Here is a 56,907-nt window from a genome sequence, read left to right on the forward strand (position 1 = left end):
CGGCTGGCTGCACACCTACAATCACCACCGTGGACACACCGCACTCGCAGGCAAACCACCCGCCAGCCGCGTCCCCAACCTCACAGGGCAATACACCTAGGGCGTGTTTCGAAAGTCCCGTCTGCCCGGGGGTGTCCGGCACACACACTCGCCGCGTTGTCGGGATCACCCCGATACATCCAGTATCGGGGCAACCCTCCGCCTTGCGATCGCACGCACCGGACACCCCCGGGCCTCCCCTCCGGGCAGACGACGCCACTTTCGAAACACGCCCTAGTAGTCGTTAGGCTCGACGGAAAAGGCCCGTACGGTACGCCGGGACGGGCCACCGGCGACAGGGCCGCACGGGCGGCGAAGGGCGGATCACGCGGTGAAGCAACTCAGGCTCGGGGTACTGGCCGGCCTCTTCGCCGCGGCCGGAGTGCTCTCCTGGGGCGGTGCCCGCCTCTGGGACGCCCTGGGCAGCCTGCCGAGCGTGCCCCTCGCCGCCCCGATCGTGCTCGCGGTGATCGCGGTCGTCCTGCTGGCCACGGCGTTCTCCCTCCGCTCCCGGCTGCGCGCCCAGCGCGAGCGCCGGCCGGGCGCCAAGGGCATCGAGCCGCTGATGGCGGCCCGCGCGCTGGTCTTCGCCCAGGCCAGCGCCCTGGTCGCCGCCCTGGTCTCCGGCATGTACGGCGGCACCGGCGTCTTCCTCCTCGGTCACCTCGACCAGCCCGCCCGCCGCGACCAGGCGATCTACGCCGGCTTCGCCGTCCTCGCCGGCATCGCCGTGATCGCCGCGGCCCTCTGGCTGGAGCACATCTGCAAGCTCCCCGAGGACGAGAACGGGAACAAGGACTCGGCGACCGCGTAGGCCACCGAGCCCCGTCACCGTGTCGGTTCAGCGCGCCATGATCAGGCTCATCGCCTCGGCCCGCGTCGCGGAATCCCGCAACTGGCCGCGGACCGCCGAGGTCAGCGTCTTGGCACCGGGCTTGCGAATGCCCCGCATCGACATGCACATGTGCTCGCACTCGATGACGACGATGACCCCGCGCGGCTCAAGGATCTCCATCAAGGACTCGGCGATCTGCGTGGTCAGCCGCTCCTGCACCTGCGGGCGCCGGGCGTAGACGTCCACCAGCCGGGCCAGCTTGGAGAGACCGGTGATCTTTCCGCTGGTCGCCGGGATGTACCCGACGTGCGCGACCCCCCTGAACGGCACCAGATGATGTTCACAGGTGCTGAATACTTCGATGTCCTTGACCAGCACCATCTCGTCGTGACCGAGGTCGAACGTGGTCGTCAGCACGTCCTCGGGCTCCTGGTGGAGCCCCGCGAAGATCTCCTTGTACGCCCGCGCCACCCGCGCCGGGGTCTCCCGGAGGCCCTCGCGGTCCGGGTCCTCGCCCACGGCGATGAGGAGCTCGCGGACTGCGGCCTCGGCCCTCTTCTCGTCGAACTCGCCGATCGAACCCTGGCCGTCCAGCGTCACCGGGTCGGTCATCTGTGCCTCGTTCCTCTGAGCTGTCACCCGCGCATACCCCCGCACGGGCGTACGAAATAGCCGCGCCCCCTCAGGCTAGAACCTGTGGGGGCGCGGCTTCCATTCCGGGCCCGGTGGGACCCCCGTGAAAGGGGCCACACCGGGGAACGGGGTCAGCTCTCGGGCCGGTCCTCCGGGACCGCCTCGGTGGCCGGGGCGGCGTCCGTGGGGACGGCCGTGCCGTTCGCCGTGGTGGCGCCGTTGGTGAGCGCGAGCTCCTTGGGCGAGAGCACCGGCGGGCGGGTGGACGGCGTACGCCGGGAGGAACCGGTCCACGCCGGGCGGGCCGGGCGCTTCACGATCGGGGCGAAGATCTCGGCGATCTCCTCCTTGCCCAGCGTCTCCTTCTCCAGGAGCTGGAGAACGAGGTTGTCCAGCACGTCCCGGTTCTCGACCAGGATCTCCCACGCGTCGTTGTGAGCGGTCTCGATGAGCTTCTTGACCTCTTCGTCGACGAGCGCCGCGACCTCTTCCGAGTAGTCGCGCTGGTGGCCCATCTCCCGGCCCACGAAGGGCTCGGTGTTGTCGCCGCCGAACTTGATCGCGCCGAGCCGCTCCGTCATGCCGTACTGCGTGACCATCGCGCGGGCCGTGGCGGTGGCCTTCTCGATGTCGTTGGCCGCGCCGGTGGTCGGGTCGTGGAAGACCAGCTCCTCGGCCGCGCGTCCGCCCAGCATGTACGCCAGCTGGTCGAGCATCTCGTTGCGCGTCGTGGAGTACTTGTCCTCCTCCGGGAGCACCATCGTGTAACCGAGGGCGCGGCCGCGGGAGAGGATCGTGATCTTGTGGACCGGGTCCGCCTGGGGAGAGGCCGCCGCGACCAGGGCGTGTCCGCCCTCGTGGTACGCGGTGATCTTCTTCTCCTTCTCGGACATGATCCGGGTCCGCTTCTGCGGGCCCGCCACGACGCGGTCGATGGCCTCGTCGAGCATCTTGTTGTCGATGAGCTTCTGGTTGCTGCGCGCCGTGAGGAGCGCGGCCTCGTTGAGCACGTTCGACAGGTCGGCACCGGTGAAGCCGGGGGTGCGGCGGGCGACGGCGCCGAGGTCGACGTCCTTCGCGACCGGCTTGCCCTTCTGGTGGACCTTGAGGATCTCCAGACGGCCCTGCATGTCCGGCCGGTCGACCGCGATCTGCCGGTCGAAACGGCCCGGGCGCAGCAGCGCCGGGTCGAGGATGTCCGGCCGGTTCGTGGCGGCGATCAGGATGACGCCGCCCTTCACGTCGAAGCCGTCCATCTCGACGAGCAGCTGGTTGAGCGTCTGCTCGCGCTCGTCGTGGCCGCCGCCCATGCCGGCGCCGCGGTGGCGGCCGACGGCGTCGATCTCGTCGACGAAGACGATCGCCGGGGCGTTCGCCTTGGCCTGCTCGAAGAGGTCGCGGACCCGGCTGGCGCCGACACCGACGAACATCTCGACGAAGTCGGATCCGGAGATCGAGTAGAACGGCACGCCCGCCTCGCCGGCCACGGCGCGCGCGAGCAGCGTCTTGCCCGTACCGGGAGGACCGTAGAGCAGGACGCCCTTGGGGATCTTCGCGCCGACGGCCTGGAACTTCGCCGGCTCCTGGAGGAACTCCTTGATCTCCTGGAGCTCCTCGACCGCCTCGTCCGAGCCCGCGACGTCGGCGAACGTCGTCTTCGGCGTGTCCTTGGTGATCAGCTTGGCCTTGGACTTCCCGAACTGCATGACCCGGGAGCCGCCGCCCTGCATCTGGTTCATCAGGAACAGGAAGACGACCACGATGAGGACGAAGGGCAGCAGCGAGAGCAGGATCGAGATGAACGGCGACTGCTTCGACGGCGAGACCGTGTAGCCCTTGTCGATCGAGCCGCTCTCGAACTTCTTCTGCAGCGTGTCGGCGAGCTGGACGCCCTGGTCGCCGATGTAGCTCGCCTGGAACTTGGTGCCGGACTCGTCCGGGAGCTTGGCGCCCTTCTTCAGCTCGATCTTGATGGTCTGTTCGTCACCGGTGGTCAGTTTGGCCTGCGCCACCTGGTCCTTGCTGATCGCCTGGATCACCTGGCCGGTGTCCACCGATTTGTAGCCGCCCGACGAGCCGACGACTGTCATCAACACGACCACGGCGAGGACGGCCAGCACGATCCACATGACCGGCCCACGGAAGTATCGCTTCACGTCCATCCATACGGGGCGAATCCGCCCCGTCCCTCCTGCCCGTAGGTAAATGCTGCTGTGAGAAAAGACTGTTCTTCGGACGGTACCCCAGCATTGTCACCCGCGGCTGCCGGGGACGTCCGTCAAAACCTGCCTCCGAAGGCCCAACGGCGGGAATCCGGTGAAAGGTTCCCGGCCCGCCGGTCCCGGTGCCGCCGGGTGCCCGGGGGGCCGGGCGGAGGGGTCCGGGGAGGTCAGCCGCCGTAGACGTGCGGGGCGAGCGTGCCGACGAAGGGCAGGTTGCGGTACTTCTCGGCGTAGTCGAGTCCGTAGCCGACGACGAATTCGTTGGGAATGTCGAAACCGACCCATTTGCAGTCGAGCGCGACCTTGGCCGCGTCCGGCTTCCGCAGCAGGGTGCAGATCTCCAGGGAGGCCGGCTCGCGCGAGCCGAGGTTCGACATCAGCCACGACAGGGTCAGGCCGGAGTCGATGATGTCCTCGACGATCAGGACGTGCCTGCCCTTGATGTCGGTGTCCAGGTCCTTGAGGATCCGGACCACGCCGGAGGACTGGGTGCCCGCCCCGTACGACGAGACGGCCATCCAGTCCATGGTGACGGGGGTGGACAGCGCGCGCGCCAGGTCCGCCATTACCATCACCGCGCCCTTGAGGACGCCGACGATGAGCAGGTCCTTGCCCGCGTACTCCGCGTCGATCTTCGCGGCCAGCTCGACGAGCTTCGCGTCGATCTCTTCCTTGGTGAGGAGCACCGCCTGGAGGTCGGTGCCCATGTCCTTCTCGTTCACCCGCGTCTCTTTCTGTGCCTGCCGGTTCGGGGGTGCCGCCCCGCTCCGGCGCGGCCGCTCTCCTGCGTGTCGGCCGCTGGTGATTCAGCTCTGCCGAATGACCAGTCTGCCACCCTGGCGCATGGCCTCGACGCGTCCGGGCAGGTTGATGGCCCGTTGGCCGCGCCAGCCGGTGATCAGACGGTCGACCTCCTCGATGTGCCGGGCGAAGAGCGAACCGGCCGGGGAGCCGGCCTCCATCACGGCCCGGCGCAGCACCCGGCGGCGTACCGCGGGCGGCAGTGCGTAGAGCTTGGCGCATTCCAGGCGGCCCGCCTCGTCGCGTACGGCGCGGTCGGCCTCGGCGGCCCAGGTGTCCAGCGCGTCGGCGTCGTCGCGGGAGAGCTGGGCGGTGCGGGCCAGGGCCTCGACGACGCCCTTGCCGAGCGCCTTCTCCAGGGCGGGCAGGCCCTCGTGGCGGAGCCGGGAGCGGGTGTAGGCGGGGTCGGTGTTGTGCGGGTCGTCCCAGACGGGCAGGGACTGGGCCAGGCAGGCCGTGCGGGCGGTCTGGCGGTCGAGCTGGAGGAAGGGGCGGCGGTAGCGGCCGGCCGGTCCGGAGGCGGCGGCCATGCCGGAGAGCGAGCGGATGCCGGAGCCGCGGGCGAGGCCGAGGAGCACGGTCTCCGCCTGGTCGTCGCGGGTGTGTCCGAGGAGGACGGCGGCGGCGCCGTGCCGCTCGGCGGCGGCGTCGAGGGCGGCGTAGCGGGCTTCGCGGGCGGCGGCCTCGGGTCCGCCGTCGTGGCCGACGCGCACGGCGACGGCCTCGACCGGGTCGAGGCGCATGGCGGTGAGGCGTTCGACGACCTCGGCGGCCCGGGTGTCGGAGCCGGCCTGGAGGCCGTGGTCGACGGTGATGCCGCCGGCGCGGACGGAGAGTTTGGGGGCCTCGAAGGCGAGGGCGGAGGCGAGCGCCATGGAGTCGGCGCCGCCGGAACAGGCCACCAGCACCAGCGGGGCGTCGGGGCGTTCGGGGAGGGCGGGGCGCTGTCTGCCCGCACCGGCTTCGGCGAGCTCGGGGTGCGGGGTGCGCCGGTCGGGGCCGGCGCTCCGGGTGTGTTCGGTGAGTACGTCGTGGAGTACGCGGCGGACCGCCAGGCGTATCGCCGCGACCGCGGGATGAGGACCCATGTCCGGTGCCCTTCGTGGAGTTCGGGGAGGCGCCTCGAAGTGGCGGACGGGAATGTGCCGTCACTCAGAGTGCGTCGATGGTGACAGAGGCAGGCCGTCCATCGAGCATTGCACGCCTTTCCCTGCGCCAACGGTCCCTCGGATGGGTGATTACCCGCGCGTTCGCTCGCTGTCGCCCGTCGTCGGGCCGGTGGCGGTCAGGAGTCCGCCCTGCGGTGCACCCGCGCGATCCAGTCCGCCGGTTTCGCGATCTCCGCCTTGGTGGGCAGGGTGTTCGGCGAGGTCCAGACCCGGTTGAAGCCGTCCATGCCGACCTCGTCGACGACGGCGCGGACGAACCGTTCGCCGTCGCGGTACTGGCGGAGCTTGGCGTCGAGGCCGAGGAGCCTGCGCAGGGCCTGGTCGAGGCGGCCGGCGCCGCGTGCCCGGCGCTGCTGGAACTTCTCTCGGATCTCGGCGACGGAGGAGACGACCTCGGGGCCGACGCCGTCCATCACGTAGTCGGCGTGGCCTTCGAGCAGGGACATCACGGCGGTGAGGCGGCCGAGGATCTCGCGCTGGCCGGGGGTCTGGACGAGTTCGACGAGGCTGCGGCCGTCGTCCTCGCCGTCCTCGCCCTCGGGGCGGCCGCCGGCGAGGGACTGGGCGGCCTCGCGGAGCCGTTCCAGCAGGGTCGCCGGGTCGACGTCGGTCTCGTCGAGGAATGACTGGATCTCGCCCTGGAGGTGGTCGCGGAGCCAGGGGACGCCGGTGAACTGGGTGCGGTGGGTCTCCTCGTGGAGGGCGACCCAGAGCCGGAAGTCGTGCGGGTCGACGTCCAGTTCGCGCTCGACGTGCACGATGTTGGGGGCGACGAGCAGCAGCCGGCCGCCGCCGTCGGTCCCGGCGGGGAGCTCTCGGGTGGCCGGGGCGAAGGTCTCGTACTGGCCGAGGACGCGGGAGGCCAGGAACGACAGCAGCATGCCGACCTCGACGCCGGTGACCTTGCCGCCGACGGCGCCGATGACCGCGCCGCCGGGGCCGGACGGGCGGCGGTCGCTCATCTTGCCCAGCAGCGGGCGGAGCAGCTCGCGGAAGCCCGCCACGTTGGCCCTGATCCAGCCCGCCCGGTCCACGACCAGGACCGGGGTGTCCTCCGGCTCGGCCCCCTCCGGGATCATCCGGGTGAAGGAACGGACGTGCTCCTCCGAGGCCTTGGCGTGGCGGCGGAGCTCGGCGACGACCTCGCGGGCCTCCTCGCGGCTGATCTCCGGCCCCGGGCGCACCAGCCGGGTCGCGGTCGCGACCGCGAGGTTCCAGTCGACCATCTCGGCTCCACCGATGCTCGTCATGCGTCAACCGTACGTGCTCGGGCCCGTCCGCGGTGAGGTGTCGGACGCCGCGGATCAGGCGTCGCCGAGGGCGGAGGCGAGCCGGTCGAGGGCGTTCTGGGCCTCGGTCGGGGAGGTGGTGCCGGAGGCCAGGAAGGCGAAGGCGAGCAGCCGTCCCCGGCGGTCGACGACCGTTCCGGCGAGGGTGTTCACCCCGGTGAGGGTGCCGGTCTTGGCGCGGATCAGGCCGGGGCCCCGGGACTTGCCGGTGTAGCGGTCGCTGAGCGTGCCGGTGAATCCGGCGACGGGGAGGCCGGTGAGGACGGGGCGGAGTTCGGGGTGGTCGGGGTCGGCGGCGCGGGCGAGGAGGCCGGCGAGCAGTCCGGCGGTGACCCGGTCGTCGCGGTCGAGTCCGCTGCCGTCGGCGAGGACGGCGCCGGTCAGCGGCAGCCGGAGCTTCTGCAGGCGGGCGGTGACGGCGCGTCGGGAGCCGGCGAAGTCGGCGGGTTCGCCGGAGGCGAGGGCGGTCTGCCGGGCGAGGGCCTCGGCGATGTCGTTGTCGCTGTTGGTCAGGGCGCGTTCGACCAGGGCGGAGAGCGGGGCCGAGAGGTGCTCGGCGACCTGGCGGGACGCGGCGGGGGCGCGGCCGTGCTTCGGGGCGGCGGTGGTGATCCCGGCGTCGTGGAGGAGCCGCGCGAAGGTGCGGGCGGTGTCGCCGGCCGGGTCGTCGGTGCGCGGGGCGGGGCCGCTGTCGCTGTGGTCGAGGCGGCCCTCGTCGGTCATCAGGGCGCTGAGGGGGGCGAGGTTCTCGTTGGGGCCGATCGGGTGCCGGGCCGGGCCGGAGTAGCGGGAGGTGTCGTACGTCAGGCGGGCCCTGGTGACGCCGTTCTCCTTGAGGGTGCGGGCGGTGGTGGCGGCCAGGGCGCGCAGGGCGGCCCGGTCGAGGGTGGGGTCGCCGCCGCCGACCAGGGTGAGGGTGCGGTGGTCGGCGGTGGCCCGGACGGTGGTGGCGATGCGGTGCTCGGGGCCCAGGGCGCTCAGCGCGGCGACCGTGGTGGCGATCTTGACGGTGGACGCGGGGGTCATGGGCGTGCCCGCGCCCTTCCCGTACAGCCGCTCGCCGCTCGCCGTGTCGATGACGACGGCGGCGCGCCGGTCGCCCAGGGCGGGGTCCTTCAGCAGCGGTCCGAGCGCGGCGCGGAGCGCGGCGGCGTCGGGCGCGGTGCGGGCGCCGGGGGCGGCGTTGCCCGCGGTGGCGGTCAGTGCCGTGAGGACGGGCGGGGCGCTGGGGGCGGGTTTCGGGCCGGACGCCTCGGCGCTCCCGTGATCTGCGCCACCTGTTCGGCTCCACGCGACCGCCCGGTCCGCCTCGGCCTTACGCTGACCCGAGTCCCACGGGCCGGCGGCAAGGACGACGCCGGCCGCGAGCACCAGACCGAGGCCGGCGGAGACGGCGGTGAACTGCCGGTCGTTCAGTCGCGTCAACCTGACCGCCCCGCCCCGTCGGGTGAGCCGGATCAGCTTGTCCAGCGGATCGACCGACGGTCTCTTCACCGGCTCGTCCACCGTTGACCAGCCCCTTTCGCGAGCACACATCTGCGTGGGGGACACTTAATCACCAGTCGTATGTGTTGATCATGGAGGAGCCACCCGTGGAGTTCGACGTCACCATCGAGATCCCGAAGGGTTCGCGGAACAAGTACGAGGTGGACCACGAGACCGGTCGGATCCGCCTGGACCGTCGACTCTTCACCTCGACCAGCTACCCGGCGGACTACGGCTTCGTCGAGAACACCCTCGGCGAGGACGGCGACCCGCTGGACGCGCTGGTCCTGCTGGACGAGCCGACCTTCCCCGGCTGCCTCATCAAGTGCCGCGCCATCGGCATGTTCCGGATGACGGACGAGGCCGGCGGCGACGACAAGCTGCTGTGCGTGCCGGCCTCCGACCCCCGGGTGGAGCACCTGCGCGACATCCACCACGTGTCGGAGTTCGACCGCCTGGAGATCCAGCACTTCTTCGAGGTCTACAAGGACCTGGAGCCGGGCAAGTCCGTCGAGGGCGCCGACTGGGTCGGCCGCGCCGAGGCCGAGGCCGAGATCGAGGCCTCCTACAAGCGTCTTGAGGCGCAGGGCGGCGCGCACTGACCCGAGGGTCGTGAGCGGTTCCGCTTACGCGGTTCCGCAGGGGCGGGCGGTACCTCTTCCGGACATCTCCGGCGGGGTGCCGCCCGTTTCGCGTGTCCGCCCCGGCCCGCTTCCCGCCCCGGTGGGGGGTGATGGCCATACTGGGCTCGGACAGAGCCGGTACGGCGAGGAACGAGGTCGAGTGGTGGCGGAACAGGGCGGTCAGGAGGACCAGAAGCCCCAGTCCGACGAGGCACGCAGCGCCTTCGCCCCGCCGGCCGGGGTGGAGCGGCGCGCGACCCCGGCCGAGGACGACCACCCGACCTCGGAATTCGCCATTCCGGCGGGGTTGGTGAACGAGTCCACGGGCTCGGGTCCGGGTTCCGCTTCGGGGTCCGAGCCGGGTTCGGACACGATCGGTTCCGCCTTCGCCCCGCCGAGCACGTACAGCGCGCAGCACTCGCCGCCGGCCTTCACTCCGGCGCACGGCAGCCCGATGATCCGGCTGAGCCAGGAGGCGCCCTGGCAGGACCGGATGCGCACGATGCTGCGGATGCCGGTCGCCGAGCGCCCGGCGCCGGAGCAGGCGCAGAAGGACGACGAGACGGGCCCGGCGGTGCCCCGGGTGCTCGACCTGACGCTGCGCATCGGGGAGCTGCTGCTGGCGGGCGGCGAGGGCGCCGAGGACGTCGAGGCGGCCATGTTCGCGGTGACCCGCAGCTACGGCCTGGACCGCTCGGAGCCCACGGTCACCTTCACCCTGCTGTCGATCTCGTACCAGCCGTCGCTGGTCGACGACCCGGTGACGGCGAGCCGTACCGTGCGCCGCCGGGGCACCGACTACACCCGGTTGGCCGCCGTCTTCCGGCTGATAGACGACATCACCACGGAGGACGTCGAGGTCTCGCTGGAGGACGCCTACCGGCGGCTGGCGGAGATCCGGCGCAATCGGCACCCGTACTCGGGCTGGGTGCTGACGCTGGCCGGTGGCGGGCTCGCCGGGGCGGCGTCGGTGCTGGTCGGCGGTGATGTGGTGGTGTTCCTGGTGGCGGCGCTCGGCGCGATGCTCGGCGACCGGCTCGCCTGGCTGTGCGCCGGGCGGGGGCTGCCGGAGTTCTACCAGTTCGTGGTGGCGGCGATGCCGCCGGCCGCGATGGGGGTGGCGCTGACGCTCACCCACTGGTCGGACGTGCGCCCGTCCGCGGTGATCACCGGTGGGCTGTTCGCGCTGCTGCCGGGGCGGGCGCTGGTGGCGGGGGTGCAGGACGGGCTGACCGGTTTCTACATCACCGCGGCGGCCCGGCTGCTGGAGGTGATGTACCTCTTCATCGGGATCGTCCTCGGGGTGCTGCTGGCGCTGTACCTGGGGCTCCAGCTGGGCGCCCAGCTGAATCCGGAGGCCCGGTTCGTGCCGCACGACCGGCCGGTGGTGCAGATCCTGGCGTCGATGGCGCTCTGCTTCGCCTTCGCGATCCTGTTGCAGCAGGACCGGTCCACGGTGCTGGCGGTGACGCTGAACGGCGCGGTGGCCTGGGTGGTCTACGGGGCGATGGCCCGGACCGGCGGCATCTCGCCGGTGGCGGCCACGGCGACGGCGGCCGGGCTGGTGGGGCTGTTCGGGCAGATGCTCTCGCGCTACCGGTCGACCTCGTCGCTGCCGTTCATCACGGCGGCGATCGGGCCGCTGCTGCCCGGTTCGGCCACGTACTTCGGTCTGCTGGCCGTGGCCCAGGGGCGGGTGAACACGGGGCTGGCCTCGCTGTCGACGGCGGTGGCCACCGCGCTGGCCATCGCGATCGGGGTGAACCTGGGGGGCGAGATCTCCCGGCTGTTCATGCGGGTGCCGGGAGCGGTCGGCGGGGCGGGGCGCCGCGCGGCCAAGCGGACGCGCGGCTTCTGACCCCGTACCCCGAGGGGCGGTCTCAGCGCTTGGCGTGGCGGCCGCGCTGGGGCTGCGGGTGGGCCGGGGTGCCCTCGGCGTCGGCCGCGGCCGCTTCCTTCTTCGACTTGGAGCGGGCCCGCAGGAACTCGATCGCGATCGGCACCACCGAGATGAGCACGATCAGGATGAGCATCGCCTCGATGTTCTCGTGGACGAAGTCGATCTTGCCGAGGGCCGAGCCGAGCAGGGTGACGCCGACGCCCCAGAGGATGCCGCCGATGATGTTGAAGATGATGAACGAGCGGTAGTTCATCCGGCTCACACCGGCGATGATCGGCGTGAACGTACGGACCACGGGCACGAAGCGGGCCAGGATCAGCGACTTGGGCCCGTACTTCTCGAAGAAGTCGTGGGCCTTCTCCACGTTCTCCTGCTTGAAGAGGCGGGAGTCGGGGCGGCTGAAGAGCGCGGGGCCGACCTTGCGGCCGAAGAGGTAGCCCACCTGGTCACCGATGATCGCCGCCAGCGCCACCAGCAGGCAGACCAGCCAGAGCGGGGTCTTCAGCTGGCCCGTGGTCACCAGGAGGCCCGTGGTGAACAGGAGCGAGTCGCCGGGGAGGAAGAAACCGATCAGCAGTCCGGACTCGGCGAAGACGATGAGGAGGACGCCGGGAAGCCCGAAGGTGTTGATCAGATGGTCCGGGTCCAGCCAGCTCGGTCCGAGCGCAAGCGTGTTCAAGGGTCCGGGCTCCAGGAATAGGTCGTCGAGGTGCGGCTGCACGGCCGCTGCGGCGGCGTGGCCGCCCAAAGCTATCAACGCACGATGACACCGCCGGGTTCCAGATGCCCCACGGGGAGCGGCGCACCGCTCCACCCGGGGTGCGCATCACAACAAGCCGGGCAAAGCTGTCCTCCAGGAGGTGCCGGACGATGGGCATTGAGGAATACGGCGGCGGACAGACGGGCCAGTCGGACGTCCTGGTCGTGACGACGAACGACGTACCGGGGTACCGGGTGACGCGGGTGATCGGCGAGGTCTTCGGCCTGACCGTGCGCTCCCGCCATCTGGGCAGCCAGATCGGCGCCGGGCTGAAGTCGATGATCGGCGGCGAGCTGAAAGGGCTGACCAAGACCCTGGTGGAGACCCGCAACCAGGCGATGGACCGGCTCATCGAGCAGGCGCGGGCCCGCGGCGCCAACGCGGTGCTGATGATGCGCTTCGACGTGACCGAGGCCGCCGACGTGGGCACGGAGGTGTGCGCCTACGGTACGGCGGCCGTGATCGGCAAGGAGTGAGCGGGGCGCCGCCGGGGCGGGCGCGGACGGCGCCCGCCCCGGGACGCCTCACCCCCGGGCGCCGTCCTCGATACGCCGGGCGTTGGCCATGATCGCGTCCCGCAGGTGCTCGGCCAGGCCCGGCCGCATCCCGTCGTAGAACGCGCGGAACCTCGGATCGGAGACGTACATCTCGGCGAGGCCGCGGTGCATCTCGGTGCCGCACTCGTGGAACCAGCCGGTGACGTGGTGCCGGTGGGCCTCGGCCAGGTCCATGGCGCGCTCGCCGGTGGCCGGTTCGCCGGCCTCCATCAGGGCCACGTAGGCCGCGGTCCACTCGTCGACCTCGGCCTTCATCCGCTTCCAGTCGTCCTTGGTGTACCGGGCGGCCCGGCGCTGCGACTCGGCGTACTCGGCGGTGCCGCCCCAGCGCTGCTCGGCCTCCTCCGCGTGCGCCTCGGGGTCCTTGTCCCCGAAGACCTCGAACTTCTCCTCGGGCGTGAGGTTGATGCCCATCTTCCGCGCCTCCATCGCTTTCTCGACGGCCTCGGCCATCTTCCGGAGTTCGGCGATCCGCTCGGTCAGCAGTCGGTGCTGGCGGTGCAGGTGCCGCTGCGGGTCCGCACCCGGATCGTCGAGCAGTACCGCGATCTCGTCGAGCGGGAAGCCCAGCTCCCGGTAGAACAGGATCTGCTGGAGCCGGTCGAGGTCGTCGTCGCCGTAGCGGCGGTGCCCGGCCCGGCTGCGCCCGGTGGGCGAGAGCAGTCCGATGCCGTCGTAGTGGTGCAGGGTGCGCACCGTGACCCCGGCGAATCCGGCGACCTGTCCCACGGAGTAGTCCATGGCTGCCCCGCTCCCTTCTCCGATCGGGTATGTCCCTCGGGACTGTTCCGAGCCTCGGTCCTGACGCGGCGTGAGGTGCAAGCCTGTTCCCCCACCCGGCGCGGTTCATGGCGTTATGCGGCTTTTACGCCTCTATCGTGGGCCGGTGGTCACCGAATCCCCCGCCGCCGCGGCCTCCACCCCCGTACGCCGGCTGCTGCCCGCCATCGTGCCCGCACTGGCCGTCGGGGTGCTGAGCGCGCTCGTCCTGCTGGGCGTCAGCCTGCTCGCCGAGCGGTTCCAGGACGTGCTCTGGGAGACGCTGCCCGACGCGCTCTCCGTGGGCCGGCACTCCGTGCTCTGGACGGTCGCCGTGCTCACCGCGTGCGGGCTGGTGACCGGGGTGCTGATCCTGGTGGTGCCCGGCCACGCGGGCCCCGATCCGGCGACCACCGGGCTGGTCGACCCGCCGCTGCCGCCGCTGGTGGTCCCGGGGCTGCTGGTGGTCACCGTGCTCACCCTGGCGGGCGGGGTCAGCCTCGGCCCGGAGAACCCGATCACCGCCGCCAACATCGCCCTGGCCTGCTGGCTCGGCGGCCGGCTCCTGCCCGGCACCCCGGCCGGGCAGTGGCTCGCCCTGGCCGCCGCCGGAACCATCGGGGCCCTCTTCGGCACCCCCGTCGCCGCCGCGCTGATCCTCACCGAGACCCTCACCTCCCGGCCCGGCCCCGGCGCGCTCTGGGACCGCCTCTTCGCCCCGCTCGCCGCGGGGACCGCGGGGGCGCTCACCATGACGCTGCTGGCCCACCCCAGCTTCGACCTGTCGCTGCCGCCCTACGACCGCCCGCACTGGGGCGACCTGCTCTCCTCGACGGTGATCGCGTCGGCGGGGGCGGTGCTCGGGATGCTGGCGGTGTACGCGTTCCCATACGTCCACCGGTTCTTCCGGTTCCTCCGGTCGCTCTCCCCCGGGGGCACCGTGCTGGCGCTGACCGCGGGCGGACTGCTGCTCGGGCTGCTGGGGGCGCTGGGCGGGCGGCTGACGCTGTTCAAGGGGCTCGACGAGGTGCGGGAGCTGGCCGCCGACCCGGGCGGCTGGTCGGCCGGGCAGTTCGCCGTCATGGCCGTGGTGAAGGCGGCCGCCCTGCTGACGGCGGCGAGCTGCGGCTTCCGGGGCGGGCGGATCTTCCCGGCCGTCTTCGTGGGTGCCTCACTGGGGCTGTGCGCCCACGCCCTGGTCGGGGCGGTGCCGGTGGCCCTGGCGGTGACCTGCGGGGTGCTGGGGGTGCTGCTGGCCATCACCCGGCAGGGCTGGCTGAGCCTGTTCACCGCGGCGGTGCTGGCCGGGGACGCGGCGGTGCTGCCGATCCTCTGCGTGGCCTCGCTGCCCGCCTGGCTGCTGGTGACCGGGCGGCCGCAGATGCAGCTCGCCGAGGACGGTACGCCGCTGAGGTGAGGCGCCGCGCCCGGCGCGACGGATCTCCGGACCTTCCGTATCGTCGCATCCGGACGGATTCACCCCTCCTGTACCGATTCGTCGGAGGTCTTCGCCATGCCCACGCCCGTCAACGTCGCCGTCATCTACTACTCGTCGACCGGAACCGTCGCCACGATCGCCAAGGCCGTCGCGGAGTACGCCGAGAAGGCCGGGGCCGAGGTACGGCTGCGCAAGGCCGCCGAGCTGGCCCCGCAGGCGGCGGTCGACTCCAACCCGGCCTGGGCGGCCAACGCGAAGGCCACCGCCGACGTCCCCGTGGCCACGCCCGACGACATGGTCTGGGCGGACGCGGTGATCTTCGGGTCGCCGACCCGCTTCGGCAACGTCACCTCGCAGCTCAAGCAGTTCATCGACACCCTCGGCGGGCTCTGGCAGGCCGGCCACCTCGCCGACAAGGTCTACAGCGGCTTCACCGCCACCAGCACCACCCACGGCGGCCAGGAGTCGACCCTGCTCGCGCTCTACAACTCCATCCACCACTTCGGCGGCATCCTCGTCGCCCCCGGCTACACGGACCCGTCCAAGTTCGTCGACGGCAACCCGTACGGCACCTCGCACGTGGCCGGGCAGGGCGACATCCCGGTCGGCGACCAGACCCTGACCGCCGCCCGGGTCCAGGCCGAGCGGGTCGTGAAGTTCACCCGGGCCATCAAGGACGGCCTGGCCGGCGGGGGCTGACCGCCCGCAGGCCGACACCCACGCCGACCAGAAGGGCTGCCCTCCGATGCCGCTCCACAAAGGTCCGTCCCCGGGCACGGAACCGTCACCGACCCGCAGCAGACTCGCCCTCAACCCGTTCTACGGGGAGGCCGACCCCGTCGCCGGAATGGAGTCGGCGCCGCCCCGGCACCGGCTGCCCGACGGACCGATGCCGCCGTCGACCGCGTACGAACTGGTCCACGACGAGCTGATGCTCGACGGCAACGCCCGGCTCAACCTGGCCACCTTCGTCACCACCTGGATGGAGCCGCAGGCCGGGGTGCTGATGGCGGAGTGCCGCGACAAGAACATGATCGACAAGGACGAGTACCCGCGCACCGCCGAGCTGGAACGACGGTGCGTGGCGATGCTCGCCGACCTCTGGAACGCCCCCGACCCCGCGTCCACCGTCGGCTGCTCGACCACCGGCTCCAGCGAGGCGTGCATGCTCGCCGGGCTGGCGCTCAAGCGCCGCTGGGCGAAGCGCAACGCCGACCGCTATCCGGCGACCGCCCGGCCCAACCTGGTCATGGGCATCAACGTCCAGGTCTGCTGGGACAAGTTCTGCAACTTCTGGGAGATCGAGGCGCGCCAGGTCCCGATGGAGGGCGACCGCTTCCACCTGGACCCGCAGGCCGCGGCGGAGCTCTGCGACGAGAACACCATCGGCGTCGTCGGCATCCTCGGCTCCACCTTCGACGGCTCCTACGAGCCGATCGCCGAGCTGTGCGCCGCGCTGGACGCCCTCCAGGAGCGCACCGGCCTCGACATCCCCGTCCACGTCGACGGGGCGTCCGGGGCGATGGTGGCGCCGTTCCTGGACGAGGAGCTGGAGTGGGACTTCCGGCTGGACCGGGTCGCCTCCATCAACACCTCCGGCCACAAGTACGGCCTGGTCTACCCGGGTGTCGGCTGGGTGCTGTGGCGCTCGCCCGCCGAACTCCCCGAGGAGCTGGTGTTCCGGGTGAACTACCTGGGCGGCGACATGCCGACCTTCGCGCTGAACTTCTCCCGGCCGGGCGCCCAGGTGGTGGCGCAGTACTACTCCTTCCTGCGGCTGGGCCGGGAGGGCTACCGGGCCGTCCAGCAGACGTCCCGGGACGTGGCGTGCGGGCTCGCGAAACGGCTCGGGGAGATGGACGACTTCCGCCTCCTCACCCTCGGCGACCAGCTGCCCGTCTTCGCGCTCACCACCGCACCGGACGTGACGGCGTACGACGTCTTCGACCTGTCGAGGCGGCTGCGCGAGCAGGGCTGGCGGGTGCCCGCGTACACCTTCCCGGCCAACCGGGAGGACCTGTCGGTGCTGCGAGTGGTGTGCCGCAACGGCTTCTCCTCGGACCTCGCCGAGCTGCTGCTGGAGGACGTCCGGCTGCTCCTGCCCGAGCTGCGCCGCCAGCCGCACCCGCTGAGCGCCGACCGGCCGCCGCGGCCCTCCTTCCACCACTGAGAGGGGGCTACTCCGCGTCGCCGGGGTGCGGTACGCCGGTCGCGTACGGGTTCTCCTGATCCTCGGCGAGGATGCCGGTGAAGATCTCGCCCTCGCCCGCGAAGGTGTACGCCCCGCCCTCGATGCGGGCGATCAGGCCGCGCGTCCACTCGGCCCCGGCGTCCGCCGAGTGGATCCACAGGTTCATGATCTCGCCGATGTGGCCGGCCGATCCGGGCCCGTCCTGCGGTACGTAGTGCTCGGTGACCGCGGCCCGCCAGGCCGCCAGTCCCGCGATCCGCTCCCTGAGCAGCGCGACCGCCTCGGACCGCCCGAGGTCCACGATCCCGCCCAGGGCCGCCGTCAGCACGTCCGGCTTCTGGTCGTACGAGGTCAGCGCGGAGCGCAGCAGCGCGAAGTACTCCGCGTCGCCGCGCGCGGTGATCCCGTACTCCGTGCGGGGCGGGCCGCCCACGGTGCTCGGTTCCGTCTCGTGGGCGACCAGCAGTCCCTGCCCGGCCATCTGCTTCAGTGCGTGGTAGATCGACCCGGGCTTGGCGTTGGACCACTCGTGGGCGCCCCAGAACTCCAGGTCGTTGCGGATCTGGTAGCCGTGCGCCCGGCCGTGCCGGCGCACGGCGCAGAGGACCAGCAGCCGGATCGCGGACATCGCACGCACCCTCTCTGATCAACTTTGACCAGAGTAACCCTTCTCCTCGGCGACCAGCTCGAACGCGGTCCGGCCGTCCAGCGACTCCCGGATGATGTCGGCGTGCCCGGCGTGCCGGGCGTGCTCCTCGACGAGGTGGCCCAGCAGCCAGCGCATCGAGACCCGTCCCTCCTTCGGGAACCACGGCGCCTCGGGCAACGGGAAGGTGTCCCCCAGATCGGGCACCTCGCGGATGAACTCCTCCAGCTCGGCCACGACGCCCTCCCAGAACGTCAGGACGCCCTCGATGGTCTCGTCGCCGACGAGCCGGAAGGAGTCCGCCCAGGTGGCCTCGGTCCTGGCCTTCTCGTTGGGCCGCTGCTGGGCCATCCGCAGCCAGTTCAGCTCGGTCTCGGCGACGTGCTTGACGAGCCCGGAGAGCGAGAGCGCGCTGGCGCTGGGGCGGCTCGCGGCCTGCTCCGCGGTCAGCCCGAGCAGCGAGCGCCGCAGCGCGCCGCGCTGGGCCTCGGCGAAGGAGAGGAGCATGCCGCGCTCGTCGCCGGGCGCTTCGGAGGGAACGTGGGTAACCATGGGGTCCGCCTTGCTGGTCCGTGCCGGTTCTTCCTGACACCGATCACGTTACGAACCCTTGCGGTCAGCTTCTGTCCTCGACTATCCGGGCCGGCGGAACGTCCCGCCGGCCCCGGGTCAGAAGGGGAACGCGCTGCGGCCGTGCTGGACCGAGACCCACCGCCGGGTGGTGAAGGCGCCCACCGCCGCCTCCCCGTTGAGCCGCCCCAGCCCGGACGCCTTCTCGCCGCCGAAGGCCACCAGCGGGTCGTCCTGCACGGTGGAGCCGTTGACGTGGAACATCCCGCTGTCGACCCGCCGCGCGAACCGCACCCCGCGCTCGACGTCCCGGGTGTGCACGGCGCCGCTCAGCCCGTATGGGGTGTCGTTGACGATCCGTACGGCCTCCTCCTCGCCGTCGAAGGGCACCAGCAGCGCCACCGGGCCGAAGATCTCCTGGGAGAGCAGCGGGGAGCCCTCGGGCAGGCCGGTGAGCACGCTGGGCTCCACGAGGTTGCCCCGGGTGCGGCCGCGGACGAGGGCGGTGGCGCCCTCGGCGACCGCCTGGTCGACCAGGGCGGACAGGGCGTCGGCGTGGAAGGCGTTGATGACCGGGCCGATCCGGGTCTCCGGGTCGCGCGGGTCGCCCGTCCTGAGCGCGGCCACGGCGGCGGTGAACTTCGCGGTGAACTCGGGCTCGATCCGGCGGTCCACCAGGATGCGGTTGGCGGCCATGCAGACCTGCCCCTGGTAGAGGAAGCGGCTGAAGACGGCCGCCTCGACCGCGTGGTCGACGTCGGCGTCCTCCAGCACCACCAGGGCGCTGTTCCCGCTGAGTTCGAGGATCGTCCGCTTGAAGTGGCCCGCCGCGACGGCGCCGACCCGGCGGCCGACCCGGTCCGTGCCGGTGAACGAGACGACCCGGGGCACCGGGTGTTCGATGAAGGCGTCGCCTATCTCGGCGACATCGGTGATCAGGACGTTGAGCAGCCCGGCGGGCAGCCCGGCGTCCTCGAAGACCTTCGCGAGGAGGGTGCCGCCGGTGATCGGGGCGTTCTGGTTGGGCTTGACGACGACGGCGTTGCCGAGCGCGAGGGCCGGGGCGACGGACTTCATCGCCACCAGGAAGGGGAAGTTGAAGGGGCCGATCACCGCGACGACGCCGACCGGCAGCCGGTAGAGGCGGTTCTCCTTGCCGTCGACCGGCGAGGAGGGGAGGCTGCCCGGCGGGTGCAGGGCCCGGCGGATCGCGTCGCGCAGGAACTCCTCGGCGAGGCCGATCTCGTACTCCGCCTTGGCGCGGGTGCCGCCGACCTCGTCGATGATGGCCTCGGCGATCCGCTCGCGCAGTCCGCCGATGACGGTCAGCGCCCGCTCCAGCACCTCGCGGCGCCGGAACGCACCGGCGGCGGCCCAGGGGCGCTGTGCGCGCTCGGCGGCGCGGTAGGCCTCGTCGACCTCACGCGCGGTCGAGATGGTGATCGCGGCGAGTTTCTCCCCGTTGTAGGGGTTGAAATCGATGATGTCCCACGATCCGGTACCGGTCCGCCACTCACCGTCGATGTATTGGTGGGCCAGCTCGTGGAAGAAGGACATGCGATCCCTTAACTCAGCTGCAGACTCCCGTCGAACCGTCATCGTACTGACAAGTCAGGTCAGTTGGAGCAGACCACGGAGCAGATCGCGGCTCTCCTCCTCGCCCGGACTGTCCTCGTGCAGACGGGTGATGGCCTTTTCGTACTGCGCGACTTCTTCTGCCTTGTCCAGATAGAGCGCACTTGTCAGCTGCTCCAAATAGACAATGTCCGACAGATCGGATTCCGGGAATCGGAGCATCGTAAAGGAACCGCTCTCCCCGGCATGTCCACCAAAACTGAACGGCATCACCTGAAGCGTGACATTGGGCCGTTCCGACATTTCGATCAGATGCCGCAACTGGCCGCGCATCACCTCCCGGTCCCCGTAGGGCCGGCGCAGCGCCGCCTCGTCCAGTACAGCGTGGAAGTGCGGGGAGCGCTCGGAGACGAGCGCCTTCTGGCGTTCCAGCCGGAGCGCCACGCGCCGGTCGATCTCGGCGGTGGGTGCCGCGGCGCCCATGCCCCGGGTGACGACCGCGTGGGCGTACGCCTCGGTCTGCAACAGTCCGTGGACGAACTGGACTTCGTACACTCGAATGAGTGACGCCGCCCCCTCCAGGCCGATATATGTCTGAAACCAGCCGGGTAGAACGTCCCCGTAGCTGTGCCACCAGCCCGCCACGTTGGCCTCACGGGCCAGGCCGAGCAGGGCGTCGCGCTCCGTCTCGTCCGTGACTCCGTAGAGCGTGAGCAGGTCCTCGACGTCCCTCGCCTTGAAGCTCACCCGTCCCAACTCCATGCGGCTGATCTTCGATTCGGAGGCCCGGATCGAGTAGCCGGCCGCCTCACGGGTGATGCCACGCGCATCGCGCAGCCTCCTGAGCTGCGAGCCCAGGAGGATGCGCCGCACCACCGATCCACTCGACTCGCCTGCCGCCACTGCTCCGGTCCTCCCCATCGCTTCCTGGCAACGGGGCTCCCCCCGTGAACCCCAAGTGCCGGATTCTGCCACCAAAACGCTTCAGCCCGTACTCATTCGATTACGGAAATAACAAGCGTTCCAGAACCGCTCGAAAATACCCACCGGAAGAAATGACCAAGAACCGGCACGGGTTCGGACAGGTCAGGCGCGTGCACGTGCATCTGCCCTTGCATCTGCCCAGCGCATTGGGAACCATGGGGCTCGCGCACCTGCGTGCTCGTTCGTGTTGTGCCGCTGTACCCCCCGCAGTACCGATACAGCCGCGAATCCCGGGAGTGCCTCGCATGGGGACGAATGGATCGACGATGCTCGCGCCGTTACGGCGGAGCCTTCCCCCCATCGATCCCTCAGCCGTCTCCGGATCGGCCATCTGCACACTGCCCGCCTGCTTCGAAGCCGTGGGCGGGGCGCGGCGGTTCACCCGGACGACGCTGAACGGATGGGGTCTCACCGAATGTTTTGACGATGTCGCACTGGTGGTCTCCGAACTCGTCACCAACGCACTGCGGCACGCCCTGCCCACGGACGACGCCCCGGACGGCCCCCAGGACCCGCCCGTGCGGCTGCACCTGATGCGCTGGAGCTCGCGCCTGGTGTGCGCCGTGCGCGACCACAGCCAGGAGAGCCCGGTCGCCTCCCAGGCGCCGGACAACGCGGAGTCGGGGCGCGGCCTCTTCCTCGTGGAGTCCTTCAGCGACTCCTGGGGCTGGCATCCGGTGCCGGAGGTGGACGGCCCGGGAACCATGACGACCTCGCACGGCAAGGTGGTCTGGGCGCTGTTCCGGGTCTGACCGCTTCCCGGGGAACTGATCGGAGGGGCCGGGTGGGGCGTCGTGCGACGCCCCACCCGGCCCCTCCGTATTCCGTCGTGTGATGTGTACGACAGCCGCGCGGAAGTCGCGGGAAACGTCCCGCGCCGTTACGGAATGCGATCAGCCGCCCGCCACGAGGTGGTCGAACTCCCCGTCCTTCACCCCGAGGAGCAACGCCTCTATCTCGGCCGGCGTATAGACCAAGGCCGGTCCGTCGGGGTGGCGCGAATTCCGCATCGCCACATCTCCGTCGGGTAGTTTCGCGAACTCCACGCAGGACCCTTGGGAGTTGCTGTGTCGGCTCTTCTGCCAGACGACTCCGCGAAGCTCCGTGGCCGCCATGCCGTTGTGAACGTGGTGCACAGGACGCTCCCGAGTTGCAAGGTGCAAGTGTCAACTGTCCCGGATCATAGCTGTGTTCAATTCCCCCTGCATGAGCAGATGCATGCGCGGATGCACGTGCACGCGGGGTGTTCCCGCGATTACAGCTTTACCTCCCCTATGGCAGACGCACGGGAAGCCGCTTCGGCTGCGTCTACCCTCGATGAACCTCTCCATCCCCTTGTATCCCGCTGATAACTTGGCCCGGTCTTTTGTCGGCAAGGGGGAATTACAGATGCACAGAATCGTACGCACCGGCGCCGTGGTCGCCGCCGGTCTTCTCGCCCCGTTGGTACTGAGCGCCTGCGGCAGCGGCGGCGACGACGGGAAGAACGACAGCGCGCCGGGCGGGGCGGCCACCGGGCAGACCGACCCGACCTCCGGCACGGAGAGTGACGGCGGAACCGGTGACGGCGGGACCGACGCCGCGGCGCTGGAGGGCGGCTGGGCCGGGAGGACCGACGGCAAGGCGGTCGTCCTCTCGGTCGCCTCGGGCAAGGTCGCGCTCGTCACCGAACAGCGGGCCTGCACCGGCACCGTGGCGGGATCCGGCAAGGTGACGTTGACACTCAAGTGCGTCGACGGCGGCGACGACCGGACCGCGGGGACCGTCGAGTCCATCGACGGGAAGACCCTCGTGGTGTCCTGGTCCAGCGGGGTCCGCGACACGCTGGCCAAGACCGCGGCCGGCGCGCTTCCGTCCGGACTGCCCGACCTGTCGGACCTGCCGACGTCCTGACCGTACGTCACTTCCCGGCGCCGGAACGCCCGTCGCGGTCCCGGCCGGTGTCCGGGCCGCCGTCCAGGCCCCGGGAGAACTCCTCCAGGGAGTCGAGGAGGAGGTGGACCCCTTCCCGTACGAAGGGGTCCGCCTCCGCCCGGTCGGTGCCCTCGGCCGCCCGGACCCGGGCGTCCCATTCCGCCAGCGCCTCGCGCACCTCGGTCCAGTCCGGCACCCGGCGCTCGCGTACCGCCTTCGCGCCCCGCTCGGTGGACCGGCGCAGCGCGTCGGCCAGCCGCCCCGCGCCCGGTACGGGGGTGGCGCCGCCGCTCGGCAGATGGGCCTCCAGCAGCATCGCGGCCCGGCCGAACTGGGCGAGCGCGTGCTCGGTGTCGTCGGCGGCGGCCCGGGACAGGCCGCGGTTGCGGACCGGTTCGTGCCGGGCGGCCTCCAGCGCCTCCTGCCAGGCGACCCGGGCATCGCGGGTGTCGAGCAGCGCGGCGCGCACGTCGTCGTGGCCGCGTTCGGCCGGATCGGCGTACTGCTCGACGACCGCGGCGACGTACCGGCCGTCCGCCTTCAGCCAGTCGCCGAGCCTGCCCCGGAGCCGGGGCGTCTCCCAGGCCGGGTAGAGGGCGTACGAGACCATCGCCAGCAGGCCGCCGACGAGGGTGAGCACGACGCGTTCGGGGACGGTCTGGGACCAGTCGTCGCCCGCCATGCCGAGCAGGAAGACGACGTAGGCCGAGACGCAGGCCTGGCCGACCACGTACCCCGTGCGCATCAGCAGGTACATCAGCAGGGCGCAGACCACCGAGAGGACCGCGGCCGTGGTCACGCCGGGGTGGGTGGTCTGGACGATCGCGGTGGCCAGCGAGACGCCGACGACGGTGCCGCCGAACCGGGCCATCGACCGCCCGTACGTCTGGGTGAACTCCGGACGCATCGCCATGACGGCGGCCATCGGCGCCCAGTAGCCGTGGCCGAAGGGCAGCGTGGTGCCGATGAGGTAGCCGACGGCGGCGACGACGGAGAGCCTGATCGCGTGCCGCAGGATCGGGGAGCCGGGCCGGACCTCGGCGCGCATCGCCTTCACCACGACCGGGATCAGCCGCAGCAGGCCGGGGCGGTGGGGGCGGTTGCGGTGGCGGTGCGGGGCGGCGGGGCGGTGGTCGGCGCGGGCCTTCAGCTCCTCGGCGGCCTCCGCCGCCCGGTCGTCCTGCTCCTTGGTGCCCTCGCCCTCGGCGGTCTCGATGACGTCGGAGAGCAGCACGGCCAAGCGGTCGGCGGCGCGCAGCGGCGGGCCGGTGAGCAGGGTCCCGGTGTCGGGGGTGCGCAGGGCGGCCACGGCGGACGGGTCCAGCTCGACCGGGTCGCCGTGCCGGATCGCGCGGGCCGCCGAGTCCAGCAGCGATCCGGCGGCGGCCAGCAGCTCGCGGACCCGCTCCCGCTCCGGGCCCTCGGACGGTACGCCCAGGGACGGGTCGGCGAGCGAGGCGAGCACCGGCCGGATCCGCTCGGCGACCCCGCGCGGGCCGCGCAGTTCGGGCGGCCGGCGGCGGGCCTGGCGCGGGGTGACGGCGGCGGCGCTGCGGGCCGTCATCAGGGGGACGGGGTCGAAGGGGGCGAGCGGGTCGTGGCGCAGCCGGCGGGCGTAGTCGGCCTCGGCGGCCAGCGCGTCGGCGAGCGCGTCGCGCTGGGCGCCCCATCTGCGGACCGGGAACAGGACGATGAGCACGGCCTGCACCACCCCGCCGAAGAGGATCATCCCGGCGTGCACGGCCGAGTCGGCGACGGAGGTGGGCAGGGTGACGGTGACCAGCATGATCGCGACGTTGGACGCGGCGATGATGCCCGCGGTCGGCCCGGCCGCCCAGGACAGCCCGGCGACGAAGGTCCAGAGCACCAGCAGGGCGAGGAAGAGCACCGCCCGCGAGCCGGTCAGATAGCCGAGGAAGGTCGACACGGCGAGGCTCGCCCCGGAGACCAGGGCGAGGACCGGGCGGGGGCGCCAGCTGCGCTGGAAGGTCGCGATGGCAGCCTGGAACGCCCCGAAGGCGGAACTCGCGGCGACCACCGGCCCGAAGAACGCCAGCGCGACCCCGATGACCAGGGCGAGCCCGGTCGCGCCGCGGATCGCGATGAGCGGTTCGAGCCGCCGTCGCTCGATCGAGAGCCCCGAGCGGGCGGTCTCCTTCAGCGCCCGGAGCCAGCTCATGGCTTGAGCCTAGCCGGATTGATGACCCATTGACCTGAATTGCCGGTTTCGGAGTGCGGGAGGGGGTGGGGCGTGAAGGGGGCGGGGCGCGGGCGCCGTCGCGTACGGGGCGCGGGGCGCCCCTCGCACCCCTTCGCGCCCCCTCGCCCCCCTCAGCGCTTTCCGCGCCCGCCGCGCAGTTGCGGGTCGCGGCCGGCCATCCGCGCCCGGTCCGCCGCCTCCGTGCCGTGGGTCCAGCCGTCGAGGTCGGTGGCGCCCCGGACCCGGGTGGTGGTCGTCCTCGGGAACATCCGCTCGGCGGTGGCCGTGACCGCGACGTCGCGGGCGGCGAGGACCGGCAGCAGGGCGGGGGAGGCACCCGCCTCCGCACCTCCCCCGGCCTCGGCCTCGGCGGTGACCCGGGCGGTGTCGGCGGCGAGGCGGCTGCCGAGCCGCTGGGCGTACGCCATCAGGAACGACTGCCGGAATGTCTTGGTCCGCTTGCGTCCGCCGGCCCGCTGGCCCGCCTCCGCCCTCGTCATCGCGACGGTGCCCTGGACCAGCAGGGAGGTGTACAGCAGCTCCACCGCGTCCAGGTCGGGATCGAAGCCGACCACCGTGGAGAAGCCGAGCTCGCTGTTCCACACCGAGCGGCAGCGGTTCGCGGTGGCGACCGCGTCGAGCAGGATCGCCTTGGCCGTCTCGTACGGCGCGTCCACCCCGATCCGGCAGGCGCCGGGCGCGTCCGTGCCATGGGTGCGGGCCGCGAGCAGCGCCTCGTCGATGGAGTGCCGGGCCATCAGTTCCTGCGCCTTGGTGGTGAGCGCCTCGGCCTCCTCCGGGAAACCGGTCGCCTCCGCCTTGGCGAGCAGGGCGCGGATACGGGTCAGCATCCGGGGCTCGCCGGGCGCGGGCGCACGCCGGAGCGCGTCCTCGGCGGCACCGGGCGGAGGACCGACCGGCTCGATGGCGGGGAGCCCGAGCAGCAGCCGGTAGAGCCCGAGCACGGCGAAGGCGTAGGAGAACCGGTCCGGGCGGTTGCGGGGCGGGGCCTCGGGCAGCGCGTCGAGCTGGGCCCGCCAGCGCGGCGGCAGCCGCTCGTAGCGCGCCGTCTCCGCGCCGATCAGCCCGGCGGCGATCCCGGCGGCGGTCTCGTCCAGCTCGCGGCGGACCGTGCGGACGACGTCGGCGGGCTGCCAGCCGCGCTCCCAGGCGCGGCGGACGAACTCCTCGCCGCGCCGGAACAGCTCCGCGTCGGACGCCGGGTCGGCGGCGAGGAGGGAGGCCCCGGCGTCGAGCCCGGCGTCGCCGTCCGCGTAGAGGGCCGCCGCACACGCCTGGTCGATCACCGGTTCCATGGAGCCAGGGTAGGCAGGGCGGCGCGGCGGGCCGGGGCCGGGCCCGGCCGTCCACACCCTGTGGATATCGAACTTCTGTACGACGCTCGGCCTCACCCGTCCGGCCGGACCCGCTGACGGTGTATCCGCTTTCTATCTTTTCATCCAGATTTCGCATGCTTTCATCGCGCCATGGATCCGATCGAACAGGCGGAGGCGATGGTGCGATGACCGGGAAACGACCCCAGGAACCTCGGGTACGGGCGGCCGCGGCGGCCCCGTCGCGGCGGGGATTACTGACCGCCGCCGCGCTCACCCCGGTCCTGGCCGCGGCGGGCACCGCGGGGACGGCCCGCGCGGACGGGACGGCGCACGGGCCGCTCGTCCGGCCGGTGCCCACCGAACCGGAGGACTGGGCCGAGGTGGCGGAGGCGCTCGGCCGCCCCGGCAACATGCTGCGCGAGACGACGTACCACACGGGCTTTCCCCGGCGGGACCTCCTGGTGGTCTCCGACGGGGTCGTCGTCACCCCCGGCCTCGCCCTCGGCACCCATGTGGCCTTCATCCGCTACGCCGACGGCACCACGATGCTCATGGGGGACATGGTGGTCACCGAACGCGAACTCCAGGGGGTGGTCGACGCCTGGCAGGCGCACGGCATCGAGCAGACCGCCCTCCACAAGCACCTGCTCGCCCAGATCCCCGACCTCTGGTGGGTCCATGTGCACGGCCACGGCCGCGATCCGGTGGCCCTGGCCCGCGGGTTGCGCGCCGGGCTCGACCGCACCGGCACCCCACCGCCCGCACCGCCCGACCGGCGCACCCCGGTCGACCTGGACATCGCCGGGATGGAGGCGGCGCTGGGCGCCCCGGGCAGCGTCGAGGACGGGCTCTTCAAGGTCCTCTTCTGGCGCCGCGAGACCATCGCCGACGGCCCGCTGGTCCTGCCGCCCGGACTGGGCTCGACCAGCGCGTTCAACTTCCAGCCGGTCGGCGGCGGCCGGGCCGCCCTCAGCGGCGACTGCGCGATGCTCGCCGAGGAGGTCCCCCACGTGCTGAGGGCCCTGCGGCGCGGCGGGATCAAGCTGGTCGAGCTGCACAACCACCATCTCTCGGAGAGCCCCCGGCTGTTCTTCACCCACTTCTGGGCGGTGGACGACGGGGTACGGCTCGCCCGCACGCTGCGGGCCGCCGTGGACGCCACGAACGTCGTGCCGGGCGGCTGAGAGCCTGCCGGGCCGGGCCGTGTTGCGCCGGTCCAGCGACCGGCGGCACCGATTCCGTTCTGCATATGGACCAATCGGCCCGGCCCGGCGCGTGGCCCGGCCGAGGACCGGGCACCCATGTCCCCGTCCCGGCCCCTCCCACCCCACGCACCCGAACCACCCCGCCAGACCCTCTGGAGCTCCGCATGGAACCAGCCACCGGCGCCCGGCTCTGCCCGTTCGACTACGCCGAGGCCCTCGAATTCGACCCGGTGCTCAGGCACCTGATGAACGAGGAGCCCGTCTCCCGCATCCGCCTCCCGCACGGCGAGGGCGAGGCATGGCTCGTCACCGGCTACGACGACGTACGCACGGTGACCACCGACCGGCGGTTCAGCCGCCACGCCATCATCGGCCGGGACTTCCCGCGCATGACCCCCGAGCCGATCGTCCAGGACGAGGCGATCAACGTCATGGACCCGCCGGCCAGCAGCCGGCTGCGCAGCCTGATCTCCAAGGGGTTCGCCCCCCGCCACATGGAGCGCATGCGGGTGCGCACCCAGCACGTGGTGGACGGACTGCTGGACCGCATGGAGGAACAGGGCGCCCCCGCCGACCTGTTCGCGCACCTGGCCGCCCCGCTGCCGCTGACCACCATCTGCGAGGTCCTCGACATCCCGGAGGCCGAGCAGGCCCAGCTGCGCACCTACGCGCGGACCATGATGGACACCACCGTCGAGAACAAGCCCAACGCCATCCAGGCCAAGGCCGACCTGCGCGCCTACTTCGCCGAACTGACCGCCGAACGGCGCGCCAACCCGGGCGACGACCTGATCAGCGCCCTCGCCACCGCCCGCGACGGCGACGAGATCCTGGACGACCAGGAGCTGACGGTGATGGCCATGGTGCTGCTCATCACCGGCCAGGACACCACCACGTACGAGATCGGGAACATCGCGTACACGCTGCTGACCAGGCCCGACGAGCTGGCCATGCTGCGCGAGCGCCCCGACATGCTCCCGCAGGCCATGGACGAGCTGCTGCGCTTCATCCCGTTCCGCAAGGGCGTCGGCATCCCCCGGGTCGCCCTGGAGGACGTGGAGCTGAGCGGGGTGCGGATCAAGGAGGGGGACATCGTCCACGTCTCCTATCTGACCGCCAACCGCGATCCCCGGAAGTTCGAGGACCCCGACGTGCTCGACCTGGAGCGGCAGGGGCCGTCGAACATGACGTTCGGCTGGGGCGGGCACCACTGCCTCGGTGCCCCGCTCGCGGCCACCGAGCTCGAAGTCGCCATCGGGACGCTGCTGAAGCGGTTCCCCGCGCTGAAGCTGGCCGCCCCGGCCGAGGAGATCCGCTGGAACAGGACGTCGATCTGGCGCTACCCGCTCGAACTGCCCGTCACCTGGTGAGCGACGGGCCGCCGACCGGCCGAGCTCGATGATGCGCCCGCCCCGGGCCACCGGCAACCGGGGCGGGCGCGGCCGTGCCGTACCCGCCCCGTGCCCGTGCCGTACCCACCGCCCGCGCCGCACGGGCCGCGCGCGCCGGGTGAACGATCGTCGACGATCGCTCGACGTGCGGCGCCCACCCGCCTGCCGTAGCGTGATCCCGACGGCCACCCAAGCCGTGGCGGATCCGAATTCCGCCCACGAACGGCCGGGTCTCTTCCTCCGGACGGAGAGGCCCCCGGGACAAAGTCTTCGACGGTCGGCCCGTCCGCGCCCGCGCTCAGGAGCACCCGCCCGGCGCCGGAAACCACCAGCCCGCCCTCTCCGCGCAGCACACCGTGGTGCCTGCGTGCGGCGGAGCTGTCCGCCTCCGGCCCGCCGGCGCCCCTGATCCCCGTACGGGCCCGGCCGTGTGGACCAAATCCGCTAGGAGGAGTTCCATGGCGGTTCTCTGCAAGCCGGCGATCGCGGTTCCCGAGCACGTCATCACCAACGAGGAAACCCTTGAGCTGGCCCGACGGCTGCACGGCGACCACCCGCAGCTCGACCTGGTCCTGCGCCTGATCGAGCACACCGGGGTACAGAAGCGGCACCTGATCCAGCCGATCGAGAAGGTGCTCCAGCACCCCGGCTTCGACGCCCGCAGCATCACGTACGAGGAACACACCAAGGCCCGGGTGCCCGCGGTCGTCCGCCAGGCGCTCGACCAGGCCGAACTGGAGCCGGACCAGATCGACTTGATCGTGTACGTCTCCTGCACCGGCTTCATGATGCCGCCGCCGACCGCCTGGCTCATCGGCGAGATGGGCTTCCGCCCGCAGACCCGCCAACTGCCGATCGCCCAGCTCGGCTGCGCCGCGGGCGGCGCCGCCGTCAACCGGGCCCACGACTACTGCACGGCGTACCCCGACGCCAATGTGCTCATCGTGGCCTGCGAGTTCTGCTCGCTCTGCTACCAGCCCACCGACCTCGGTGTCGGCTCCCTGCTCTCCAACGGGCTGTTCGGCGACGGCATAGCCGCCGTCGTGCTGCGCGGCAACGGCGGCACGGGCGTACGGCTGGAGCGGAACGGTTCGTTCATCATCCCGGACACCGAGGACTGGATCTCCTACGCGGTCCGGTCCACCGGCTTCCACTTCCAGCTCGACAAGCGGGTGCCCGGCACGATGGAACCGCTCGCTCCGGCCCTGGAGGCGGTCGCCGAGGAGAACCAGTGGAACGCCGGGAAGATGGACTTCTACATCATCCACGCGGGCGGCCCGCGCATCCTGGACGACCTGAGCCACTTCCTGGACGTGCCGCCCGAGGCGTTCCGCTTCAGCCGCGCCACGCTCACCGAGTACGGCAACATCGCCAGCGCCGTGGTGATCGACGCCCTCGGCCGGATGTTCGACGAGGCCTCGGCGCTCGACGGCCACCGCGGGCTGATGGCCGGGTTCGGTCCGGGCATCACCGCCGAGATCTCCCTGGGCACCTGGACCTCCGCGTCCGAATCGGGGCTCTGAGGTCCCGAGGTCCACGGACGGCCGCGCCCCGTACCCGGTACGGGGCGCGGCCCCCGGGTGTTGTCAGTGCCGGGTGCCAGACTCGAAGGCATGACCGAACGGTGGGCCCTGGCCATGACGGAGACCGGCGGTGCGCTCCTCGCGCCGCTGGCCCCGGACGGCCTGCCCGCGGGGCCGGTCGTCGCCGAGCCCGACGCGGTGGCGGCGGTCCGCGCCCGCCCCAAGGTCACCCGCTGGGTCTGGCGCTCCACGGCCGAGGTGTACCCCCGGCTGCTCGCCGCCGGTGTCCCGGTGGACCGCTGCTACGACATCGAGGTGGCCGAGTCCCTGCTCCTGGCCCATGAGGGCCGCCTCGGCGAGCCCCGTTCCGCCGCGGCCGCCCACGCCCGGCTGCACGGCGCCCCGGTGCCGGCCGATCCGCCGCCCCGCCCGGCGGAGCCCGGCGCGCAGTCCTCCCTCTTCGAGCCCCGGCCCGCCGCCCCGCTCCCCTTCGACGCCCTGCTGGAGGTCTACGCCGACCAGCTCCGCCGCCACGACGCCACCGAGCACCCCGGCAGGATGCGGCTGCTCACCGCCGCCGAGTCGGCCGCCATGCTGGTCGCCGCCGAGATGCACCGCTCCGGCCTCCCCTGGCGGGCCGACGTCCACCGCGAGGTCCTCCACGAGCTGCTCGGCGAGCGGTACGCGGGCGGCGGCGAGCCCCGCAGGCTGGCCGAGCTGGCCGACGAGGTGTCCGCCGCCTTCGGCAGACGGGTCCGCCCCGACCTCCCGGCCGACGTGGTGCGGGCCTTCGCGCAGGCCGGGATCACGGTCCGGTCCACCCGCCGCTGGGAGCTGGAGGGCCTGGACCACCCGGCGGTGGCCCCGCTCGTCGCGTACAAGAAGCTGTACCGGATCTGGACGGCGCACGGCTGGTCCTGGCTCCAGGACTGGGTGCGCGACGGCCGCTTCCGCCCCGAGTACCAGCCGGGCGGCTCGGTCAGCGGCCGCTGGACGACCAACGGCGGCGGGGCGCTCCAGATCCCCAAGGTGATCCGGCGGGCGGTCGTCGCCGACCCCGGCTGGCGCCTGGTCGTCGCGGACGCCGACCAGATGGAGCCCCGGGTCCTCGCCGCGATCTCCCGCGACCGCGGCCTGATGGAGGTGGCGGGCCACGAGGGCGACCTGTACACCGCCCTCTCCGACCGGGCGTTCCAGGGCGACCGGGACCACGCCAAGATCGCCCTGCTGGGCGCCGTCTACGGCCAGACCTCGGGCGACGGCCTGAAGAACCTGGCCGCCCTGCGCCGGAGGTTCCCGCAGGCCGTGGCCTATGTCGACGACGCCGCGAAGGCCGGGGAGGAGGGCCGCCTGGTGCGGACGTGGCTGGGCCGGACGAGCCCCCCGGCCGCCGGGAGCGGGGAGTACGAGGAGGCCGGCATCCCGCAGGAGGGCGCCGGGCCGGACGGCTCCGACGACGGCTCCGGTCCGGGCCTCACCCCCGGCTACGCCTCGTCGAACGCCCGCGCGCGGGGCCGCTTCACCCGCAACTTCGTGGTCCAGGGCAGCGCGGCCGACTGGGCGCTGCTGCTCCTGGCCGCCCTGCGCCGCTCGGTCCGCGCCGCCGGGCTCCGCGCCGAGCTGGTCTTCTTCCAGCACGACGAGGTGATCGTGCACTGCCCGCAGGAGGAGGCGGCGGCCGTGGTGGAGGCGATCCGGGCGGCCGGTGAGCTGGCCGGGCGGACCGTCTTCGGCGAGACCCCCGTCCGCTTCCCGTTCACTACGGCGGTGGTGGAGCGCTACTCCGACGCGAAGTAGCCACCGTCGAGGAACTGCCCCCCGGCCCCGGGGCGTCGCCGAACCCGGCGAGCCCGTGGTCGTAGTGCGCCGGGCGCAGATGGTGGTGGCGGTGGCGGGCGTTCAGCAGATGGATGACGTACGCCGTGATCGCGATCATCGCGAGAACGACCACGACGGTGACCAGGGTGTCCATACGATTCCGGCCCCCTTCGAACGCGCAGGCCGAGCGGTGCGGCCCACCGGGAGCCGTACGCGTCCAGGTTACTCCGCTGCCCGGCACCCACCCCCCTCGGACGAGTACCGGACAGCGGAAGGTCCGGGCCGGCGGAAACCCGGCCCGGACCTGCGGGGCGGGGTCGCCCGCCGTGCCGCGTGCCTACCCGCGTTCCCACAACGCGGGGACGTTCGGCGGTTCCCACCCGGCCATGGCCGTATGGGCCTGGGTGCAGCGGTACGCGACCCCGTTGTAGGTGACCCGGTCCCCCGCCTTGTAGGCCGTGCCGGACTTCCAGGTGGAGCCCGGCGGGTCGGTCGGCGGGTCGGTGGGGTCGGTCGGCGGGTCGGTCGGGTTCTGGGCGATGTTCAGGACGAAGTCGAACGTCCCCTGCTGGCCCGAGCCCGCGTCCCGGACGTTCATCAGCAGCGCCGGGTCGTAGAGCATGTCGGTGTTGTTGCGCGGCTCGCCGGGGAAGTACAGCTGGGTCGTCAGGATCGACGAGCCGGGCGCCTGCACCTTCACATGGATGTGGCGGGTGCGCCCCGGGTAGAGCCCCGGCACGATCGTGGTCAGGCTGTACGCGCCCGACTGGTCGGTGAACTGGTGCCCGCGGAAGGCGAATCCGCTCATGTCGTAGGCGCCGTTGGTGTCGGCCTGCCAGAAGTCCAGGAGCACTCCGGAGATCGGCCGGCACGCCCGGCCGAAGACGTAGCCGCTCACGGTCAGCCGGACACCGGGGGTGCTGTCGGTGATCAGGCTGGTGCGGAGCGGGGAGTTGGGCTTGAAGTAGGGGCCCTCGATCTGGTCGTGGGTCGGTCCGTCGCCGTCGTCGCAGTTCGGCGTCGGGGCCAGCGGCTTGCCGCCGGAGCCCGCGTCCCGGGCCAGCGCGACGCCACCGCCCGCGAGCAGCGGGACGGTACCGGCGACGAGCGCGGCCTTGAGCAGGGTCTTGCGGCTGATCTTGCCGTCGCCGGGGGTCTGGCCCTCGGTCGGTTCTGGGGTCATGGCTGATTCCTCGGGGTGGGGGAAGGGCACGTTCATGACACGGAGCGGTGCGGGGTGCGCGCCGCCCGGCCGGGAGGCCGGAGCGGTAGCCGGGCGGGCGCGGTATCCGGGGCGGCCTCCTGGGCCGCCGGTGCTCGCTGCGGAGCGGTTCCCTCAGGCGCGGGCCCAGAGGGCCGGCACGTTCGGCGGGGTCCAGCCGGGCTGGGCCAGGTGCGCCTGGAGGCAGCGGTAGCTGTCGGAGCCGTACGTCACGACGTCGCCCGCCGCGTACGTCGTGCCTTCCTTCCAGGTGCCGCCCGGGTTGGTCGGCGGGTCGCTCGGGTCGGGGCCGGTGCCGTTGGTCATCAGGGTCAGCCCGTACGCCTGGAGCGCCGGGTTCACCGGCTGGAAGTACGTCGTACCGCCCTGGGAGCAGTTGCCGGAGCCGCCGGAGGTGACGCCCTGCGCCTGGCTGCCGGAGATGAACGAGCCGCCGGAGTCACCGGGTTCGGCGCACACATTGGTGCGGGTGACGCCGGAGACGGTGCCCTCCTGGTACGTGACGCTGGAGTTGCGCTGCTGCACGGTCCCGCAGTGCCAGCCGGTCGTCGAGCCGGAGCGGCAGACCGACGAGCCCTCCACGGCCTCGGTCGAACCGGTGACGGTGATGTCGCCGTTGCCGTAGCCGTTCACCAGGGGGCGCGGCGTCCAGTTGGTGTTGGTGGCGACCCAGGAGTAGTCGCGGCCCGGGAAGGTGGAGCCCTGGAAGGAGCCCTGCGCCTGCTGGTTGGAGCCGTTGGTGGTGACGCCCGGCGTACCGCAGTGGCCGGCGCTGACGAAACCGCCCTGGGTGCCGCGCTTAACGGGGAAGCCGATGGAGCACCGGCCCAGACCGTTCATGTAGTACGCGTCGCCGCCCCGGAGGTCGGCGAACGTGCGCGGTCGCTCCGTGGACCGGTGGACCGTCACCAGCTTCTGCGACACCCCGGCCTCGGCCAGGAACGCTTTGGCGGCCTTGGCACCGGCGGCCTCGACGACGACCCGGTTGCTCGCTACGTCGACGTACCAGACCGGCACGCCGGAGGGGGCACCGCGCAGCGCGGCCCGGTCCAACGCACCCTTGGCGGAGTCGAGTTCGGCCTGGCTGTGCGTGACGACCACGGGCCGGGCCCCGGCGAGGCGGATCTCCTCGGCGTGGGCGGCGTCGGTGGTGGACACGGTCAGGGCCGCGTCGTCACCGGTGACCCGGGCGCCGGCGAAGTCCGCGCCGAGCGTGTGCTTCAGCGCGGAGGCGATCGCCGCCGCCCGGGTCTCGTGACCGATCCGGCTGAGCGCCTGGGCCTCGTTCAGGCCCAGATCGCGCTTCATGGCCTCCAGCAGACCGGGCGAGAGCTGCCCGGTCCCCGCGGCGGTGGGGGTGCGGAGCTGGGGGGCCGGATCGGCGGACGCGCTGCCGGACAGGCCGGCCAGCGCGAGCGCCCCGACGGCCACGGTGGCGGTACACGCGGCCAGGGCACGTCTGCGGAGTGTGGAGCTCTCCACGGAACTCTCCTTGACTTCGGGGGAATTGCCGACAACGTAGCCGCGTACACGTCATCCCCAGGAGATCCCGTTCTCCCCCTCACTTCACGTTATGGGGCCGCCCGGAAGACCCTTCCGGACGGCCCCGGCCGTCCCAATCCGCCGCCGGTGCCCGTAGGTTCGCCTCATGCGAATAGGTGAGCTGCTCGGCGCCGGACGTTCGGCCGATGTGTACGCGCTCGACGGGGAGTGGGTCCTGCGCCGCTACCGGGACGGCATGGACGCCACGCCCGAATGGATCGTCATGGCCTACCTCGCCGCGCACGGCTGCCCGGTCCCCCGGCTGGGCCCGCGCGACGCGAAGACGCCCCCGGGCGACCTGGTGCTGGAGCGGCTGACCGGCCCGACGATGCTGGACGCGCTGCTGGCCGGCGAGGTGTCGGCGGACGAGGCGGGCGCCCTGCTGGCCGGGCTCCTCGCCGAACTCCACACCGTCCCGGCCCGGCTCTCCCCGGACCCCGGGGACCGGATCCTCCACCTGGACCTGCACCCCGGCAACGTGATGCTGACGGACCGGGGGCCGGTGGTGATCGACTGGAGCAACGCGGCGGAGGGCGCCCCGGCCCTGGACCGCGCGATGTCCGCGTTGATCCTGGCCCAGGTCGCGGTGGACACCGCGTCCCCCCTCGCCGATCCGGCGCGCAGCCTGCTGCGCGCCCTGGCCCCCCGTCTCGCCGCCGCCGGCCCCCTCCCCGACCCCGACCTCGCCGAAGCCGCCCGCCACCGCACCGCCAATCCGACGATGAGCCCGCACGAACGCGCCCTCGTCGGACCGGCGGCGGCCCTGGTCCGGGACCTGACGGGCTGACGGGCCCGCCGGGGGCGGATCCGTCGGCCGGGGCCTACTCCTCGCCGCGCAGGTGGGCCGCCAGGGAGGTCAGCGGCTCGGCGTCCTCGGCCCGGCCCAGCCCGGTCAGCCGGGTCACGGCCGCGCCGAGGCGGGCGAGGGCCGCGTCCGTACGCTCCAGGTAGATGCCCTCCACCGCGGCCGCGAGCCGGACGCACTCGGCCCACTCCTCCGCCTCGTCCCCCTCCGCCGCCGGTTCGCCGGCCAGCGCGGCGGCCCGCTCCAGCGCCGCCAGGGACTCCTCGTACGCACCGGCGTGGGCGTGGACCCGGCCGTACTCGTAGGCCAGGGCGGTGTCGAGGGCACGGTCCTGGGCCTCGAAGCCGGCGGCGCGGGCCTCGTCGGCGATCCGGCCCGCGTCGGCCAGGAGGCCGAGGGCGCCGGGCAGCCCGTCCTCGCCCTGCTGCTGGACCCGCAGCCGGGCGAGCTCGCGCAGGCAGCCGCTGATCCGCTCGTAGCGCGGGGCCAGGGCATGGGCGGCGAGCGCCTGGTCGACGGCCTCGCGGGCCCGGTCGGCCTCCCCGGACTCGGCGAGGGCCACGGCCGTCTCCGCCGCGATCATCACATGGCTGCCCGGATCGTCGTCCCAGCCGGCCGACTCGGCCGCGAGGGCGATGAACTCCTCCGTGGCCGCCTTGAGGTCCTCGCCCGCGTACAGCGCGCGGGCCCGGGTCAGCCGGAGCTGGGCGACGAGCCGGTCGTCCACCTCCCCGGCCGCGATGTCCGGCTCGGCCAGCAGTGAGTCGAGCAGGGCGATGCAGTCCTCGAAACGGCCCAGGTCGAGGCAGAGCCCGGCCGCGCCGCTGTACGTGCAGTACGCGTCGAACCGGCGGCCCTCGCGCATCTCCAGCTCCGCCGAGCGGGTCAGATGGCGCAGCGCCTCGTCGGGGCGGCCCAGGCGGATGACCACCTCGGCCAGATCCGCGTGGATGCGGGCGGTCGCGGACATGTCGCCCGGCCAGTCGGCGGTCAGCCGCAGCGCTTCGGCCAGGCTCTCCCGCGCCTCCTCCACGTCCCCGAGGCCGAGCCGCATCCTGCCTCGCAGGGCGAGCGTGCGGGGCAGGTGCCAGGCCGGGCCGTGCTCCCGCAGCCGGCCGACGTGGCCGTCGAGCACCGCGACCGCGGCGGGCAGGTCACCGGCGAGGGCGTGGGTGGTGGCCCGCAGCATCAGGGCGCCGGATATCTGGGTGGGGATGTCGTGCCGGGTGGCGAACGCGTGCAGCAGCTCGGCCTCGGCGAGGACCGGCTCCACGTGGTCCCCGCTCCCCGACGCCTGCAGGCGCATGCCGAGCGCGGTGGCCCGCAGCCGCAGCAGGCGCGCCTCCTGGTACGGGGCGAGCCCGGACGCCTCCTCGTGGAGCCGCACCATCGACGCGTGGGCGGCGGTCAGCGCGGCGGCCTTCGCCCCGGCCCCGCCGTCCTCTTCATCCCCCTCGGCCCCACCGGCCTCACCGGCCCCGCCCGCGGCGCTCTCCGCGGCGGTGAGCAGCGCACTGGCGCGGGCCTCCGTGGCGGCGCCCGGCTCCCCGGCGTCCTCGTACAGCCCGGCCGCCTCCTCGTACAGGGCGGTGGCCTCGGCGAACGCGTCCTGCTCGTTCGCCCGGTCCGCCTCGTCGCCCAGCAGGTCCGCGCGCAGCCGGGCGAGCGGGCCCACGGCCGGGTCGTCGGGGTGGGTGTAGTCACCGGCGGCGGCGAGGGCCCGGAGCCGCGCCCAGTACGCCCGCGCCTCCGGATGCCCCTGCTGGTCCAGCTCCCGTGCCCGCAGCACGAGTTCGGCCGGGGTGTCGGGGAGCGCGGCGGGGGCCGGGGCGGCCGGCGCGGCGGCCGGGGCCACCTCGTCGAGGCCTCGGGTGCGCAGGGTGAGCTCCAGCGCGTCGACGAGCGGGGCCCGGTCGAGGCGGGCCCGGCGCCGGTCGGTGTGGGCCGGGGTCCCGTTACGGGCGTCGAAGCGGGCGGCGAGCTCGTCGGCCCGCTCCCCCACCTCGGCGCGGAGCGCGGCCACCGTCCAGGACCGGCCCGCGTATCCGGCGGCGGGCAGCCCGCCGTGGCCGAGCGCCTCGACGCGCCGGAGCAGCACCTCCACCCCGGTCAGGAACTGGAGCAGGTCCAGCGGCGAGTCCACCTCGGCGAACAGGTTCCGGTTCTCGGCGAGCAGCTCCAGGCCGCGGCTCTCGTTGCCGGTCAGCGCGCAGAACTCCAGGTGCCGCCCGATCTCCCCGGCCATCGAGGGGTTGCGGCGGCAGATGCGGTAGCCGGAGAGGTGCAGCTCGCGGGCGCGGTCGGTGTGCCCGGAGCGCACCAGCGGCAGCAGCGCGTACGAGACGGAGCGGGCCGGCTCCTCCTGGCAGGACGCCTTCCCCTTCAGGACGGGCTCCCAGGCCTCCAGGGCCCGCCCGTCGTCGCCCGCCGCGAGGTGGTACCGGGCCTGCTCGCAGATCTCGCAGGCCTCGCAGTCGCTGAGCCGGCTGCGGGTGCGGCTCGCCCACAGCTCGTAGGCGAGGTCGGCGCCCTCACCGGTGTGCGCGGCCAGCTGGTACGCCTGGCCGTAGTAGGGCTGGAGGTCCAGCCCGGCCTTCTCGTACCGGTCGCGCATCTCCGTCAGCCACTGCCGCACACCGGTCAGCGGCACCTCGGGCAGCACCAGCAGGGCGTTGGCCACCCACTTGAACCGCCAGAACAGCGTGTGGCGGCGGCGCTCGTCGAAGACGTCGGGCTGCTCGTCGAACAGGTTGAGCAGCCGGGCGAAGACGACGGGCGACTTCCGGGGCTCGGAGCCGTAGGTGTACGCCTCCTGGAGCTCGAAGAGCGCGTCGACGAGCGGGGCCGGCTCCTCGAACCGCTCGGCCGCGTCCACGAGTTCCTCGGCGGTGAGCGTACGGGTGCGGCCGTAGGGGCGCTCGTCGTTCGCCCCCAGCGCCTCGTAGAGCTCGTCGGTGTTCCGGGGGGTGTTCGGCGTCATCGGCTGTCCTTGCGGAGGGCGTGGGCGAGAAGGTCGAGGAAGGAGCGGTTGATGAGGCTGGACTCGGCGGGCCGGAGCGGGCGCCGGGACAGCATCGCGGCCTGCCCGTAGAGGGCTTCGGCGCTGGTGCGGGCCAGTTCGGGCTCCTCGATGGCGACGGCGGCGCGGACCAGCGGGTTGAGCTGGTTGAGGATCAGCTGGGCCCGGGGTGCCTCCCGGCGCAGGGCGCCGAGGATGTCGCCCCACACCCCGCCCTCCTGCTCGCGGGCGAGCCGGGAGCGGGTCCGCTCGTGCCGGGCCTCGCGGCTGTCGACGAGGAGGGCGGGGGCGGAGGCCGGGTGGAAGGTGCGCAGGGCGACGTCGCAGTCGAAGACGGCGAGCGCGTCCCGGGCCAGGGCGAGGTAGGCCGTGGCGGCCAGCTCCGTCTCCCGGTCGACCGGGTCGAGATGGGCGGTGAGGGTCTCCGGGTCGAGGTCGGCCACCACCGCCCCGGGCCTGATCTCGGGCAGCCGGTGGATCAGCTCGCGGTCGTACGTGTAACCGCCGTTGACCACGCCGAGCCCGGCGGCCGAGGCGATCGCCGCGACCTGCCGGAACTCCTCCACGCTCGACGTCACCAGCACCGTGCGGTGGGTGCGCGCGAACTCGTCGAGCGTGGTGTGCCCGTCGGTGGTCTCGAACGGCAGCCAGGGCAGCAGCATCCGCAGGATCTCGTCGTCGTGCACCGCGAGCGACTTCACGGCCAGGTGGTGGGCGTGGAGGAAGCGTTCGAGCAGCTCCGGCTCGCTGGCGGCGACCCGGGCGATCCACGCCCGCAGCCGCTCGGCGAGGGCGTCGCGGACGGCGGCGAGCGTGTCGTCCTCGTACAGGGACTCGCGGGAGGCCGTCGGGCGCAGGCTCTCCGCGTCGACGACGCAGCGGACGAAGAACGCCCACTCGGGCAGGATCTCCTCGGCCTGCTCGGACAGCAGCATGCCCTTGACGTGCACCCGGTGGCCGTGGCGGCGCCCGGCCGGGACCGCCTCGGGCAGCACGCAGGCGATGCCCTTCAGCCCCACGGCCGGCAGGTCCAGCTCGATGGTGTCCAGCGGGGTGAACCCGAAGACCTCCTCCCCGTACCCGGCCAGCGCCCGGGACCGCGCCCCGGGCGTGGGATACGCGCGCTCCCAGGGCGCGGGCTCGGGATTGACCGGCACGGCGGGGCCGCCGGAGCCGTCGTCGAAGGTCACCGGGTGGCGCAGCAGGGAGCCGAACTGCCGGGCCAGCGCGTGCACCCGCTCCGGGCCGGTCCACTCGCCGGTGTCGGCCCTCGGGGTCAGCGTGACGGTCGTACCGGGCCGGGTCCGGGCGGAGGCGGGCAGCGTACGGACGGTGTAGCTGCCGTCGCCGCGTCCCCGCCACTCGACGGCGGGCGCGTCGGGGGTGCGGGCGGAGCGGCTCAGGACGTGGATCTCGTCGGCGACGAGGAAGCAGGAGAGCAGCCCGATCCCGAACTGGCCGATGAAGTCGGCACGTTGCTCGGCGATCCGCTCGGCGCGCTTGCTGCTGCGGCCGATCGTGGCGAGGAAGGTGTGCACATCGGCCTCGCTGAGACCGACCCCGTCGTCCTCGACGCGCACCACCGAGCCGTCGGCGTACAGCCGGATCCCGAAGGCCCCGGCGGGCGCGGCCGGGGCGAGGCCCTGCCGGGCGGTCAGCGCGTCCACCGCGTTCTGCAGGAGTTCACGCAGGTAGACGCGGGGGCTGGAGTAGAGGTGGTGGGAGAGGAGGTCGACGAGGCCGCGCAGATCCACCTGGAAGGTGCGATCGGCGCCGGGCGGGGTCGCCGGGGTGTCGTGCAGAGTCATCGGCAGTCCGGTGGAGGAGAAAGAGGGGAGAGGTGGTCAGGTCCGGCGCAGGCCGCGGGCGTACTGTCTTCGGGGATTGCCGAAGTACTCCCACGGCCAGGTGGTGCAGGCGCCGTCGAGCACCTGGTAGACCCGCCGGGCCGTGCGCCACTCGCCCGCCATCGACAGGGCCATGGCGAACGTGTTGAAGTCGTACTGCCACCCGGGGATCCGTACATGGTCGGGGTGCAGGATGCTGCGTTCGGCCGCCATGCTCAACTCCGCACGGATCTCCGGGGTTTCGATGCTGCTCGCATGCCCCGCCTCGACCGCCTCCTCGATGTGCGCCATCGCGATCGCGCAGCCGAGCCTGCTCCCGTGCGGGGCGCGGGCGAACGCCTCGCGCGCGAACGCCAGGGCCTGACCGGGTTCACCGCCCCATCGGGGCTGGAGCTGCGAGATCCACTCGATGTGGACGTCCAGGTCGAGCGGGTCGCGGCGCAGGGCCGCGTCGAGCCGGGTCCGGTTCACGACGGGCCCCAGCGACATGCCGCGCCCCGAGGTGAGCAGTTGGCGCCACGGCGTGATCCACTCCGGCCTCAGCTCGGCGGCCTCCAGCAACTGGGCCTCGCCGAGGCCCAGCCGCTCGTGGAAGACCCGCCACTGGTCCCGCGATACGTCCGACGCACGGGCCGAGGTACGGGCCTCCCAGCCCCACGTGATCTGACGCGCCCCGGATATCAGCAGAGCCGTCGCCCGGTGCTCCCCGTCCTCCTCGGCGGCCCGGCCGATCCACTCCTCCACCCCGGCCAGCTCGGCCAACTGGCCCAGCACCGCGTGGTCCCGGCCCAGGTCGAAGGGGGCCAGCGCCGCCTTCACCGCCGCCCAGTCCCCCGCCCCGGCCGCCTCCACCAGCGCGAGGACCCGCCGGTCCCCGAGCGCCCGCAACTCGTACACCGACGCCCTCTTGTGGAACGGCACGGGCAACGCGTACGGATCGGCCTCCGCCCCCGCCCCACCTCTGCCGAACAACCTGCCGAGCATGCAGAACCCTCCCCTGGAACCGCCGTCTTCGGGTGCAGCATAGGCCGCACCACCGACATCGCCTCCACAGAGTTTTCACCCGTGCTCCACAGCCCGGTGGGGCGGCGCCCCGTCCGTCGGCGATGCCCGCCCCTGGACGCCTTTGCCCGGACCGTGGCCGGCACCGGTGACGGCGGGGCCGCCACGACCACGGCCGAGGGGCGTCGCCGCCCGGCCCGGCGCGATGCCGAACGGTTCGGGGGCGGGGGTGTCCGCATGACGCGCTCACCTGCGCGTGGCGCCCCGGGACGGCCGGCGGCTCCGCGGCGAACCAGGGCGGCCGCGGCGATGTGAACGCTTCGTAAAGACACACAATCGCTCTGTGTTGACTTCGTGCTTCAATCGTTGATCGATCGAACTTTGAGCACCGTGCCCCACGGCGCTCCTCGGACGCGAGGGGCTCCGGAGAGCACGGTACGGCGGGGGACATGGGGGATGCATGAAGGAGCGGATACGGTTCGGTCTGCTCGGGCCACTGGAGATCGAGGTGGACGGGCGCCAGGTACGGGTGAGCAGTGGCCGGCAGCGGGCGGTGCTGGCGATGCTGCTGATCTCCCCGGACCGGGTTGTTTCCGTGGAAGCCCTCACCGAGACGGTCTGGCAGGGGACGCCGCCCGCCACCGCCCGTAACCAGATCGCCATCTGCGTCACCTCGCTGCGCAAGACGTTCCGGGAGGCGGGGGCGGACGACGGGCTCATCGAGACGAGCCATCCCGGGTACATCCTGTCCTCGCGGAACTGCCGGATCGATCTGAAGGAGCTCGGCGAACTGATCGGGCGGGCCCGCCTCGCGGCCGCGCACGACGACCGGGCCCGCGAGGCCACCGAACTGTTCGAGCAGGCCCTCGTGCTGTGGCGGGGGCGGGTCCTGGACGGCCTCGGCGGCGGCCGGATCGACGACACGGTCACCGAGCTCAACGAGCTCTGGCTCGACGTGAACGAGGAGTACGCCGCCCTCCAGCTCCGGCTCGGCTGGCACCGCCCCGTCATCGCACGGCTGACTCCCCTGGTCAGGGAGCACCCGCTGCGCGAGCAGGCCCGCGCACACCTCATGCACGCGCACCACCTCGCGGGGCGGCGCGCCGAAGCACTGCAGCTCTACCGGCTCGGCCGCGAGGCGCTCGTGGAGGAGCTGGGGGTGGAACCGGGGCCCGCGCTGCGGGAGATGCACCGCCAGGTGCTGCAGGAGGAGGACGGGCCCGCCGCCGCTCCGCTCGGGGAGGCCCGGGCGGCGCCGGCGGTGGCCGCTCCGGCGGCGAGGGCGTCGGTGCCGGCCCAGCTTCCGCTGGCACCGGCCGCGTTCACCGGCCGCGAGCCCGAACTGACGACGCTGGACGGGCTGCTGCCGGGGCAGGACGACGGCGTGCTCGCCGTCGCCGTCGTGTCCGGGGTCAGCGGGGTCGGCAAGAGCGCCCTGGCCGTGCACTGGGCGAACCGGGCGGCCCGGCACTTCCCCGACGGGCAGCTCTTCATCGATGTCCACGGCTACCGCGAGGACGACCAGCCCCTGTCGCCCATGACGGTGCTCGACCAGGCGCTCCGCGCCCTCGGGGTGCCCAGCGCGCAGATACCCGCGGGGCTGCCGGAGCGTTCGGCGCTGTACCGGTCCGTGCTGAGCGGCAGACGGCTGCTGATCATCCTGGACGATGTGCGGTCCTCCACCCAGATCAGACCGCTGCTGCCCGGGCGCGGCCAGTGCGTCGTACTGGTGACCAGCCGCGACCGGCTGGACGAACTGGCCGGGGACTACGCGGCCGTGCACATCCCGCTGAAGGTGATGACACCCGACGAGGCCGACCGGATGCTGGCGGTGGTGATCGGGGCCGAGCGGGTGGCCACGGACCCGGTGGCGGCGGCCCGGCTGGTCGAGCTGTGCGGGCGGCTCCCGCTGGCACTGCGGATCGCGGCGGCCCGGCTCGCCACCCGGCCGCACTGGTCGCTGGACCAGCTCACGTCCCGCCTGGAGGACCGGTTCAGCAGGCTCGACGTGCTGAGCCCGAACGACGGCGGGGTACGGGCCGGATTCCAGCTCAGCTACCGCGAACTGTCCCCGGAGGCGGCGCAGCTGTACCGGCGGCTCGGTCTCCTGCCGGTGACCACGTTCACCGGCTGGATGGGAGCGGCCGTGCTCGACGTGGGTGTGAACCGGGCCGAGGACCTGATCGAGCAACTGGTCGACGCGCAGCTGCTCGAAGTCTCGACGCCCGGGACCGGCACCCTGCAGAGCCGCTTCCGCATCCAGGAACTGCTCCGGCTGTTCGCATGGGAGAGGGCCCACGTCGAGGACGACGAGCAGGAGCGGGAGGCCGCCGTGGCGCGCGCGTTCGGCACGCTGCTCAGCCTGGCCGACGAGGCCCACCGGAGGCTGTACGGCAGGGGCACGCTCCTGCCGCACCGGGCGCGGCACGCGGTCGCCCTGCCCGAGACCACGGTGGCCCGGCTGCTCGCCGACCCGATCGAGTGGTTCGAGTCGGAGCGCACCGCGGTTCTCGGCCTGACCGGGCACGCGGCGCAGAACCCGGCGCTCGGGCACTCCTGGGAGCTGATCGCGCGGACGGTCCCGCTGTTCGAGACCCGCAACTACCTGGACGACTGGGAGCAGGCGGCCCTGGTGTCCCTGGAGGCGGCGCGGACCGCCGGGGACGGCCTGGGCGCGGCGGTGATGCTGCGTTCGCTCGGCACGCTCGCCATCACCCGCCGCCGGTACGGCGACGCGGAGGAGCTGCTGTCGCAGGCGATGGAGCTGCTCGACGGGCGGGCGGCGGGCGGCAGCGGGGAGCGGGCGCTCGTGCTGCGCAACCTCGCCCTGTGCGCCCGTTTCAAGGGGGATCTGGACGGGGCGGCCCACCTCTGCCGGTCCGCGCTCGACCACTTCGGGCACAGCGACGACCTCGCGGAACGGTCGCACGCGCTCGGGCTGCTGGCCCAGATCGAGCTGGAGCGCGGCGACACGGAGGCGGGCATCGCGCTCACCCGGGAGGCGATCAGGTCGGGCGAGGCGGCCGGGTCCGGGCGGGGCAAGGCGCAGAACACCTACCGGCTCGCGGAGGCGTATCTGCGGGCGGGAGAGGTGCGGGCGGCCGAGGAGTCGTGCCGGGAGGTCGTCGCCCTCACCCGGGTGCAGGGCGACCGGCTCGGTGAGGCGTACGCGCTGCGCGCCCTCGGCGAGGCCCAGTGGCGTCAGGGCCGGCCGCACGAGGCGGAGGCGATGCTGAAGGAGGCGCTGGCCGTGGCGGAGGAGGTCGGGGACCGGTTCCTCCAGGCCCGTACCGAGGTGGACCTCGCGTGCGCGGAGGCCACCCGGCGGGGCGGGGCGGCCGTGGGCCGGCTCCGCCGGGCGCGGGAGGTCTTCCGCGGGATGGACGCCAGGAGCTGGGAGCGCCGGGTCGGCCGCGCGCTGGAGAAGGTGCTGGCCGGCGAGCGGGAAGGCGTCGTCGTGGAGGCCGCGGTGCTGGCCCGGGAGCTCGCCGCGCGGTAGCGGGGGCGGGGCGCCGGGGAAATCGGGGTGAAAGGCGGGCTTCCTATGTTCGGGGGATGAGACGCCTAGGGGTAGACGTGGTGCCGTTCCGCGGGGTGCGGGTCGGCGCGGGAGGAATCCTCGCCTTCGACGAGCGGCCCGCACTGTACGGGTACGAGTGGGGCGGCGGCCGGCGCGGGATCATCGGTGCGGTGCGGCTGTCCGGTGCGGTGGTGCCGCACGAGGACGTGGCGGCGGAGGCCGTGGAGGAGCGGGTGGCGTTCCTGCGGGCGGGGCGCGCGCAGCTGGAACCGGTCCTGCTCGGGTACCGGGGCGGCGACGGCGGCGCCGCCGGAGTGCTGGAGCGGACCGCGCGCGAGGAGCCCGCGCTGCTGGACGCGTGGGACCCGGACGGCGTACGGCACCGGCTGTGGGCGATCACCGGCCGCGCCGACCAGCGGGCCGTGCGTGCGGACCTCGGTGTCCGGCAGGCGCTGATCGCGGACGGGCACCACCGCTGGGCGACCTACCGGGAGCTGCGGGAGGTGGACGCGGCGGCCGGGGAGTTCGGGCTGGCGCTCCTCGTGGACACCGGCCGCCACCCGTTCGCCATGGGCCCCATCCACCGGGTGCTGCCCGGGCTGCCGCTCCGCGACGCGCTGGAGGCGGTCGCGGGCCTCTTCCGCGTACGGCGGCTGTCCGGTGGCTGTGCGGAGGCGCTCGAAGCGCTGGACGGGCGGGCGGCGGGCCTGGAGGTGCGGGGCAACGCCTTCGTGGTCACGGACGGGCGGGCCTTCCACCTGCTGGACGCGCCCGCGCCGGAGCTGACCGGGCACACCGTGCGCCACGACCGGCCCGCGCGCTGGCGGGAGCTGGACGCCACGGTGCTGCGCGACACGCTGCTCGGCCATCTGTGGAAGGTGCCCGCGGACGACGCGCGGCAGGTCGGGCACGCGCACGACGCGGACGAGGCGGTGCGGCGGGCGGAGGGCGGGGCGGCGGTCCTGATGCGTCCGGTGAGCGAGGACGTGGTGCGCGAGCTGGCGCAGGCCGGTGTCACGCTGCCCTGGAAGTCGACGTCCTTCGAGCCCAAGCCGCTGCGCGGACTGGTCTTCCGGCTGCTGTGAGCGGGGCGGGCAGAGGCGGGCGGCCCGGAGGACGGGGCCGCCCCTGCCCCTCCCGTCAGGCCGGTACCGGAACGGACCGCGCGGCCGCCGCGACGACCTGGGCCAGGGCGTCGTTCGCGGCCAGGTGGCGAGCGCTCAGGCCGCCCGCCAGGAACTGTTCGCGCATCGCGGCCCGCTGGATCTTCCCGCTGGTCGTCCGCAGTACGGCGCCGCGCCGGACGAGGGCGACCGCGCCGGGCCGGACGCTGAACGCGCGGGTGATGTCGGCCCTGATCCGCTCCGCGAGCGGCCCGAGCTCGCCGGGCCGTACCCCGCCGCGCACCTCGTGCACCACGACGAGCTGTTCGTCCACCTCGCCGTCGGCCGTCGTCACCGGTACGAGGAACGCCGCGCCGAACAGGCCCACCAGGTCCTCGTGGCCCGCGCGCATGAAGTGCTCGATGTCCTGCGGGTAGATGTTGCGGCCGCGCAGGATGATCAGCTCCTTGATGCGGCCGGTGACGTACAGGTCGCCGTCGTGGACCGTGCCCAGGTCGCCGGTCCTGACGTATCCGCCGTCGCCCTGGGCGGTGCGGGCGCCGAAGGTCGCGGCGGTGGCCTCGGGACGGTCCCAGTAGCCGCGGGCGACACTCGGGCCGCGCAGCCACAGCTCACCGACCCGGCCGGCCGGCAGCGCCGCCAGGGTGGCGGGGTCCACGACCGCGACGTCGTAGTCGAGGGCGGCGCCGCAGCTCACCACCGGGCGGCCCGGCCGGTCCGCGCCGACGGGGGTGAACGCGTGCTCCTCCAGGGCCTCTTCGTCGACCCGGGTGACGGTCAGCTCACGCGGTCCGGTGCCGGAGACGAACACGGTCGCCTCGGCCATGCCGTAGCAGGGGAGCATCGCGTCGGCGCGGAAGCCGGCGGGGGCGAACCGCTCGCTGAACGCGGTCAGGGTGGAGGCCTGGATCGGCTCCGAGCCGTTGGCCGCGAACCGCCAGCGGGACAGGTCGAGCGAGGCGAGCTGCTCGTCGGTGATCTGGCGGGCACACAGCTCGTACGCGAAGTTGGGCCCCGCCGACCAGGTGATGCCGTAGTCGTCGATGACCTTCAGCCACCAGTACGGGCGCTTGAGGAAACTCGTCGGGCTCATCAGGACGCAGGAGGCGCCGAGCAGCAGCGGCGGCAGCAGGATGCCGAGCAGGCCCATGTCGTGGTACTGCGGTATCCACGAGCCGAAGCGGGTGGTGCGGTCGAGGCCGAACGCCCTGCTGAGACCGTCCGAGTTGTGCAGCAGGTTCCCCTGGGTGACCATCACGCCCTTGGGGTCGGAGGTGGAACCCGAGGTGAACTGGAGCAGGGCCAGGTCGTCGTGGGTGATCGGTCCGGGCATCACCCAGGCGTCCGCGTGCGCGTCGGTCAGCCCGGGGCCGTCGGTGACCAGGCAGGCGGGGGCGGCGTCCGAGGCGGCCGCCCAGTCGAGGACGGACGGTGCGACCGCCTCGCTGGTGAGCACCACGGAGACGGTGGCGCTGCGCGCGATGGAGTCGACGCGGCGCCGCTGGTGGGCGTAGGCGCCCGGCAGCGACGACGGGACGGCGACCACACCCGCGTACAGGCAGCCCACGAAGGCGGCGGCGAACTGGAGGCTCTCGGGGTAGAGGAGCAGGACGCGGTCGCCCGGCGCGCACAGCTCCTGGAGCCGGCCGGCGATCTTCCGTGCCTCGTGGTCGAGCTGTGCGTACGACCATCGCTCGTGGCTCTCCGGGCCGGGGGAGGCGGGGTCGCGGACGAAGACGACGGCGGTCCCGTCGGGCGTGGCGGATACGTTCTCGCGGATGCGGGCCGTGGCGCTCGACGCGGACAGCAGGGCGCTGGGCTGCCTGGACATGGTTCCCCCAAGGGGTCGGCTGGATCGGGTGGAGCGGGCGGGGCGGGGCGCACGGGGGCGTGGTGGCGGGGTCACCAGTCGTCGTCCGAGCCGAGGGCGAGCAGCGAGTCCAGCTCGCCCGCCCGCACCAGGACGGGGCCGGTGACCGGGTCCCCGGGCCGGTCGACGGCGGCCGTGAGCAGCTGGACGTAGTGGTCGAGCAGCCGGCGTACCGTGCTCTCGTCGAACAGGTCGGTGGCGTAGCGGAAGACGGCCGTCAGGGTCGAACCGCTCTGCCGCATCTCCACCGAGATGTCGAACTGGCCCTCCAGCATGGGGACGTCGACGAAGGCGACGTCGAGGCCCGCGTACCGGGCGGTGGTGCCGGTGGCGGCGGCCTCGGTGACGCGTTGCAGGAGCGGCTCCAGCCGGGTGGGCGCGACCATCGTGAAAGCCATCCGCACCGGCGGGTTCCGGGCGGTGTACGGGTCCTCGCCGGCGAGCAGGGCGTAGGGGAAGGCGATGTTGCGCATCGCCGTCATCACCTGGCGCTGGGCCGCACCCGCCGCCTGGGCGAACGTGGTCTCCGGCGTGAAGTGCGCGGGGACCACCAGGGTGTTGACGAGATAGCCGACGACCTGGCGCATGCCGGGGCCGCTGCGGGTGGTGGTCGGGGTGCCGATGAGGAAGTCGCGCCGGCCGCCGTAGCGGTGCACCAGGCTCTGGAAGACGCCGAGCAGCAAGGCGAAGCCGGTGACCTTGGTGCGCCGGGCCGTCTCCCGCAGGCGCGGCACCAGCTCGTCGGGCAGCCGCAGTTCGCAGGTGGCGCCGTTCAGGACGCCCGCCTCCGTGGCGGCGCGCGGCCGGTCGGTGGGCAGCTCACCGGCCGGTGCCCCGGCGCAGAAGTCCGCCCAGAAGGCGGCGAGTTCGGCGCGCCGGGGGCCGTTCAGGACACGCTGCTCCTCGGCCACGTAGTCGTCGAAGGTGCTCTTCAGCGGGGGTGGCGGCTGGTGCGCGTACAGGTCCAGGAGGTCCTGGAGGAGCAGCCACTGGGAGGTCGCGTCCGAGACGATGTGATGGGTGCACACCGCGAGGACGGCGTCCGTCGGGGAGCGGCGTACGAGCAGGGCGCGGGAGGTGCCCTCGGCCGTCAGGTCGAAGGGCAGTCTGCCGAACTCGGTGACGAGCTTGGTGAGGTGGTCGTCGTCGGTGGACCCGGGTACGTCCATGACCTCCAGGGGGAACAGGGCGGGGGGACCGGGCACGCGCTCGGGGCCGCCGGGGCCCTCCGTGAAGGTGGAGCACAGGACGTCGTGGCGTTCGGCCAGGGCGTGCAGGGCGCGCCGCAGGCGGCTCTCGTCCAGGGCGCCGCGCACGTGCAGGGCGGCCTGGACGTTGTAGGCGGGGCTCTCCGGGGCCATCCGGTACAGGAACCAGAGGGCCTCCTGGCCCACGGACAGGGGTCTGCCGGGGGCCGTGGTCATCGCGGGTCGGCGATCTGCGCGTGGATGTGGGTGGTGAGGGCGTCCACGGTGGGGTGGTCCCAGGCGAGGGTGGCCTCGACGACGATGCCGAACTGCTCCTCGACGTCGCCGCAGAGGGTGAGGGCGTAGACCGAGTCGAGGCCGATCTCCACGAGGAGGGCGTCGGGGGCGATGTCCTGCGGCGCCGCGTCGAGGAAGTAGGCCACCCGCTCGGTGAGCCACGCACGGACCTCCTCCTGCGTCCGGACGGTGGTCGTGGCGGTCGTCGTGGCCTGGTCGGTGCTCATGGGTGCTCCTTGGTGGGTTGCGAGGTGGTGCGGGGCTGCGGATCGCGGGCCGTCGGCGGGCCCGGGTCAGGTGCGGGTGAGCGACAACGGGGTGTCGCTGCCGGTGAGGGCGTCGAAGAGGACGGCCTCGGTCTCCGGCGGGAGGGCGACGGTGTGCCCCAGGCGGGCCGCCAGACGGGTCAGGGCGGCGGTCAGCCAGTGCGGCGAGGTGAGGAACGGGTCCGCCGCGTGCTGGTTGTGGAACCAGATCCCGAGGCAGGCCGACGCGGCCGCCAGATGGGCGTAGCGGTCGGCGAGGGCGTACCCCGCCCGGCCGGCCATCACGGAGGTGTCCGTGGGCCGCAGGGCGAGACAGCGCTCCCGCAGGTCCGCCAGGTCGGCGCGGAACAGGGCGACCAGGCGGGCGGCGGCGTCCGGCAGGAGCTCCGCCACGCCCGGGTGGCTCAGCGCCGAGGTCAGCTGGTCGGCACCGCGCGCGGTGAGTTCGAGGGCCTGGTAGTCGATGTCGCCCAGCGGCGCGTCCAGCCGGAACAGGCCGGCCGGCGGGTGCTCGGCGAGCCCCCAGCTCGTGGCGGCCATCCGGGGCAGCTGGGGCAGCATCGTCGCCAGGCAGACGGAGGCGTTGGCGTGCGCGAAGGTGATCGCGGGCAGATCGCGGGCGAACTTCTGGTAGATCGCGTAACTGCCGTCGCGGAGGAAGGAGTTGGCGCTGAGGATCGCGCCCAGGTCACGGCTCGCCCGGTGCAGGAGCTTGGGGCCCAGGTACTTGTTGGCCGCGGTGAGGACGCTCGTCTGGCCGGGCAGGACGTGCAGCGCGCGGCAGGAGACCGTGGTGAGGGCGTCGGTGGCCAGCAGATCGGCGTACGCGGCGACCAGGGTGGCCCGCGCGTGCGGCAGGTCGGCGACCCGGCGCCCGTACAGCCGGCGTTCCAGGGCGAAGCGGGTCACCGTGCGCAGGATCGTGTCGAAGGCTCCGGCCATCATGCCGGGGGCCACGGCGCGGGTGGTCTGGAAGGCGCGCAGGACGGTCTCCATGGCGCCGCCCACCGGTCCGATGTGGGCGTCGGCGGGGACCGGGAACGCGGTGAACTCGGCACCGCCGATGAGGCAGCCGCGCAGGCCCGCCGTGGGGAAGCGCTCGTCGCGCCGCACCCGGTCGGCGTGGCCCTCGGCGAAGTCCACGAAGATGTGCGAGTGGCTGCGGTTGCCGGGGCCCTCGCCGGTGCGGGCGAGCAGCACGACGGCGTCGGCCCGCCCGATGTTGTTGACGACCTGCTTGTGCCCGTCCAGCAGCAGCCGGCCGCCCCCGGGGGTGGCGGTGAGGTCGGTCCGGGTGAAGTCGTTGCCGTGCGGCAGTTCGTTGTACCCGGCCGCCGTCTTGCCGCCGGCGAGCAGGATGTCGGCCATCCGGCGCTGCTGGGCCGGGCTGCCGGAGGTCCACATGGCCGAGCCGGAGATGTAGTTGGTGAAGCCGTAGCCGAGGGCCAGCGTGGGGTCGCGGCGGGAGACCGCGCGCATCACGTGCATGAGGCGCTCGATGTCGGTGAGCCGGCCGCCGAGCCGGGCCGGTACGAACTCGGCGTTCAGCCCCCAGTCGTCCAGGGCCCGTTCGCCCTCGGGCAGCAGTTCGGCGCGCTCGTCGGCGGCCAGGACCGCCTGCAGGCCGAGCGGGTTGGCCGGGTCGTGCGGATCACCGAGGACTGCTTCCAGGTCGGCCGTCGAGGGGCGGCCGGTGGCGGGGGCGGGGGCGGTCGGGGTCACGACGTCTCCTGGAGCTGCGATACGGCGGCGGACCGGACGGCCCACTCGGAGGTGTCCGGGGAGGGGGCGAGGGGGAAGGGCAGCAGCGAGAACATGTGCCCGTCGGCGTGCTGGTCGAGGAGGTGGGGCAGCAGGTCGTCCAGGACGGCCTCCTCGTCCCCGGCCCCCTGGGCGGGCAGCCGGCCCGGTGCCAGCCGGGCCGCGAGCCGGGCGAGACACGCCTCCAGCCAGAGGCCGCCGCGCCAGACGCCCCCGGTGTGGGCGGCCCGGTTGTGCAGATAGATCTGTACGCAGGCCGCGGCGGCGGCGCACAGCGTGTACCGGTGGGCCAGGTCGAAGGCGTCGGCGGGCACGTCCCGGGGGGTGGGCCGGTGGGCCGCCATCCGCTCGTGGGTCTCGTCGGCGACCTCGCGCAGGTGCTGCGCGCGGTCGGCCAGGGACGCGGGCACCTCGCCGGCGTCGGCCAGCGCACGCAGCGCGTCGGCCCCGGCGGGCAGCGACGCGGTGACGCTGTTGCCGCCCCGGGAGGTCAGTTCGAGCCGGACGGGGTCGAACTCCGGGACCGGCCGGCCGAGGTCGGCGGCGGCGGCGAGCGCCTCGGCGTCGGTGCGCCCGGTCCGGTAGCCGCGGGCGAGTGAACCGAACTGGTTGATCAGGGCGTTGAGGTTGACCAGCGAGTTGCCGTCGAAGATGCCGACGATGCGGTGGTCACGCTCCAGCTTGGCGAACGCCCCGTGCGCGAAGTCCTCGCTGAGGAAGGACCGCGCACCGAGGAACTGCCCCATGTCGGTGACCAGTTGGTCGACGGTCGCGGGCACCAGGTACTTCAGCGTGGGCGAGGTGACGCTCATCTCCTCGGTGAGCGTGTGCACCCCGCGCGCCGCGAGGAGGGTGACGGCCTCCGCCGTGAGCAGGTCCGCGTACGCCTCGGTCAGGGAGCGGCGGGCCTGCGGGAGGTCGATGAGGCACTTGCCGTACAGCCGGTGCTCCAGGCCGAAGCCGGTGGCGATGCGCAGCGCCTGGTCGCCCGCCCCGAGGGAGAGCGAGGCGCACAGGGTGCGGGTGATCTGGAGGGCCCGCAGCACCGTCTCGATGCCGCCGCCCTCCGCGCCGAGCAGGGCGGAGGCGGGCACCCGCGCGCCGGTGAAGGAGATGCCGCTGATGTCGGCGCCGCGGATGCCGTGGGTGCGGGCGGCGGGCAGCGGGGCGTGGGTGCCGTCGGCGAGCGTGGACCGGTCGACGAGCAGCAGGCTGTAGCCCCGGGTGCCGCCCGCGGGTGCGGTGCGGGCGAGTACGCAGATCAGGTCGGCGCGGGTGGCGTTGTTGATCAGCCACTTCTCGCCGTCGAGCCGGTAGCCGCCGTCCGGGGTGCGGGTCGCGGTCAGGGTGCCGGACAGCAGGTCGCTGCCGTGCTCGCGCTCGGTCAGGGCCCAGGAGACGACCGCGCCGGCCGCGACCCGCTCGCCCAGGGCACGGGCCTGCTCGGGCGAGCCCCCGACCCAGGTGCTGACCGCGCCGAGATAGGTCTTGGTGTGGGCGATGGCGACGGTCAGGTCCCGCCGCGCCACCACCCGGACCAGGTGCAGCAGGTCCTCGTAGCTGTGCAGGGCGCCGCCGTGGCGGGCCGGCACGTAGTACGCGGGCAGGCCGGCCGCGTCGAGGAGGCGCACCTGGTCGGCCGGGAACTCCTCGGCCGCGTCCAGCTCGCGCAGCCGCCCCGGGAAGAAGGGCAGATCGGTGCGGGCGGGGTCGCCCAGCTCCCGGTCGAGGGCACCGGCCAGCGCGTACGGCGGGTAGTCCGGTGCGGGCCGCGACCCCTCCCGCGTCATCACGTCCTGGCCCTCCCCCGCCCCGACGCGCCTCTCCGCTTCCACCACCGCACCGGGAACGACGGTCCTCCCGGAATCCACGAACTGACCTGAATCCACTGCCCCCACCTGAATCTGCGAACGGTTCACGGCTGTTTCTGATGCCCCTCAGTCTTGGCCAACAAGGGGCCGCTGTGGCGGTCCCGGGCTGTCAGGACCTTGCGGTGACACTTCCCTGCCATGGCCAAAACCGTTCCCTGGCGAAGTCGCGCTCTAGTGTCCTCAGTGCACGCCCAACAGGTGAGGGGGAATCCATGCCGAGCACATCGCATTCGGGGATTCTGGGGACGATCGGCAAGACACCTCTGGTGAAGCTGGACCGCATGTTTCCTGGCGAGAGCGCTCAGGTCTACGCCAAGATCGAGCGGTTCAATCCAGGGGGCAGCATCAAGGACCGGAGCGGCCTGAACATGCTCCTCGAAGCCCTGCGCAACGGCGATATAGAGCCCGGACGTTCGGTGATCGTGGAGTCCAGTTCGGGAAATCTCGCAGTAGGGCTCGCACAGATATGCAGGTACTTCAACCTGCGCTTCGTGTGCGTGGTCGACGCCAAGACCACGGAACAGAACCTGGCTATTCTCCGGGCCTACGGGGCCGAAGTGGAGGTCGTCGACGAGCGGGACGAGGAGACAGGCGAGTTCCTGCCCAACAGATTGCGCCGGGTGCGCGAACTCATGGCCCGGATTCCGCACGCGTATTCGCCCAACCAGTACGCGAACCTGTTCAACCCGAAGGCGCACGAGAACACGATGCACGAGATCGTCGAGGCCCTCGGCGGCCGCGTCGACTATCTCTTCGCCTCGGTGAGCACCTTCGGCACGCTGCGCGGCTGCGCGGACTACCTGCGCAAGGCGGGGCTCGGTACGAAGGTGGTCGCGGTCGACGCCGAAGGCAGCGCGATCTTCGACCAGTCGCCCACCCGCCGCCTGATCCCCGGCCACGGGGCGTCGGTGCGGCCGGCCCTGATGGATCCGTCGGCGGCACACGAGGTGGTCCACGTCTGCGATCTCGACTGCGTGGTGTTCTGCCGCCGGCTGGTCGGGCGCGAGGCGATCCTGGCCGGCGGTTCGTCCGGCGCGGTGCTCGCCGCCGTGGACAAGTTCCTGCCGCGGATAGAGCCGGGATCGGTGTGCGCCGTCATCTTCCCCGACGGCGGGGACCGCTATCTCAAGACCATTTACTCCGACGAATGGGTGCGTGACCACTTCGGCGAAGTCTCACACCTGTGGAAAGGCTGACCCCTCATGCTCGTAATCCGGCAAGCGGATGTGGAGAAGCTCCTCGCCAACAAGGAGCGGGAACACATCGATGCCGTCAGGGCGACCTATCTGCTCCATGAGCAGGGCGCCACCGTCATTCCGCGCTCCGTCTTCCTGCGGTTTCCCGACCAGCCGTCCGACCGCATCATCGGGCTTCCGGCCTTCCGGGGCGGAGAGCACCCCGCGGCGGGGATGAAGTGGATATCCTCGTTCCCCGGAAACGTACAGTCCGGAATTCCCCGGGCGAGCGCCGCCATGCTGCTCAACTCCCTGCGCACCGGCCATCCCGAGGCGCTGCTCGAAGGATCTCTGATATCCGCCGCGCGCACGGCTGCCTCCGCTGCGCTCGCCGCCGAGATGCTCACCCGGGAGAGCCGCCCCACCGGAATCACGCTGGTCGGTTGCGGTGTCATCAACCTGGAGATCCTGCGTTATGTGAACGCGGCGATCGACACCCTCGGAGAAGTGACGATCCACGACAGTTCCACGGCTCGTGCCGAGGAATTCGCGCGCCGCTGCGCGGAATTGATTCCGCAGGCCCGCATCGCCGTGGTGGATTCCCTCGACGAGGCGCTCGCCGCCCAGCGGCTGGTGTCGTTCGCGACCTCCGCCGGCGTCCCGCACACCGATCTGACCGCGGTGGCACCCGGCTCGGTCGTCCTGCACGTCTCGCTGCGCGACATCGACCCCGAGACCCTGCTGCACACGCACAACATCGTCGACGACGCCGATCACGTCTGCCGTGAGCTCACCTCGCTGCACCTGGCCGAACGCATGACCGGCCACCGCCGCTTCATCGACGCCTCGATCGGCCAGCTCATCGCCGGGAACCGCGCCTTCACGCCGGCCCCGGACAAGGTGACCGTCTTCTCCCCGTTCGGCCTCGGGGTCCTCGACCTCGCCCTGGCCGTCGAGGTGTACACCGCGGCCCGTGAGCTCGGCCTCGGCGTCGACATCACCGACTTCCTCGCCTGAGCGCGCCGCGGCCACCGCGAGCGCGACCACGGCGCCCCGGCGCCGGACAGCACCCACCACCCATTCCCGAAGGAGAACCACCATGTCCAGCGAGCAGACCTCCTACCGCGTCGTCCTCAACGAGGAGGAGCAGTACTCGATCTGGTGGGCGGACCGCGCCCTGCCGGCCGGCTGGCAGGCCGAGGGCACCGAGGGAACCCGCGAGGAGTGCCTCGCGCGGATCGCCCAGGTGTGGACCGACATGCGTCCGCTGAGCCTGCGCGAACGCCTCGCCGCCTGATCACCGCCCCGCGAGGGCCCCGCTCAGGGCCCGTTCCCTCCATCCCATGCCTAGTTCACACCTGGCGCCAGGTCATTTAAGGAGTACCTGTTGAACGCCGCACAGTTGCCGGGGACGTCCCTGAGCGGAACCGTCTCCACCGCACAACCGGAGTCGCTGCCCGCGCTCTTCGCCGCGCAGGCCGCCCGCACCCCCGACGCGATCGCCGTCGTAGAAGGAGACGGCCGCACGGTCGACTACCGCACCCTGGACGCCGCCGCCGAGCAGGTCGCGCGCTTCCTGCGGGCGGCGGGCGCCGGCCCCGGGACGCTGGTCGGCGTATGCCTGGAACGGGGCAGCAATCTCATCGCCACCCTCCTGGGCGTGGGACGGGCCGGGGCCGCCTACCTGCCCCTGGACCCCTCCCACCCCCAGGAGCGGCTGACCACGCTGCTCACCGGCGGCGCCGCCGCCCTCGTCGTCACCGAGCCGCGGCTCGCCGCTCACATCGCCCCGCCGGGGGTACGCGCCCTCACCCCCGCCGACATCGACGCCACGGGCCTGTCCGACGCGCCGTTCCCGGCGCCCGACCCCGCCACCGTCGTCTGCACGATCTTCACCTCCGGCTCGACCGGCCTGCCCAAGGGCGTCCAGGTCACCCACGCCGGCCTCGCGGGCCGGATCGCCTGGTCCGTGCGCAAGCACGGGCTGGACGCCGACGACCGCTGGCTGTTCAAGACCTCCGCCGGCTTCGACGCCGCGGGCCTGGAGATCCACGCTCCGCTCATCAGCGGCGGCCGGGTGGTCTGCGCCCCCGAGGGCGCCGAGCGCGACCCGCGCGCCCTGCTGGGCGCCGTGGCCGACGCCGGGGTCACCGTGCTCCAGGCCGTGCCGTCCGTCCTGCGGCTGCTCGCCGAGGAGTCCGGCTGGGCCGGCTGCGACCGGCTGCGGCTGCTGTTCAGCGCCGGCGAGCCGCTCCACGCCGAACTGGTCTCGCGGCTGCGGCAGGTGGTCCCCGGCCCGGTCGAGGTGTGGAACACCTACGGGCCCACCGAGTGCTCCATCGACATCACCGCCCACCCCGCCGACCCCGCCCAGGAGTCCGGCCCCGTCCCGATCGGCCGCCCCCTCAAGGGCATGCGCGTCCTGGTCATGGGCGCCGACGGCACCCCGGCCCCCAAGGGTGTCGCCGGTGAGCTGTACGCGGGCGGCACCGGCCTGGCCCAGGGGTACGCGGGCCGCCCCGACCTGACCGCCGA

46 protein-coding genes (1 of these 46 only partly in view) are annotated in these 56,907 nt (G+C 72.9%); 20 read left to right on the top strand and 26 right to left on the bottom strand.

The genetic code is table 11. From position 1 onward, the window contains the following. Positions 1–370 precede the first annotated feature (370 nt). Positions 371–853 carry a DUF3180 domain-containing protein gene (locus tag ACIQGQ_RS33110; RefSeq protein ID WP_402403070.1) on the top strand — a complete coding sequence of 161 codons (483 nt, stop codon included), beginning with the start codon at positions 371–373 and terminating at the stop codon, positions 851–853. A gap of 27 nt (positions 854–880) precedes the next feature. Here ACIQGQ_RS33110 and folE read toward each other — a convergent pair whose 3' ends face one another. The 6 genes from folE to dacB all read right to left on the bottom strand — a co-directional run bounded on the left by folE (position 881) and on the right by dacB (position 8,494). Beyond that, the gene (gene folE, locus ACIQGQ_RS33115; RefSeq protein WP_366298690.1) at positions 881–1,486 is read right to left on the bottom strand and encodes a GTP cyclohydrolase I FolE; all 606 of its coding nucleotides are present in this window, start codon (positions 1,484–1,486) and stop codon (positions 881–883) included. A 152-nt stretch (positions 1,487–1,638) separates the two neighbouring features. Next, on the bottom strand, positions 1,639–3,669 hold the full coding sequence (gene ftsH, locus ACIQGQ_RS33120) for an ATP-dependent zinc metalloprotease FtsH (protein ID WP_402403074.1): 2,031 nt from the start codon (positions 3,667–3,669) through the stop codon (positions 1,639–1,641). Between the two features lie 227 nt (positions 3,670–3,896). Then, entirely contained in the window at positions 3,897–4,436 is a 540-nt protein-coding gene (gene hpt / locus ACIQGQ_RS33125; RefSeq protein ID WP_352275807.1) for a hypoxanthine phosphoribosyltransferase, read from the bottom strand. A gap of 99 nt (positions 4,437–4,535) precedes the next feature. After that, entirely contained in the window at positions 4,536–5,618 is a 1,083-nt protein-coding gene (gene tilS / locus ACIQGQ_RS33130) for a tRNA lysidine(34) synthetase TilS (protein WP_402403077.1), read from the bottom strand. A 197-nt stretch (positions 5,619–5,815) separates the two neighbouring features. Next, complete coding sequence (locus ACIQGQ_RS33135; RefSeq protein WP_402403080.1) at positions 5,816–6,949, bottom strand: zinc-dependent metalloprotease; 1,134 nt, start codon at positions 6,947–6,949, stop codon at positions 5,816–5,818. A gap of 54 nt (positions 6,950–7,003) precedes the next feature. After that, positions 7,004–8,494, bottom strand: a complete 1,491-nt coding sequence (gene dacB / locus ACIQGQ_RS33140; protein WP_402403082.1) for a D-alanyl-D-alanine carboxypeptidase/D-alanyl-D-alanine-endopeptidase — start codon at positions 8,492–8,494, stop codon at positions 7,004–7,006. Positions 8,495–8,580: 86 nt separating this feature from the next. Here dacB and ACIQGQ_RS33145 point away from each other — a divergent pair, with 86 nt between their 5' ends. Together ACIQGQ_RS33145 and ACIQGQ_RS33150 are read left to right on the top strand one after the other, a co-directional pair. After that, complete coding sequence (locus ACIQGQ_RS33145; RefSeq protein WP_351518875.1) at positions 8,581–9,075, top strand: inorganic diphosphatase; 495 nt, start codon at positions 8,581–8,583, stop codon at positions 9,073–9,075. A 181-nt stretch (positions 9,076–9,256) separates the two neighbouring features. Next, entirely contained in the window at positions 9,257–10,954 is a 1,698-nt protein-coding gene (locus ACIQGQ_RS33150; protein ID WP_402403085.1) for a threonine/serine exporter ThrE family protein, read from the top strand. A 22-nt stretch (positions 10,955–10,976) separates the two neighbouring features. Here the strand turns inward: ACIQGQ_RS33150 and ACIQGQ_RS33155 are convergent, their stop codons facing one another. Further along, a complete protein-coding gene (locus ACIQGQ_RS33155; RefSeq protein ID WP_402403088.1) occupies positions 10,977–11,675 on the bottom strand; it encodes a DedA family protein in 699 nt (232 codons plus the stop codon). A gap of 191 nt (positions 11,676–11,866) precedes the next feature. Here ACIQGQ_RS33155 and ACIQGQ_RS33160 point away from each other — a divergent pair, with 191 nt between their 5' ends. Next, positions 11,867–12,232, top strand: coding sequence for a YbjQ family protein (locus ACIQGQ_RS33160; protein ID WP_402403091.1), 366 nt, complete (start codon positions 11,867–11,869; stop codon positions 12,230–12,232). Positions 12,233–12,280: 48 nt separating this feature from the next. On the opposite strand, the gene ACIQGQ_RS33165 is transcribed toward ACIQGQ_RS33160, so the two are convergent. Next, complete coding sequence (locus tag ACIQGQ_RS33165) at positions 12,281–13,054, bottom strand: MerR family transcriptional regulator (RefSeq protein WP_402403093.1); 774 nt, start codon at positions 13,052–13,054, stop codon at positions 12,281–12,283. 145 nt (positions 13,055–13,199) lie between these two features. Here ACIQGQ_RS33165 and ACIQGQ_RS33170 point away from each other — a divergent pair, with 145 nt between their 5' ends. The 3 genes from ACIQGQ_RS33170 (at position 13,200) to ACIQGQ_RS33180 (ending at position 16,680) form a co-directional block, all read left to right on the top strand. Continuing rightward, a complete protein-coding gene (locus tag ACIQGQ_RS33170) occupies positions 13,200–14,489 on the top strand; it encodes an ion channel protein (RefSeq protein ID WP_402403096.1) in 1,290 nt (429 codons plus the stop codon). 96 nt (positions 14,490–14,585) lie between these two features. Continuing rightward, a complete protein-coding gene (gene wrbA, locus ACIQGQ_RS33175; RefSeq protein ID WP_402403099.1) occupies positions 14,586–15,209 on the top strand; it encodes an NAD(P)H:quinone oxidoreductase in 624 nt (207 codons plus the stop codon). Between the two features lie 46 nt (positions 15,210–15,255). Next, entirely contained in the window at positions 15,256–16,680 is a 1,425-nt protein-coding gene (locus ACIQGQ_RS33180) for a glutamate decarboxylase (protein WP_402403102.1), read from the top strand. A gap of 7 nt (positions 16,681–16,687) precedes the next feature. Here the strand turns inward: ACIQGQ_RS33180 and ACIQGQ_RS33185 are convergent, their stop codons facing one another. The 4 genes from ACIQGQ_RS33185 to ACIQGQ_RS33200 all read right to left on the bottom strand — a co-directional run bounded on the left by ACIQGQ_RS33185 (position 16,688) and on the right by ACIQGQ_RS33200 (position 20,413). Continuing rightward, a complete protein-coding gene (locus ACIQGQ_RS33185; RefSeq protein ID WP_402403105.1) occupies positions 16,688–17,329 on the bottom strand; it encodes a PadR family transcriptional regulator in 642 nt (213 codons plus the stop codon). Between the two features lie 18 nt (positions 17,330–17,347). Next, complete coding sequence (locus ACIQGQ_RS33190; protein ID WP_402403107.1) at positions 17,348–17,899, bottom strand: DinB family protein; 552 nt, start codon at positions 17,897–17,899, stop codon at positions 17,348–17,350. A 117-nt stretch (positions 17,900–18,016) separates the two neighbouring features. After that, on the bottom strand, positions 18,017–19,474 hold the full coding sequence (locus tag ACIQGQ_RS33195; RefSeq protein ID WP_402403110.1) for an aldehyde dehydrogenase family protein: 1,458 nt from the start codon (positions 19,472–19,474) through the stop codon (positions 18,017–18,019). A 54-nt stretch (positions 19,475–19,528) separates the two neighbouring features. Next, complete coding sequence (locus ACIQGQ_RS33200) at positions 19,529–20,413, bottom strand: helix-turn-helix domain-containing protein (RefSeq protein WP_402403112.1); 885 nt, start codon at positions 20,411–20,413, stop codon at positions 19,529–19,531. A gap of 329 nt (positions 20,414–20,742) precedes the next feature. On the opposite strand from ACIQGQ_RS33200, the gene ACIQGQ_RS33205 reads away from it, so the two are divergent. Further along, the gene (locus ACIQGQ_RS33205) at positions 20,743–21,228 is read left to right on the top strand and encodes an ATP-binding protein (RefSeq protein ID WP_402403206.1); all 486 of its coding nucleotides are present in this window, start codon (positions 20,743–20,745) and stop codon (positions 21,226–21,228) included. A 141-nt stretch (positions 21,229–21,369) separates the two neighbouring features. Here the strand turns inward: ACIQGQ_RS33205 and ACIQGQ_RS33210 are convergent, their stop codons facing one another. Next, entirely contained in the window at positions 21,370–21,612 is a 243-nt protein-coding gene (locus tag ACIQGQ_RS33210; protein WP_352275568.1) for a DUF397 domain-containing protein, read from the bottom strand. 253 nt (positions 21,613–21,865) lie between these two features. Here ACIQGQ_RS33210 and ACIQGQ_RS33215 point away from each other — a divergent pair, with 253 nt between their 5' ends. Then, positions 21,866–22,369 (top strand): hypothetical protein, encoded by a 504-nt coding sequence (locus ACIQGQ_RS33215; RefSeq protein WP_402403116.1) that lies wholly within the window; start codon positions 21,866–21,868, stop codon positions 22,367–22,369. Between the two features lie 7 nt (positions 22,370–22,376). On the opposite strand, the gene ACIQGQ_RS33220 is transcribed toward ACIQGQ_RS33215, so the two are convergent. Continuing rightward, positions 22,377–24,569, bottom strand: a complete 2,193-nt coding sequence (locus tag ACIQGQ_RS33220; protein WP_402403119.1) for an FUSC family protein — start codon at positions 24,567–24,569, stop codon at positions 22,377–22,379. A 152-nt stretch (positions 24,570–24,721) separates the two neighbouring features. Further along, the gene (locus ACIQGQ_RS33225; protein WP_402403122.1) at positions 24,722–25,906 is read right to left on the bottom strand and encodes a DUF2786 domain-containing protein; all 1,185 of its coding nucleotides are present in this window, start codon (positions 25,904–25,906) and stop codon (positions 24,722–24,724) included. A gap of 206 nt (positions 25,907–26,112) precedes the next feature. Between ACIQGQ_RS33225 and ACIQGQ_RS33230 the strand changes: the two genes are divergently transcribed. From ACIQGQ_RS33230 to ACIQGQ_RS33245, 4 genes are all read left to right on the top strand, one after another. After that, on the top strand, positions 26,113–27,111 hold the full coding sequence (locus ACIQGQ_RS33230) for a DUF1259 domain-containing protein (protein WP_402403125.1): 999 nt from the start codon (positions 26,113–26,115) through the stop codon (positions 27,109–27,111). Between the two features lie 185 nt (positions 27,112–27,296). Then, a complete protein-coding gene (locus tag ACIQGQ_RS33235) occupies positions 27,297–28,502 on the top strand; it encodes a cytochrome P450 (protein WP_402403127.1) in 1,206 nt (401 codons plus the stop codon). A gap of 479 nt (positions 28,503–28,981) precedes the next feature. Beyond that, entirely contained in the window at positions 28,982–30,046 is a 1,065-nt protein-coding gene (locus ACIQGQ_RS33240; RefSeq protein ID WP_402403130.1) for a type III polyketide synthase, read from the top strand. Between the two features lie 90 nt (positions 30,047–30,136). Beyond that, entirely contained in the window at positions 30,137–31,843 is a 1,707-nt protein-coding gene (locus tag ACIQGQ_RS33245; RefSeq protein WP_402403133.1) for a bifunctional 3'-5' exonuclease/DNA polymerase, read from the top strand. Here the strand turns inward: ACIQGQ_RS33245 and ACIQGQ_RS33250 are convergent. The 3 genes from ACIQGQ_RS33250 to ACIQGQ_RS33260 all read right to left on the bottom strand — a co-directional run bounded on the left by ACIQGQ_RS33250 (position 31,806) and on the right by ACIQGQ_RS33260 (position 34,568). Then, positions 31,806–32,018 carry a hypothetical protein gene (locus ACIQGQ_RS33250; protein ID WP_402403136.1) on the bottom strand — a complete coding sequence of 71 codons (213 nt, stop codon included), beginning with the start codon at positions 32,016–32,018 and terminating at the stop codon, positions 31,806–31,808. The genes ACIQGQ_RS33245 and ACIQGQ_RS33250 overlap by 38 nt on opposite strands. 183 nt (positions 32,019–32,201) lie before the next feature. Next, the gene (locus ACIQGQ_RS33255) at positions 32,202–33,047 is read right to left on the bottom strand and encodes a carbohydrate-binding protein (RefSeq protein WP_402403139.1); all 846 of its coding nucleotides are present in this window, start codon (positions 33,045–33,047) and stop codon (positions 32,202–32,204) included. A 153-nt stretch (positions 33,048–33,200) separates the two neighbouring features. Continuing rightward, a complete protein-coding gene (locus ACIQGQ_RS33260; protein ID WP_402403142.1) occupies positions 33,201–34,568 on the bottom strand; it encodes an alpha-lytic protease prodomain-containing protein in 1,368 nt (455 codons plus the stop codon). Between the two features lie 166 nt (positions 34,569–34,734). On the opposite strand from ACIQGQ_RS33260, the gene ACIQGQ_RS33265 reads away from it, so the two are divergent. Continuing rightward, positions 34,735–35,415, top strand: a complete 681-nt coding sequence (locus ACIQGQ_RS33265) for a phosphotransferase (RefSeq protein WP_402403145.1) — start codon at positions 34,735–34,737, stop codon at positions 35,413–35,415. A 34-nt stretch (positions 35,416–35,449) separates the two neighbouring features. Here the strand turns inward: ACIQGQ_RS33265 and ACIQGQ_RS33270 are convergent, their stop codons facing one another. From ACIQGQ_RS33270 to ACIQGQ_RS33280, 3 genes are read right to left on the bottom strand one after another with little or no spacing between them, the layout of a single operon-like run. Beyond that, on the bottom strand, positions 35,450–38,413 hold the full coding sequence (locus ACIQGQ_RS33270) for a tetratricopeptide repeat protein (RefSeq protein ID WP_402403147.1): 2,964 nt from the start codon (positions 38,411–38,413) through the stop codon (positions 35,450–35,452). Further along, positions 38,410–40,260 carry an HSP90 family protein gene (locus ACIQGQ_RS33275; RefSeq protein WP_402403149.1) on the bottom strand — a complete coding sequence of 617 codons (1,851 nt, stop codon included), beginning with the start codon at positions 40,258–40,260 and terminating at the stop codon, positions 38,410–38,412. The genes ACIQGQ_RS33270 and ACIQGQ_RS33275 overlap by 4 nt, the downstream gene beginning before the upstream one ends. A gap of 36 nt (positions 40,261–40,296) precedes the next feature. Beyond that, positions 40,297–41,283 (bottom strand): hypothetical protein, encoded by a 987-nt coding sequence (locus tag ACIQGQ_RS33280; RefSeq protein ID WP_402403152.1) that lies wholly within the window; start codon positions 41,281–41,283, stop codon positions 40,297–40,299. 478 nt (positions 41,284–41,761) lie between these two features. Here ACIQGQ_RS33280 and ACIQGQ_RS33285 point away from each other — a divergent pair, with 478 nt between their 5' ends. Both ACIQGQ_RS33285 and ACIQGQ_RS33290 read left to right on the top strand, forming a co-directional pair. Next, the gene (locus ACIQGQ_RS33285; RefSeq protein ID WP_402403155.1) at positions 41,762–44,800 is read left to right on the top strand and encodes an AfsR/SARP family transcriptional regulator; all 3,039 of its coding nucleotides are present in this window, start codon (positions 41,762–41,764) and stop codon (positions 44,798–44,800) included. A 56-nt stretch (positions 44,801–44,856) separates the two neighbouring features. After that, positions 44,857–45,906, top strand: coding sequence for a DUF1015 family protein (locus ACIQGQ_RS33290; protein ID WP_402403158.1), 1,050 nt, complete (start codon positions 44,857–44,859; stop codon positions 45,904–45,906). 55 nt (positions 45,907–45,961) lie between these two features. Here ACIQGQ_RS33290 and ACIQGQ_RS33295 read toward each other — a convergent pair whose 3' ends face one another. The 5 genes from ACIQGQ_RS33295 to ACIQGQ_RS33315 form a co-directional block, all read right to left on the bottom strand. Next, a complete protein-coding gene (locus ACIQGQ_RS33295) occupies positions 45,962–47,776 on the bottom strand; it encodes a fatty acyl-AMP ligase (protein ID WP_402403161.1) in 1,815 nt (604 codons plus the stop codon). Positions 47,777–47,847: 71 nt separating this feature from the next. Then, complete coding sequence (locus ACIQGQ_RS33300; protein ID WP_402403164.1) at positions 47,848–49,239, bottom strand: condensation domain-containing protein; 1,392 nt, start codon at positions 49,237–49,239, stop codon at positions 47,848–47,850. Next, complete coding sequence (locus tag ACIQGQ_RS33305; protein WP_402403166.1) at positions 49,236–49,526, bottom strand: acyl carrier protein; 291 nt, start codon at positions 49,524–49,526, stop codon at positions 49,236–49,238. The genes ACIQGQ_RS33300 and ACIQGQ_RS33305 overlap by 4 nt, the downstream gene beginning before the upstream one ends. Before the next feature lie 66 nt (positions 49,527–49,592). Beyond that, the gene (locus ACIQGQ_RS33310; RefSeq protein WP_402403169.1) at positions 49,593–51,287 is read right to left on the bottom strand and encodes an acyl-CoA dehydrogenase; all 1,695 of its coding nucleotides are present in this window, start codon (positions 51,285–51,287) and stop codon (positions 49,593–49,595) included. Next, the gene (locus ACIQGQ_RS33315) at positions 51,284–53,197 is read right to left on the bottom strand and encodes an acyl-CoA dehydrogenase family protein (RefSeq protein ID WP_402403172.1); all 1,914 of its coding nucleotides are present in this window, start codon (positions 53,195–53,197) and stop codon (positions 51,284–51,286) included. Before ACIQGQ_RS33315 ends, ACIQGQ_RS33310 begins: the two co-directional genes overlap by 4 nt. Before the next feature lie 212 nt (positions 53,198–53,409). On the opposite strand from ACIQGQ_RS33315, the gene sbnA reads away from it, so the two are divergent. From sbnA to ACIQGQ_RS33335, 4 genes are all read left to right on the top strand, one after another. Further along, positions 53,410–54,393: a 2,3-diaminopropionate biosynthesis protein SbnA gene (sbnA, locus tag ACIQGQ_RS33320; protein WP_402403175.1), complete on the top strand. Its 984-nt coding sequence runs from the start codon at positions 53,410–53,412 to the stop codon at positions 54,391–54,393. A gap of 6 nt (positions 54,394–54,399) precedes the next feature. Beyond that, on the top strand, positions 54,400–55,389 hold the full coding sequence (sbnB, locus tag ACIQGQ_RS33325; RefSeq protein WP_402403177.1) for a 2,3-diaminopropionate biosynthesis protein SbnB: 990 nt from the start codon (positions 54,400–54,402) through the stop codon (positions 55,387–55,389). An 82-nt stretch (positions 55,390–55,471) separates the two neighbouring features. Further along, positions 55,472–55,669, top strand: a complete 198-nt coding sequence (locus ACIQGQ_RS33330) for an MbtH family protein (protein ID WP_402403180.1) — start codon at positions 55,472–55,474, stop codon at positions 55,667–55,669. A gap of 90 nt (positions 55,670–55,759) precedes the next feature. Continuing rightward, positions 55,760–56,907: the 5' portion of an amino acid adenylation domain-containing protein gene (locus tag ACIQGQ_RS33335; RefSeq protein ID WP_402403183.1), read on the top strand. The gene runs 3,895 nt beyond the window's last position; only the first 1,148 of its 5,043 coding nucleotides appear in the window; its start codon is at positions 55,760–55,762; its stop codon lies off the right edge, out of view.

This window comes from Streptomyces sp. NPDC092952, from assembly GCF_044754785.1.
Taxonomy (GTDB): domain Bacteria; phylum Actinomycetota; class Actinomycetes; order Streptomycetales; family Streptomycetaceae; genus Streptomyces.

What these genes read in the sequence shown, in the direction of transcription:
- folE (WP_366298690.1), bottom strand. Translation starts at nt 1,486, where the DNA reads ATGACCGACCCGGTGACGCTGGACGGCCAGGGTTCGATCGGCGAGTTC.
- ftsH (WP_402403074.1), bottom strand. Translation starts at nt 3,669, where the DNA reads ATGGACGTGAAGCGATACTTCCGTGGGCCGGTCATGTGGATCGTGCTG.
- hpt (WP_352275807.1), bottom strand. Translation starts at nt 4,436, where the DNA reads ATGGGCACCGACCTCCAGGCGGTGCTCCTCACCAAGGAAGAGATCGAC.
- tilS (WP_402403077.1), bottom strand. Translation starts at nt 5,618, where the DNA reads ATGGGTCCTCATCCCGCGGTCGCGGCGATACGCCTGGCGGTCCGCCGC.
- ACIQGQ_RS33135 (WP_402403080.1), bottom strand. Translation starts at nt 6,949, where the DNA reads ATGACGAGCATCGGTGGAGCCGAGATGGTCGACTGGAACCTCGCGGTC.
- ACIQGQ_RS33160 (WP_402403091.1), top strand. Translation starts at nt 11,867, where the DNA reads ATGGGCATTGAGGAATACGGCGGCGGACAGACGGGCCAGTCGGACGTC.
- ACIQGQ_RS33165 (WP_402403093.1), bottom strand. Translation starts at nt 13,054, where the DNA reads ATGGACTACTCCGTGGGACAGGTCGCCGGATTCGCCGGGGTCACGGTG.
- wrbA (WP_402403099.1), top strand. Translation starts at nt 14,586, where the DNA reads ATGCCCACGCCCGTCAACGTCGCCGTCATCTACTACTCGTCGACCGGA.
- ACIQGQ_RS33180 (WP_402403102.1), top strand. Translation starts at nt 15,256, where the DNA reads ATGCCGCTCCACAAAGGTCCGTCCCCGGGCACGGAACCGTCACCGACC.
- ACIQGQ_RS33185 (WP_402403105.1), bottom strand. Translation starts at nt 17,329, where the DNA reads ATGTCCGCGATCCGGCTGCTGGTCCTCTGCGCCGTGCGCCGGCACGGC.
- ACIQGQ_RS33190 (WP_402403107.1), bottom strand. Translation starts at nt 17,899, where the DNA reads ATGGTTACCCACGTTCCCTCCGAAGCGCCCGGCGACGAGCGCGGCATG.
- ACIQGQ_RS33195 (WP_402403110.1), bottom strand. Translation starts at nt 19,474, where the DNA reads ATGTCCTTCTTCCACGAGCTGGCCCACCAATACATCGACGGTGAGTGG.
- ACIQGQ_RS33200 (WP_402403112.1), bottom strand. Translation starts at nt 20,413, where the DNA reads ATGGGGAGGACCGGAGCAGTGGCGGCAGGCGAGTCGAGTGGATCGGTG.
- ACIQGQ_RS33205 (WP_402403206.1), top strand. Translation starts at nt 20,743, where the DNA reads ATGCTCGCGCCGTTACGGCGGAGCCTTCCCCCCATCGATCCCTCAGCC.
- ACIQGQ_RS33215 (WP_402403116.1), top strand. Translation starts at nt 21,866, where the DNA reads ATGCACAGAATCGTACGCACCGGCGCCGTGGTCGCCGCCGGTCTTCTC.
- ACIQGQ_RS33220 (WP_402403119.1), bottom strand. Translation starts at nt 24,569, where the DNA reads ATGAGCTGGCTCCGGGCGCTGAAGGAGACCGCCCGCTCGGGGCTCTCG.
- ACIQGQ_RS33225 (WP_402403122.1), bottom strand. Translation starts at nt 25,906, where the DNA reads ATGGAACCGGTGATCGACCAGGCGTGTGCGGCGGCCCTCTACGCGGAC.
- ACIQGQ_RS33230 (WP_402403125.1), top strand. Translation starts at nt 26,113, where the DNA reads ATGACCGGGAAACGACCCCAGGAACCTCGGGTACGGGCGGCCGCGGCG.
- ACIQGQ_RS33235 (WP_402403127.1), top strand. Translation starts at nt 27,297, where the DNA reads ATGGAACCAGCCACCGGCGCCCGGCTCTGCCCGTTCGACTACGCCGAG.
- ACIQGQ_RS33240 (WP_402403130.1), top strand. Translation starts at nt 28,982, where the DNA reads ATGGCGGTTCTCTGCAAGCCGGCGATCGCGGTTCCCGAGCACGTCATC.
- ACIQGQ_RS33245 (WP_402403133.1), top strand. Translation starts at nt 30,137, where the DNA reads ATGACCGAACGGTGGGCCCTGGCCATGACGGAGACCGGCGGTGCGCTC.
- ACIQGQ_RS33250 (WP_402403136.1), bottom strand. Translation starts at nt 32,018, where the DNA reads ATGGACACCCTGGTCACCGTCGTGGTCGTTCTCGCGATGATCGCGATC.
- ACIQGQ_RS33255 (WP_402403139.1), bottom strand. Translation starts at nt 33,047, where the DNA reads ATGACCCCAGAACCGACCGAGGGCCAGACCCCCGGCGACGGCAAGATC.
- ACIQGQ_RS33265 (WP_402403145.1), top strand. Translation starts at nt 34,735, where the DNA reads ATGCGAATAGGTGAGCTGCTCGGCGCCGGACGTTCGGCCGATGTGTAC.
- ACIQGQ_RS33270 (WP_402403147.1), bottom strand. Translation starts at nt 38,413, where the DNA reads ATGACGCCGAACACCCCCCGGAACACCGACGAGCTCTACGAGGCGCTG.
- ACIQGQ_RS33275 (WP_402403149.1), bottom strand. Translation starts at nt 40,260, where the DNA reads ATGACTCTGCACGACACCCCGGCGACCCCGCCCGGCGCCGATCGCACC.
- ACIQGQ_RS33280 (WP_402403152.1), bottom strand. Translation starts at nt 41,283, where the DNA reads ATGCTCGGCAGGTTGTTCGGCAGAGGTGGGGCGGGGGCGGAGGCCGAT.
- ACIQGQ_RS33285 (WP_402403155.1), top strand. Translation starts at nt 41,762, where the DNA reads ATGAAGGAGCGGATACGGTTCGGTCTGCTCGGGCCACTGGAGATCGAG.
- ACIQGQ_RS33290 (WP_402403158.1), top strand. Translation starts at nt 44,857, where the DNA reads ATGAGACGCCTAGGGGTAGACGTGGTGCCGTTCCGCGGGGTGCGGGTC.
- ACIQGQ_RS33295 (WP_402403161.1), bottom strand. Translation starts at nt 47,776, where the DNA reads ATGTCCAGGCAGCCCAGCGCCCTGCTGTCCGCGTCGAGCGCCACGGCC.
- ACIQGQ_RS33300 (WP_402403164.1), bottom strand. Translation starts at nt 49,239, where the DNA reads ATGACCACGGCCCCCGGCAGACCCCTGTCCGTGGGCCAGGAGGCCCTC.
- ACIQGQ_RS33305 (WP_402403166.1), bottom strand. Translation starts at nt 49,526, where the DNA reads ATGAGCACCGACCAGGCCACGACGACCGCCACGACCACCGTCCGGACG.
- sbnA (WP_402403175.1), top strand. Translation starts at nt 53,410, where the DNA reads ATGCCGAGCACATCGCATTCGGGGATTCTGGGGACGATCGGCAAGACA.
- sbnB (WP_402403177.1), top strand. Translation starts at nt 54,400, where the DNA reads ATGCTCGTAATCCGGCAAGCGGATGTGGAGAAGCTCCTCGCCAACAAG.
- ACIQGQ_RS33330 (WP_402403180.1), top strand. Translation starts at nt 55,472, where the DNA reads ATGTCCAGCGAGCAGACCTCCTACCGCGTCGTCCTCAACGAGGAGGAG.